General features: G+C 34.1%; 50 protein-coding genes and 5 tRNA genes (1 of these 55 running past the window's edge). 22 read left to right on the top strand and 33 right to left on the bottom strand.

Annotated elements, in window-relative coordinates:
• Positions 1-32 precede the first annotated feature (32 nt).
• The 28 genes from ACN0TY_RS15830 to ACN0TY_RS15695 all read right to left on the bottom strand — a co-directional run bounded on the left by ACN0TY_RS15830 (position 33) and on the right by ACN0TY_RS15695 (position 31,296).
• Entirely contained in the window at positions 33-6,476 is a 6,444-nt protein-coding gene (locus ACN0TY_RS15830; RefSeq protein WP_417445228.1) for a gliding motility-associated C-terminal domain-containing protein, read from the bottom strand.
• Between the two features lie 546 nt (positions 6,477-7,022).
• A complete protein-coding gene (locus tag ACN0TY_RS15825) occupies positions 7,023-7,337 on the bottom strand; it encodes a DUF3467 domain-containing protein (protein ID WP_236960027.1) in 315 nt (104 codons plus the stop codon).
• A gap of 158 nt (positions 7,338-7,495) precedes the next feature.
• Entirely contained in the window at positions 7,496-11,797 is a 4,302-nt protein-coding gene (gene rpoC / locus ACN0TY_RS15820; protein ID WP_236960028.1) for a DNA-directed RNA polymerase subunit beta', read from the bottom strand.
• Positions 11,798-11,884: 87 nt separating this feature from the next.
• Positions 11,885-15,694, bottom strand: a complete 3,810-nt coding sequence (rpoB, locus tag ACN0TY_RS15815) for a DNA-directed RNA polymerase subunit beta (protein WP_236960029.1) — start codon at positions 15,692-15,694, stop codon at positions 11,885-11,887.
• A 136-nt stretch (positions 15,695-15,830) separates the two neighbouring features.
• Entirely contained in the window at positions 15,831-16,205 is a 375-nt protein-coding gene (gene rplL, locus ACN0TY_RS15810) for a 50S ribosomal protein L7/L12 (protein ID WP_236960030.1), read from the bottom strand.
• A 52-nt stretch (positions 16,206-16,257) separates the two neighbouring features.
• Positions 16,258-16,779 carry a 50S ribosomal protein L10 gene (gene rplJ, locus ACN0TY_RS15805; RefSeq protein ID WP_236960031.1) on the bottom strand — a complete coding sequence of 174 codons (522 nt, stop codon included), beginning with the start codon at positions 16,777-16,779 and terminating at the stop codon, positions 16,258-16,260.
• A 23-nt stretch (positions 16,780-16,802) separates the two neighbouring features.
• The gene (gene rplA / locus ACN0TY_RS15800) at positions 16,803-17,492 is read right to left on the bottom strand and encodes a 50S ribosomal protein L1 (RefSeq protein ID WP_236960032.1); all 690 of its coding nucleotides are present in this window, start codon (positions 17,490-17,492) and stop codon (positions 16,803-16,805) included.
• A 19-nt stretch (positions 17,493-17,511) separates the two neighbouring features.
• Entirely contained in the window at positions 17,512-17,949 is a 438-nt protein-coding gene (gene rplK, locus ACN0TY_RS15795; RefSeq protein ID WP_236960033.1) for a 50S ribosomal protein L11, read from the bottom strand.
• A gap of 77 nt (positions 17,950-18,026) precedes the next feature.
• Positions 18,027-18,578, bottom strand: coding sequence for a transcription termination/antitermination protein NusG (nusG, locus tag ACN0TY_RS15790; protein ID WP_236960034.1), 552 nt, complete (start codon positions 18,576-18,578; stop codon positions 18,027-18,029).
• 21 nt (positions 18,579-18,599) lie between these two features.
• On the bottom strand, positions 18,600-18,788 hold the full coding sequence (secE, locus tag ACN0TY_RS15785; protein ID WP_236960035.1) for a preprotein translocase subunit SecE: 189 nt from the start codon (positions 18,786-18,788) through the stop codon (positions 18,600-18,602).
• 98 nt (positions 18,789-18,886) lie between these two features.
• Positions 18,887-18,957, bottom strand: a tRNA-Trp gene (locus tag ACN0TY_RS15780).
• 67 nt (positions 18,958-19,024) lie between these two features.
• Entirely contained in the window at positions 19,025-20,212 is a 1,188-nt protein-coding gene (gene tuf / locus ACN0TY_RS15775; RefSeq protein WP_236960036.1) for an elongation factor Tu, read from the bottom strand.
• A 57-nt stretch (positions 20,213-20,269) separates the two neighbouring features.
• Positions 20,270-20,341, bottom strand: a tRNA-Thr gene (locus tag ACN0TY_RS15770).
• Between the two features lie 166 nt (positions 20,342-20,507).
• Positions 20,508-20,580: transfer RNA gene (locus tag ACN0TY_RS15765), tRNA-Gly, on the bottom strand.
• A 42-nt stretch (positions 20,581-20,622) separates the two neighbouring features.
• Positions 20,623-20,704: transfer RNA gene (locus ACN0TY_RS15760), tRNA-Tyr, on the bottom strand.
• 181 nt (positions 20,705-20,885) lie between these two features.
• Positions 20,886-20,959: transfer RNA gene (locus ACN0TY_RS15755), tRNA-Thr, on the bottom strand.
• 88 nt (positions 20,960-21,047) lie between these two features.
• Complete coding sequence (gene hpf, locus ACN0TY_RS15750; protein ID WP_236960037.1) at positions 21,048-21,350, bottom strand: ribosome hibernation-promoting factor, HPF/YfiA family; 303 nt, start codon at positions 21,348-21,350, stop codon at positions 21,048-21,050.
• A gap of 126 nt (positions 21,351-21,476) precedes the next feature.
• Positions 21,477-22,367, bottom strand: a complete 891-nt coding sequence (locus tag ACN0TY_RS15745) for a tyrosine-type recombinase/integrase (protein ID WP_417445227.1) — start codon at positions 22,365-22,367, stop codon at positions 21,477-21,479.
• 148 nt (positions 22,368-22,515) lie between these two features.
• A complete protein-coding gene (rpsU, locus tag ACN0TY_RS15740; protein ID WP_236960039.1) occupies positions 22,516-22,710 on the bottom strand; it encodes a 30S ribosomal protein S21 in 195 nt (64 codons plus the stop codon).
• A 114-nt stretch (positions 22,711-22,824) separates the two neighbouring features.
• The gene (locus ACN0TY_RS15735) at positions 22,825-23,964 is read right to left on the bottom strand and encodes an acyl-CoA dehydrogenase family protein (RefSeq protein WP_417445230.1); all 1,140 of its coding nucleotides are present in this window, start codon (positions 23,962-23,964) and stop codon (positions 22,825-22,827) included.
• A gap of 33 nt (positions 23,965-23,997) precedes the next feature.
• Positions 23,998-24,819, bottom strand: coding sequence for a ComEA family DNA-binding protein (locus ACN0TY_RS15730; RefSeq protein WP_417445226.1), 822 nt, complete (start codon positions 24,817-24,819; stop codon positions 23,998-24,000).
• A gap of 11 nt (positions 24,820-24,830) precedes the next feature.
• On the bottom strand, positions 24,831-26,912 hold the full coding sequence (locus ACN0TY_RS15725) for an amino acid carrier protein (RefSeq protein ID WP_236960041.1): 2,082 nt from the start codon (positions 26,910-26,912) through the stop codon (positions 24,831-24,833).
• 87 nt (positions 26,913-26,999) lie between these two features.
• Positions 27,000-28,034: a potassium channel family protein gene (locus ACN0TY_RS15720; protein ID WP_417445229.1), complete on the bottom strand. Its 1,035-nt coding sequence runs from the start codon at positions 28,032-28,034 to the stop codon at positions 27,000-27,002.
• Positions 28,035-28,088: 54 nt separating this feature from the next.
• Complete coding sequence (locus ACN0TY_RS15715) at positions 28,089-28,316, bottom strand: PspC domain-containing protein (RefSeq protein WP_236960043.1); 228 nt, start codon at positions 28,314-28,316, stop codon at positions 28,089-28,091.
• 18 nt (positions 28,317-28,334) lie between these two features.
• The gene (locus ACN0TY_RS15710; protein ID WP_417445225.1) at positions 28,335-29,603 is read right to left on the bottom strand and encodes a DUF2851 family protein; all 1,269 of its coding nucleotides are present in this window, start codon (positions 29,601-29,603) and stop codon (positions 28,335-28,337) included.
• Between the two features lie 80 nt (positions 29,604-29,683).
• Positions 29,684-29,998 (bottom strand): rhodanese-like domain-containing protein, encoded by a 315-nt coding sequence (locus ACN0TY_RS15705; protein ID WP_417445224.1) that lies wholly within the window; start codon positions 29,996-29,998, stop codon positions 29,684-29,686.
• Between the two features lie 113 nt (positions 29,999-30,111).
• Complete coding sequence (locus ACN0TY_RS15700) at positions 30,112-30,726, bottom strand: thioredoxin family protein (RefSeq protein ID WP_417445223.1); 615 nt, start codon at positions 30,724-30,726, stop codon at positions 30,112-30,114.
• Positions 30,727-30,741: 15 nt separating this feature from the next.
• Entirely contained in the window at positions 30,742-31,296 is a 555-nt protein-coding gene (locus ACN0TY_RS15695) for a TlpA disulfide reductase family protein (protein WP_417445222.1), read from the bottom strand.
• Positions 31,297-31,437: 141 nt separating this feature from the next.
• Here ACN0TY_RS15695 and ACN0TY_RS15690 point away from each other — a divergent pair, with 141 nt between their 5' ends.
• The 17 genes from ACN0TY_RS15690 to ACN0TY_RS15610 all read left to right on the top strand — a co-directional run bounded on the left by ACN0TY_RS15690 (position 31,438) and on the right by ACN0TY_RS15610 (position 46,444).
• Positions 31,438-31,887, top strand: coding sequence for a MarR family winged helix-turn-helix transcriptional regulator (locus tag ACN0TY_RS15690; protein WP_417445221.1), 450 nt, complete (start codon positions 31,438-31,440; stop codon positions 31,885-31,887).
• Positions 31,888-31,937: 50 nt separating this feature from the next.
• Positions 31,938-32,570 (top strand): NAD(P)H-dependent oxidoreductase, encoded by a 633-nt coding sequence (locus ACN0TY_RS15685; RefSeq protein ID WP_417445220.1) that lies wholly within the window; start codon positions 31,938-31,940, stop codon positions 32,568-32,570.
• Positions 32,571-32,610: 40 nt separating this feature from the next.
• Entirely contained in the window at positions 32,611-33,183 is a 573-nt protein-coding gene (locus ACN0TY_RS15680; protein ID WP_417445219.1) for a YceI family protein, read from the top strand.
• Positions 33,184-33,542: 359 nt separating this feature from the next.
• Complete coding sequence (locus ACN0TY_RS15675) at positions 33,543-34,943, top strand: anthranilate synthase component I family protein (RefSeq protein ID WP_417445218.1); 1,401 nt, start codon at positions 33,543-33,545, stop codon at positions 34,941-34,943.
• A gap of 56 nt (positions 34,944-34,999) precedes the next feature.
• Entirely contained in the window at positions 35,000-35,563 is a 564-nt protein-coding gene (locus ACN0TY_RS15670; protein WP_417445217.1) for an anthranilate synthase component II, read from the top strand.
• A gap of 56 nt (positions 35,564-35,619) precedes the next feature.
• On the top strand, positions 35,620-36,615 hold the full coding sequence (gene trpD / locus ACN0TY_RS15665; RefSeq protein WP_417445216.1) for an anthranilate phosphoribosyltransferase: 996 nt from the start codon (positions 35,620-35,622) through the stop codon (positions 36,613-36,615).
• A 38-nt stretch (positions 36,616-36,653) separates the two neighbouring features.
• Entirely contained in the window at positions 36,654-37,436 is a 783-nt protein-coding gene (gene trpC, locus ACN0TY_RS15660; protein ID WP_417445215.1) for an indole-3-glycerol phosphate synthase TrpC, read from the top strand.
• 50 nt (positions 37,437-37,486) lie between these two features.
• Positions 37,487-38,083, top strand: coding sequence for a phosphoribosylanthranilate isomerase (locus ACN0TY_RS15655; protein WP_417445214.1), 597 nt, complete (start codon positions 37,487-37,489; stop codon positions 38,081-38,083).
• Positions 38,084-38,144: 61 nt separating this feature from the next.
• Positions 38,145-39,329, top strand: a complete 1,185-nt coding sequence (trpB, locus tag ACN0TY_RS15650) for a tryptophan synthase subunit beta (RefSeq protein WP_236960056.1) — start codon at positions 38,145-38,147, stop codon at positions 39,327-39,329.
• Between the two features lie 83 nt (positions 39,330-39,412).
• Positions 39,413-40,177 carry a tryptophan synthase subunit alpha gene (gene trpA, locus ACN0TY_RS15645; protein ID WP_417445213.1) on the top strand — a complete coding sequence of 255 codons (765 nt, stop codon included), beginning with the start codon at positions 39,413-39,415 and terminating at the stop codon, positions 40,175-40,177.
• Between the two features lie 49 nt (positions 40,178-40,226).
• Complete coding sequence (locus ACN0TY_RS15640; RefSeq protein WP_417445212.1) at positions 40,227-40,721, top strand: DM13 domain-containing protein; 495 nt, start codon at positions 40,227-40,229, stop codon at positions 40,719-40,721.
• A 283-nt stretch (positions 40,722-41,004) separates the two neighbouring features.
• A complete protein-coding gene (locus ACN0TY_RS15635; protein WP_236960059.1) occupies positions 41,005-41,625 on the top strand; it encodes a TetR family transcriptional regulator in 621 nt (206 codons plus the stop codon).
• Entirely contained in the window at positions 41,615-42,916 is a 1,302-nt protein-coding gene (locus ACN0TY_RS15630) for a TolC family protein (RefSeq protein ID WP_236960060.1), read from the top strand. Before ACN0TY_RS15635 ends, ACN0TY_RS15630 begins: the two co-directional genes overlap by 11 nt.
• A gap of 18 nt (positions 42,917-42,934) precedes the next feature.
• Complete coding sequence (locus ACN0TY_RS15625) at positions 42,935-44,017, top strand: HlyD family secretion protein (RefSeq protein ID WP_417445211.1); 1,083 nt, start codon at positions 42,935-42,937, stop codon at positions 44,015-44,017.
• Between the two features lie 3 nt (positions 44,018-44,020).
• On the top strand, positions 44,021-45,616 hold the full coding sequence (locus ACN0TY_RS15620) for a DHA2 family efflux MFS transporter permease subunit (protein ID WP_236960062.1): 1,596 nt from the start codon (positions 44,021-44,023) through the stop codon (positions 45,614-45,616).
• Positions 45,617-45,716: 100 nt separating this feature from the next.
• Positions 45,717-45,857: a hypothetical protein gene (locus ACN0TY_RS15615; protein ID WP_236960063.1), complete on the top strand. Its 141-nt coding sequence runs from the start codon at positions 45,717-45,719 to the stop codon at positions 45,855-45,857.
• A 161-nt stretch (positions 45,858-46,018) separates the two neighbouring features.
• Positions 46,019-46,444 carry a Dabb family protein gene (locus ACN0TY_RS15610; RefSeq protein WP_417445210.1) on the top strand — a complete coding sequence of 142 codons (426 nt, stop codon included), beginning with the start codon at positions 46,019-46,021 and terminating at the stop codon, positions 46,442-46,444.
• On the opposite strand, the gene ACN0TY_RS15605 is transcribed toward ACN0TY_RS15610, so the two are convergent.
• Positions 46,445-47,101, bottom strand: a complete 657-nt coding sequence (locus ACN0TY_RS15605) for a uracil-DNA glycosylase family protein (protein WP_417445209.1) — start codon at positions 47,099-47,101, stop codon at positions 46,445-46,447.
• Positions 47,102-47,159: 58 nt separating this feature from the next.
• Between ACN0TY_RS15605 and ACN0TY_RS15600 the strand changes: the two genes are divergently transcribed.
• Complete coding sequence (locus ACN0TY_RS15600; protein WP_236960172.1) at positions 47,160-47,288, top strand: 30S ribosomal protein THX; 129 nt, start codon at positions 47,160-47,162, stop codon at positions 47,286-47,288.
• 60 nt (positions 47,289-47,348) lie between these two features.
• Here the strand turns inward: ACN0TY_RS15600 and yaaA are convergent, their stop codons facing one another.
• The 3 genes from yaaA to ACN0TY_RS15585 form a co-directional block, all read right to left on the bottom strand.
• Positions 47,349-48,110 (bottom strand): peroxide stress protein YaaA, encoded by a 762-nt coding sequence (yaaA, locus tag ACN0TY_RS15595; RefSeq protein WP_417445208.1) that lies wholly within the window; start codon positions 48,108-48,110, stop codon positions 47,349-47,351.
• A gap of 108 nt (positions 48,111-48,218) precedes the next feature.
• The gene (locus ACN0TY_RS15590; protein ID WP_417445207.1) at positions 48,219-49,256 is read right to left on the bottom strand and encodes an RluA family pseudouridine synthase; all 1,038 of its coding nucleotides are present in this window, start codon (positions 49,254-49,256) and stop codon (positions 48,219-48,221) included.
• 15 nt (positions 49,257-49,271) lie between these two features.
• Positions 49,272-49,841 (bottom strand): PASTA domain-containing protein, encoded by a 570-nt coding sequence (locus ACN0TY_RS15585; RefSeq protein ID WP_236960068.1) that lies wholly within the window; start codon positions 49,839-49,841, stop codon positions 49,272-49,274.
• Between the two features lie 244 nt (positions 49,842-50,085).
• On the opposite strand from ACN0TY_RS15585, the gene ACN0TY_RS15580 reads away from it, so the two are divergent.
• From ACN0TY_RS15580 to ACN0TY_RS15565, 4 genes are all read left to right on the top strand, one after another.
• Entirely contained in the window at positions 50,086-51,063 is a 978-nt protein-coding gene (locus tag ACN0TY_RS15580) for a D-alanine--D-alanine ligase (RefSeq protein ID WP_417445206.1), read from the top strand.
• A gap of 192 nt (positions 51,064-51,255) precedes the next feature.
• Positions 51,256-51,714, top strand: coding sequence for a pantetheine-phosphate adenylyltransferase (gene coaD, locus ACN0TY_RS15575; protein ID WP_236960070.1), 459 nt, complete (start codon positions 51,256-51,258; stop codon positions 51,712-51,714).
• A gap of 35 nt (positions 51,715-51,749) precedes the next feature.
• Positions 51,750-53,969 carry a PAS domain S-box protein gene (locus ACN0TY_RS15570; protein WP_417445205.1) on the top strand — a complete coding sequence of 740 codons (2,220 nt, stop codon included), beginning with the start codon at positions 51,750-51,752 and terminating at the stop codon, positions 53,967-53,969.
• A complete protein-coding gene (locus ACN0TY_RS15565; RefSeq protein ID WP_417445204.1) occupies positions 53,956-54,372 on the top strand; it encodes a response regulator in 417 nt (138 codons plus the stop codon). The genes ACN0TY_RS15570 and ACN0TY_RS15565 overlap by 14 nt, the downstream gene beginning before the upstream one ends.
• A 97-nt stretch (positions 54,373-54,469) precedes the next feature.
• Here ACN0TY_RS15565 and ACN0TY_RS15560 read toward each other — a convergent pair whose 3' ends face one another.
• Positions 54,470-55,738 carry the 3' portion of a SulP family inorganic anion transporter gene (locus ACN0TY_RS15560; protein ID WP_236960073.1) on the bottom strand. Its footprint extends 402 nt past the window's final position, so 1,269 of the gene's 1,671 nt are visible here — the last part of the coding sequence; its start codon lies off the right edge, out of view; it ends in the stop codon at positions 54,470-54,472.

The following is a 55,738-nucleotide window of genomic DNA, read 5'->3' as shown; positions in this document are numbered from 1 at the left end:
GCTATAATATTCTAAAATTAAATACCTTCTTTTTAGTTGATATACAACCAACCGACATGTGCTTTACTTCCATTATTTAAGTCTATGACATAATAATACGTCCCTGTTGGAAGTTTAGCACCTTTGCTAATGGTAGCACGACCCTCTGAGGTTCCATCCCAGTTGTTTTGGTAATCCTTGGCACTATATACTTTCGATCCACTACGATCAAAAATATTTACCGTATTTCCAGGGTAGTTTTCGATACAACGAACTGTGAAGTAGTCATTCTTACCATCTCCATTAGGCGTAAATTCATTGAAAATTTCAAAACATTCTGACAAAACTATATCAGTACCAGCACTGGCCTCATTATTAGTGTCGTTAAAATCTTCTTGATCTAAAGACTCTAAACGCGCAACATTAATATAATCTGTTATACTAAGTACTGAAACACGCATTATAAGTGTTACACTCTCACTAGGAGCCAAACTAACAACACTAAATGCTCCTGTAATTTCATTATAATTACTTCCAACATCTGAAGTTGCCCCAATAAAACGATATCCATCAGGCAATCTATCACTAACCTCAATATTTGTAGCCTCGATTGTTCCTAAATTCTTTACCGTTATAGTAAACTCTATCTCTTCATTTAACACAACATATTGCTTATTAACTGACTTATATATTGCAATATCAGTTTCTGTGAGTGGTGGGGGTGGTGGAGATACTTGATCTTTACTACAAATTATTTGATGTGTACAAGATGAACTGTTCCTGCATTGATCTATAACAGTATACGTTCTTATTACAATGTATGGGTCCTCTACTGAACCAGCACCTCCATTATCAATATCTTCATAGGTAATGATTAAGTCTTCTTTAGGTGTCTCATTATCAATCGCATCTATAAACGATACGTCGCCTTCTGGAATTGAATTAATGTCACAGTCATCTATTATTATATCAGAAGGGCATGATGTAATAACTGGAGCCTCTATATCCTTTACTTCAATCTGTTGACTATGCATAGTTGTGTTTCCACAATCATCTGTAGCTGTCCATTTTCTAGTCAAAATAAAGCTACCTATACAGTCTCCTTCTGTTGTAATCTCTTCAAAAGACACTTTTGCTTCCCCACAATTATCTGCAGCAAGCACTTCTGGGATTTCAGGAATATTATTTGAATCCGTGACCATATCTGTTGGCAATGTACTTGTAAAGAATGGTGCCGTAGTGTCTTCTACTGTTATTGTCTGTGTATGAACTGTTGTTAATCCACATTCATCAGTAGCTATCCATTCTCTTAATAAGCTATAACTATTAGGACAATCTCCTGCAGTTTCTGTTTCCGTAAAAGTTACGGTAGCTATACCGCAGTTATCCGTAGCGGTTAACATTTCTGCCGTTGGAATAGCATCACAATTAACAGTTACATCTGCTGGTAGTGTTTCGACAAAGGTAGGAGCCGTTGTGTCTTCTACCGTTATTGTTTGTGTATGAACAGTAGTTAATCCACATTCATCAGTAGCTGTCCATTCTCTTAATAAACTATAACTATTAGGGCAATCTCCTGCAGTTTCTGTTTCCATAAAAGTTACGGTAGCTGTCCCGCAGTTATCCGTAGCGGTTAGCATTTTTGCCGTTGGAATTGCATCACAATTAACAGTTACATCTGCTGGTAGTGTTTCTACAAAAGTAGGAGCCGTAGTGTCTTCTACCGTTATTGTTTGTGTGTGAACTGTTGTTAATCCACATTCATCGGTAGCTGTCCATTTTCTTAATAAACTATAACTATTAGGACAATCTCCTGCAGCTTCAGTTTCCGTAAAAGTTACGGTGGCTGTCCCGCAGTTATCCGTAGCGGTTAGCATTTCTGCCGTTGGAATAGCATCACAATTAACAGTTACATCTGCTGGTAATGTTTCTACAAAAGTAGGAGCCGTTGTATCTTCTACTGTTATTATTTGCTCGTGAACTGTTGTTAATCCACATTCATCTGTCGCTATCCATTCTCTTAATAAGCTATAACTATTAGGACAATCTCCTGCAGCTTCAGTTTCCGTAAAAGTTACGGTGGCTGTCCCGCAGTTATCCGTAGCAGTTAGTGTTTCTGCCGTTGGAATAGCATCACAATTAACAGTTATATCTGCTGGTAATACTTCTACAAAAGTAGGTGTAGTTGTATCTTCTACCGTTATTGTCTGTGTATGAATTGTTGTTAATCCACATTCATCAGTAGCTGTCCATTCTCTTAATAAGCTATAACTATTAGAACAATCTCCTGCAGTTTCTGTTTCCGTAAAAGTTACAGTTGCTGTTCCGCAGTTATCCGTAGCGGTTAGCATTTCCGCAGTCGGAATAGCATCACAATTAACAGTTACATCTGCTGGTAGTGTTTCTACAAAAGTAGGAGCCGTTGTGTCTTCTACCGTTATTGTTTGTGTATGAACAGTAGTTAATCCACATTCATCGGTAGCTGTCCATTCTCTTAATAAACTATAACTATTAGGACAATCTCCTGCAGTTTCTGTTTCCGTAAAAGTTACGGTGGCTGTTCCGCAGTTATCCGTAGCGGTCAGCATTTCCGCCGTTGGAATTGCATCACAATTAACAGTTACATCTGCTGGTAGTGTTTCGACAAAATTAGGAGCCGTTGTGTCTTTCAACGTAATTGTTTGATCATGAGTAACAGTATTCCCGCAATCGTCTTCCAATGTCCAAGTTCTTGTGATTGTTTGATTAAGTCCACAATTTCCTGCTTTTACTACATCTATATAGGTCGCTTCTAATACTGAACTACAATTATCCGACTCATCTGCTACATCTCCTGTAATAATTAAATCTGTAATATCTGTTCCACATTCTAAAGTTATATCTTCAGGAACCGTGAAATCTGGCGCTGTAGTATCTTCCAACGTAATTGTTTGATTATGAGCAACACTATTCCCATTACCATCCTTTAATGTCCAAGTTCTTGTGATTGTTTGATTAGATCTACAATTTCCTGCTTTTACTACATCTGTATAGGTAGCTTCTAATACTAAACTACAATTATCCAACTCATCTTCTACGTCTCCTGTTATACTTAAATCTGTAACATCTATTCCACACTCTAAAGTTATATCAACGGGAGCTGTAAAACTTGGTGGAATGTCATCCTCTAAATTAACTGTTACAATTGCAGTTTTACAATTACTAGGGTAATTTAAATCACAAATTTCATAAGTTAATGTATAGATTCCAGCGTTTGCTGACTTCACGTCTACAGTACCGTCTTCATTAAGAGTGACTGTATTTGTTGGGTCTACAACTATTGTAGAAACTGTAACATCAGCCTCTTTTACTTCTTCGCCTGCTAATGTATCATTATTTAGTACATTTAAAACTCCTAATTGCTCTACATTAGGACATCCTTCTGTATCATCATTAACAGCTTCTATTTTCGGAACATAGTTTATGGTAATAATCGCTTCATCACTACCACTGCATGTCCCTTCAACATAATACTTAAACTTATAGGTGCCTGAATTTGCACTTGTCGCATCCCATATACTACCATATAACAACCCATTAGATGTTAGTTCTTCCCATGTCCCAAAAGTATCATAATCTCCTGCTAAATAATTTGATAGATCTATACTTGTTAATGATGGGTAGTCTACTATGTAAGAGCCATCATCTCCTGCGCTCGGGTCCAAATCGCTATTATCTTTCAATTCAAAACTTAGAACTTCGTCTATACAGTCTTCACTACTTCCTACAATTGTAGCTGTATAAATTCCTAAATCGGTACTTTTATCATAAGGTTCAAATCTTAACACATTCGATTCGGATGGATCGACATCTAAAACAGTATTACTCCCTTGTTTCCTCCACTCTATATCGAAGAAATCTAATCCTGGGATTATCAACGCACCATCCTCACCGTCACACATATTTTGAGCATAAATTTTTGGCAAAATTCCATTTCCTGCATCTATGGTAACCTCAGAACTATTATCACAGTCATCAGTTATTTGCACCACGTAAGATTGAGGTAGTAAGCCTGTAAAAACAGGATTCTCACCATTATCCTTGGTTATTGGACTAATTATCTTATAGTTCATTGGTGGAGCACCTTGCGCATCTAAAACAACATTAACTTCTCCGTTCTGACATTGAAAAACGTAAGTATTATTAAGCTGCGGTTTATCTACTTCAAACTCATCTATAACTTCATAACAATACGAACCTTTATTATAAGCAATTGAATTTATCCTACGATAAACAATTCTAAACTTACCATAGGTTGTGACTTTTTTATCTGAAGTATAAGAAGTTATCTCTTCGCCACTGCCACTATTGTAAAATAATAGTATTTGTGAATAATTTTGAAGTTGAGCATCTAGATCATTATGAATTTGATCAATATTATTAGGAGATGCCCATCCTTCGAGATCTTCATTATACACTTGAAGATATAAGACAGAATTCGCAGTACTTTTATTAACTGTTAAAACCGATTCTATATCAAAGCTTCCACAATTCTGAGATATTTTTTTATAGTACTTATAAATAGAGCCAACAACATCTGTAGTTGTTACATAACTTTTCCCACAAACATCCTCAGCACTAACCTCATATTCCCCAGGCGGCAAATTAGTCATAAATACATAACCATTATCATCAATAGGAATATTGTATGGAAGTGGTTCTGTAAAGCTTTCTGGAGCATCAGTGATATTTGCTGATGCAAAATTTTGTTTAACATTAGAATTAGTCGTACTTACTAATTGTAGATTAAATGCACCATAGTCTTTAGAACATGAATAATCAGAATATCCCCTTTCTATAAATTCATATTCAATATTGGAAGTAACAGTCTCTATAGTTTGATCAACTGAAATATCACATGCATCTGTAATTCTTATTTTATATTCGCCATCTGGAACTGGATTATCTTTTGATCCTAAAGTCAAGCCCCTATAATTATTAGGTATGTCTTGGCGAGTCAAAGGCCTAGTATTGGTTTCCCCTTCTTCTATAAAATCATTATATAACCAAGGTTCAAATCCTAACGGAGCACTCACAACCTCCATGACTATAGGATACTTTATGCTATTATCTCGTTCTATTGTAATATACTCTCCAGTACAATAACCATCAGCATTAATCAAATCATACTCAAGAGTGTGGTTGTTTTGGACAGTTATTGACCCATTGTATATGCTCCCACAAGTATTTAAAATAGTATAAGTATAAACTCCGTCAGGCACACTATGCTTATCATCTCCTATATATATAATACTATTGCTCCCTGATACAAATGCAGGAGTATTTTCATCTATAACTACACTATAAGAGTCTTCTGAAAAAGCATCTGAAAACTCCCAAGGTTTAAAATTATCAGGATATGATGTGAATTCAAAAGTTTCGGGATACAATACACTCGAATTATTAACTTGATATCTTAAATATAAATAAGGAGAACCACAAGAACTAGAGCCAGGTATTAGGTATGCCCCTCTTTCAGAATAATTAAAACTACCACTCTTTATTCTGTTATTTCCACATGCATCTTTTACGTCTACTTCTATATTATATGTACCAGAACCTAAAGAAGCTATTTCTAAGTCAGGAAAATACTTTCGATTTCCGGTTAGCTGCAAATCCTCACTTCCATATGTTTTTTCTATGGTGTATGATGCAACTCCAGAGTCTGTTGGAGGTGTAATTGTATAGACTACTTCATATGGCCAACTATTTGCCACTACATAAAAATAAGAAGAGACATTTAATCCTAAATCTTGACAACTAGTTACATTTTCTTTAGCGTTGATTTCTAGGTCTACACTTGTATATTTATATGGGTTTGAAAAATCATAATCTTTATTTAAAACATTTCCACAGACATCTTTTACGGACACCCTATAAGTCCCATCTTCAAGATCTTTAAACTCATTGCTTATTTGAGGACCTGCTAAAATGGCTCCTGTATCTGGGTCTAAAAGTGTATATGAGTTTGGGGTACCTGAAATTGTTGAGACTACTATTTTCCCAAGACCACAATTATCCAAATCAGCCTCAGTATCCATAGCGTAATCTAAGTCACTCTTTTCATCATTAATATCAAAATTCTCCTCTTTGGTAACTGGAGACTCTCCTTCAATTGTCTCTGTAATAACTACTTTATAGCTTCCACTAGTTAAGCCTTCATCATATTTATCTGTTACAGTTTCCCCTACACTTTCTATAGAAGAAAAACCTACACTATTACTTGTATCTGGAAGCTTATAATAAGTAAAAAGAAAACTTGCACCTGCTACTGTATTAGTAATAGTTACAATGGCAGCTCCGTTTCCATTACAAGTTTCAGGCTCCGTTGTTACATCAATTATAAAATCGCTATAATTTTTATCACTTTTCTTGTTCGCATAAGTTTCAGAATTACTACCTATTAAAACGTATGATGAAAAAAAGATAAATGTTAAAAAATAGAATTTAAATTTCATAATTTTTAAGTTAGTTTGGTTGCTTACTAAAACAACAATTATTTAATACCTTAAAATTTCATCTTGCTCAAGATATCCTCATATATCGACTTAACAATTTAAATTAATGCTAAATACGAACATTGATATAAACGTCAATTCCATTATTTGGAGTATCATATTTCAATCTGAATACGAAAGCTAGTTTGTGAAAACATTCTAAAAACTCAAACTATAACAACCTAGAATTGATAAGAATAGATTAGATAATGTGCATATAGAAATATTTCACAAAACTCATCAATTAATATTCATTTTAATATGATATTTATCATATCCATGCATTCTATGCAAAAAATTAATAAGATAAAACTGATTTTTGAGAGAGGAAATATACTCTGAAAGACATCCGATAATTTGATATAATGGATATGAAAAGTCTTAACAAAATTTAGAGTAAATTAAAAAGAAAGAAATAACCTACATTAGAGTTCTAACAAAAAAGGTTTCAACTTTAAAAAAAGTTGAAACCTTCAATAAATTATTGTATTTATTACTAGTTAACGACTAAGCCTCCCCAGTTGGGCCAAAATTTAACGGCATAGGTGGTTGTTCATAATCTTTAATTTCTCCATTAGCTTGTTCGAAACGTTGTACGTTATCTCCAAGTGCTTTCAAGAAACGTTTGGCATGCTGAGGAGTTAAGATAATTCTACTTTTTACTTTTGCCTTAGGTCTTCCAGGCATAATACTTACAAAGTCTACTACAAACTCAGAAACGGAATGATTGATAACCGCAAGGTTCGCATAAGTCCCTTCTGCTGTAGCATCATCTATTTCTATATTAATCTGATTCTTTTTTTGTTCGTTTTGATCACTCATTATTTTAATTTTAAAGTTGAAAAGCTGAAAATATTTAAAACGAGAAGCTCGATTGCTATATCTGTTTATATTAAAAGCTCTTGTAAAAATACTATTTAAAAAAAGAAAACCCCAAAGGAAATAATCCTTTGGGGTTTTAAATATAAATTTAGGTACGTTTAAAAGTTAACGTGCTGTTGTTTACTAGCCATAATCTCATTGTACTCATCTTTAGATCCTACGATAATATTATCGTAATCTCTCATTCCGGTACCAGCTGGGATTCTGTGTCCAACAATAACATTCTCTTTTAATCCTTCAAGATTATCAACTTTACCGCTTACTGCAGCTTCGTTCAGTACTTTTGTAGTTTCCTGGAACGATGCAGCCGAGATAAACGATTTCGTTTGTAATGACGCTCTTGTAATACCTTGAAGTATCGGCGTAGCAACCGCAGGAACTGCGTCTCTAGCTTCTACTAATTGCTTATCTGCTCTTTTAAGGATCGAATTCTCATCTCTCAATTCACGAGGAGTGATAATCTGACCTGCTTTTAAAGTTGTAGACTCACCAGCATCTTCGATAACTTTCATTCCAAAGATTCTATCGTTTTCTTGGATAAAATCAGATTTGTGAACTAATTGTTGCTCTAAGAACGTAGTATCACCAGAATCTTTGATATTAACTTTACGCATCATCTGACGTACTACTACCTCAAAGTGCTTATCGTTAATTTTCACCCCTTGTAAACGGTATACCTCTTGTACTTCGTTTACTAAGTACTGCTGTACCGCAGATGGGCCTTTAATTCTTAAGATATCTTCTGGAGTAATAGAACCATCAGAAAGAGGCATTCCTGCACGAACGTAATCGTTCTCTTGAACAAGAATCTGATTTGATAGTTTTACCAAATACTTCTTAATGTCTCCTAACTTAGACTCTACAATAATCTCACGATTACCTCTTTTGATTTTACCAAAAGAAACAACTCCATCAATTTCTGATACTACAGCTGGATTAGAAGGATTACGTGCTTCGAAAAGCTCGGTAACTCTTGGTAGACCCCCTGTAATATCCCCTGCTTTAGAAGATCTTCTAGGAATCTTAACAAGTACTTTACCTTCTGCTATCTTCTCATTATTATCTACCATAATATGAGCACCTACAGGTAGGTTGTAAGAACGTAACGTTTCTCCTTTTCCGTCTTTAATCAATAACGTTGGAATCAATTTCTTGTTTCTAGATTCAGAAATTACTTTCTCTTGGAATCCAGTCTGCTCATCGATTTCAACTTGGTAAGTTACACCTTGATCAATATTTTCGTAAGCAATTTTTCCTGAGAATTCAGAAACAATTACTGCGTTATAAGGATCCCACTGACAAATTACATCTCCTTTTTCTGAAATCTGACCTTCTTTTACAAAAATCTGCGATCCGTAAGGAACGTTACTTGTTGCAAGTGTAATACCTGTTTTTTCGTCAATAAACTTAACCTCTGCTGTTCTAGAGATTACGATATCAACTTTATTTCCTTCAGCATCGGTTCCTTTAACAGTTTTAAGATCTTCGATCTCAAGTCTACTCTTAAATTTAGTGATGATTTTATTTTCTTCTGAAATGTTTCCTGCAATACCCCCTACGTGGAAAGTACGTAGCGTAAGCTGTGTACCTGGCTCCCCAATAGATTGTGCTGCAACAACACCAACTGCTTCTCCTCGCTGAACCATTTTACCGGTAGCTAGATTACGTCCGTAACATTTCGAACAAATACCTCTTTTTGCTTCACAGGTAAGTGGCGAACGTACTTCCATTTTCTCAATTGGAGACGCTTTAATTTTCTTAACAATAGCTTCAGAAACTTCTTCTCCTGCACTCACCAATAACTCTTCTGTTAATGGATCGTATACATCGTGTAAAGAAACACGACCAAGGATTCTTTCTCCTAAAGATTCTACTATCTCATCATTTTTCTTCAATGCTTCAACTTCTACACCACGTAAAGTACCACAATCCTCAGTGTTTACAATAACATCTTGAGAAACGTCTACTAAACGACGTGTTAAGTATCCTGCATCCGCAGTTTTTAATGCCGTATCCGCAAGTCCTTTACGTGCACCGTGAGTAGAGATAAAGTACTCAAGAATCGAAAGACCTTCCTTAAAGTTAGAAAGAATTGGATTCTCAATAATCTCCCCACCACCAGCAGTAGATTTCTTAGGTTTCGCCATTAATCCACGCATACCTGTAAGCTGACGAATCTGTTCTTTAGATCCCCTTGCTCCAGAATCAAGCATCATGAATACCGAGTTAAATCCTTGGTTATCTTCACGAATACGCTTCATTGCAAGTTCTGTCAACATAGCATTTGCAGAAGTCCAAACGTCAATCACCTGGTTGTAACGCTCGTTGTTGGTAATAAGACCCATATTATAGTTGGTCATAATTCCATCTACTTGAACATTAGCTTCAGCAATCATTGGTTGTTTCTCTTCAGGAATAATAATATCTCCTAAACTGAATGATAATCCTCCTTTAAAGGCGAAGTTATACCCCATGCTCTTAATCTTATCTAAGAAATCGGCAGTGGTAGGAACATCTGTTGCTTTAAGGATATCTCCAATAATGTCTCTAAGTGACTTTTTAGTAAGTACTTCGTTAATGTAACCTGCTTTCTCTGGAACTACTTCGTTGAATAATATTCTACCAACTGTAGTTTCAATGATTTGGTACACTAATTCTCCTTCTTCATTAAAATCTTTCGCACGAACTTTAACCATCGCGTTCAAGTCTACTTTCTTCTCATTAAAAGCAATTGTTACTTCATCAGCAGAATAGAAAGTAAGACCTTCACCTTTTATTGGATGATCTGGCGTAGATCTTCTTGCTTTGGTCATATAATACAGACCCAAGACCATATCCTGAGAAGGTACTGTAACCGGAGAACCATTTGCAGGGTTCAATATGTTATGAGAAGCCAACATTAACATTTGTGCTTCTAATATAGCTTCTGGTCCTAGTGGTAAATGTACCGCCATCTGGTCACCATCGAAATCGGCGTTGAATGCCGTACATACTAATGGGTGTAACTGGATCGCTTTACCTTCTATCAACTTAGGCTGGAACGCTTGGATACCCAAACGGTGAAGCGTAGGAGCACGGTTAAGTAGTACTGGATGTCCTTTAAGAACATTCTCAAGAATATCCCAAACTACAGGCTCTCTCTTATCTATAATCTTTTTAGCAGATTTTACAGTTTTTACAATTCCTCTTTCTATTAGTTTTCTAATAACGAAAGGCTTGTAAAGCTCCGCTGCCATATTTTTAGGAAGACCACATTCGAACAATTTCATTTCAGGTCCAACAACAATTACCGAACGTGCTGAATAATCTACACGTTTACCTAAAAGGTTTTGACGGAAACGTCCTTGTTTTCCTTTTAATGAATCTGAAAGCGATTTTAATGGTCTATTAGATTCTGTTTTAACAGCAGAAGACTTACGCGTATTATCAAATAATGAATCTACAGATTCTTGAAGCATACGCTTCTCATTACGTAAGATTACCTCTGGTGCTTTAATCTCCATCAATCGTTTTAAACGATTGTTTCTGATAATTACTCTACGGTAAAGATCATTTAAATCTGAAGTAGCAAAACGACCTCCATCAAGTGGAACTAATGGACGTAATTCTGGTGGAATAACCGGAATTACTTTCATAATCATCCACTCAGGATTATTCTCTCTATTCTTTTGAGATTCACGTAATGCCTCAACAACTTGAAGACGCTTAAGTGCTTCCGTTTTACGTTGCTTAGAAGTTTCTGTATTTGCTTTGTGTCTTAGCTCGTAAGAAAGTTCGTTAAGCTCTATTCTAGACAATAGCTCAATAAGACAGTCAGCTCCCATCTTAGCGATGAACTTATTTGGGTCTGAATCTTCTAAGTATAGGTTTTCTTGTGGAAGAGATTCAAGAATATTCAAGTACTCTTCTTCCGTTAAGAAATCCATTTTTTGAACAGGTTCTCCATCAGCATTTTTTGCATCTCCTGGTTGGATAACAACATAACGCTCGTAATAGATAATCATATCCAACTTCTTAGATGGTAATCCAAGAAGGTAACCTATTTTATTTGGTAAAGAACGGAAGTACCAGATATGTGCAACTGGTACAACTAGGTTAATGTGCCCAACTCTGTCTCTACGTACTTTTTTCTCAGTAACTTCAACACCACATCGGTCACAAACAATACCTTTATAACGTATTCTCTTATATTTACCACAAGCACATTCGTAATCCTTTACTGGACCGAAGATACGCTCACAGAAAAGACCGTCACGTTCAGGCTTATGTGTACGGTAATTAATAGTTTCAGGCTTAAGCACTTCTCCTCTAGACTCTCCTAAAATAGCCTCTGGAGATGCTAAACCGATAGAGATTTTGCTAAAGCTCTGTACTGTATTCTTATCTTTATTTCTTGCCATAATATATGGTGATAATGAATTAAGTGTGATTTTTATTACCTTTTTAATGGAGGCACTTAGGGATACTAAGCGCCTCTATTAAAATTATTATTCCTCTAATCTGATATCTAATCCAAGACCTTTCAATTCATGCATTAATACATTGAATGATTCTGGTAATCCTGGTTCTGGCATCATCTCTCCCTTAACGATAGACTCGTAAGTTTTAGCTCTACCAATAACATCATCAGATTTAACTGTCAATATTTCTCTAAGTGTACTTGATGCACCATATGCTTCAAGTGCCCAAACTTCCATCTCACCAAAACGCTGACCTCCAAATTGTGCTTTACCACCTAATGGTTGTTGTGTAATTAATGAGTATGGTCCTATTGAACGTGCGTGCATCTTGTCATCTACCATGTGACCTAACTTAAGCATGTAAATCACACCTACAGTAGCTGCTTGATCGAAACGTTCTCCAGTACCACCATCATATAAATATGTATGTCCGAATCTTGGAATTCCTGCCTCGTCTGTAAGCTCATTGATTTGCTCTAATGAAGCACCATCAAAAATTGGAGTAGCATACTTTTTACCTAAGTTTTTACCTGCCCAACCTAATACGGTTTCATAAATCTGACCAATGTTCATACGAGAAGGTACCCCTAGTGGATTTAATACGATATCTACTGGTGTTCCATCTTCTAAGAATGGCATATCTTCTTGTCTAGTAATTCTGGCAACAATACCTTTATTACCGTGACGACCCGCCATCTTATCTCCTACTTTAAGCTTACGTTTCTTAGCGATATACACTTTGGCAAGTTTCATGATTCCAGCTGGCAATTCATCTCCAACAGAAATTGTAAACTTATCTCTACGTAACGCACCTTGAAGGTCGTTTAGCTTAATTTTATAGTTATGAAGAAGATCATTGATTAAAGCATTCGTCTCATCATCTGTAGTCCATGTTCCACTTACTAAGTGAGCGAAATCATCTACTGCATTCAACATCTTTTGAGTATATTTCTTTCCTTTAGGGAATACTTCTTCACCTAAATCATTAAATACACCTTGAGAAGTTTTTCCATTTACGATGGAGAATAACTTTTCTACCAATACATCTTTAAGTCCAGTGAATTTTGTTTCAAATTCTAACTCTAACTTAGCGATGTCTTCTTTATCTTTTGCTCTTTTGCGCTTATCTTTAATAGCTCTAGAGAACAATTTCTTATCTATTACAACTCCATTTAATGAAGGAGAAGCTTTTAAAGATGCATCTTTTACATCTCCAGCTTTATCACCAAAGATTGCACGAAGTAATTTTTCTTCTGGTGTAGGATCAGACTCTCCTTTTGGAGTAATCTTACCAATTAAAATATCACCAGGTTTTACCTCTGCACCAATACGAATCATTCCGTTTTCATCAAGGTCTTTTGTAGCCTCTTCAGAAACGTTAGGAATATCGTTTGTTAATTCTTCAGCTCCTAATTTAGTATCTCTTACTTCAAGAGAGTACTCATCAATATGAATAGAAGTAAAGATATCTTCTCTTACTACTTTTTCAGAAATTACAATTGCATCCTCAAAGTTATACCCTTTCCAAGGCATAAATGCTACTTGTAGGTTTCTACCTAAAGCAAGCTCTCCTTGTTGCGTAGCATATCCTTCACAAAGTACTTGTCCTTTTAAAACTTTATCACCTTTTCTTACGATAGGCTTTAAGTTAATAGAAGTACCTTGATTTGTTTTTCTGAACTTAACTAAGTTGTATGTTTTGAAGTCATCATCAAAACTAACTAATCTGTCATTTTCAGTTCTATCGTACTTAATTGTAATTTTTGAAGCATCTACATAATCAATTACTCCATCTCCTTCAGCATTAATTAATACTCTAGAGTCTGAAGCCACCTGACGTTCTAAACCTGTACCTACAATTGGAGATTCTGGTCTTAATAAAGGAACTGCCTGGCGCATCATGTTAGATCCCATCAATGCACGGTTGGCATCATCATGCTCCAAGAATGGAATTAACGATGCTGAAATCGATGCAATTTGGTTTGGAGCAACATCCGTATAGTGAATCTCTGCTGGATCTACTACTGGGAAGTCACCTTCCATACGAGCAATTACTTTATCTGTATCGATATTTCCATCTTCAGATAAAGGTATATTTGCTTGCGCTATTTTCTTTTCTTCTTCTTCTTCAGCACTTAAATAAAGAATCTCAGAAAGATCTACTTTACCTTCAGTCACTTTACGGTATGGAGTTTCGATGAATCCCATTCCGTTCACTTTTGCGAATACACTTAATGAAGATATCAAACCAATGTTTGGACCCTCTGGTGTTTCAATAGGACAAAGACGCCCGTAGTGAGTATAGTGAACATCACGCACCTCGAAACCTGCTCTCTCACGAGAAAGACCACCTGGTCCTAATGCTGATAAACGACGTTTGTGTGTAATCTCTGCTAATGGATTTGTTTGATCCATAAACTGAGATAACTGATTTGTTCCAAAGAAAGAGTTAATAACCGATGATAATGTTTTAGCATTAATCAAATCGATTGGTGTAAACACCTCGTTATCACGTACATTCATACGCTCACGAATTGTTCTTGCCATACGAGCAAGACCTACTCCAAACTGAGACGATAATTGTTCTCCTACTGTTCTAACACGACGGTTAGATAAGTGATCGATATCATCAATCTCTGCTTTAGAGTTAATTAACTCGATAAGATATTTTATAATGGTAATAATATCTTCTTTAGTTAAAACTTGTTTATCCATTGCGATATCCAAGCCTAACTTCTTATTCATTCTATAACGACCAACTTCACCTAAGTTATAACGTTGATCTGAGAAGAATAACTTGTCAATAATACCTCTTGCTGTCTCTTCATCTGGCGGTTCAGCATTACGCAATTGACGATATATATGTTCTACAGCCTCTTTTTCTGAGTTTGTAGGGTCTTTTTGTAACGTATTGTAGATAATAGCATAATCTCCCGTCTGGCTATCTTCTTTATGCAACAAGATAGTTTTAACGTCTGTATCTACTATTTCTTCAATGTGTTCTTTTTCAAGAATCGTATCTCTATCTAGAATGATTTCATTTCTTTCGATAGAAACCACCTCTCCCGTATCTTCATCTACGAAATCTTCATGCCAAGTTTTAAGCACACGTGCCGCTAACTTTCTGCCCAACACTTTCTTTAATCCGCTTTTAGATACTTTTACTTCTTCAGCAAGATCGAATATTTCTAGAATATCCTTATCACGCTCAAAACCTATAGCACGGAAAAGTGTAGTAACAGGTAATTTTTTCTTTCTATCGATATATGCGTACATAACGCTATTGATATCGGTAGCAAATTCTATCCAAGAACCTTTAAAAGGAATTACTCTTGCAGAATACAATTTTGTTCCATTTGCGTGAAACGATTGACCAAAGAATACACCTGGAGATCTATGTAATTGGGAAACAACAACACGCTCAGCTCCGTTTATAACAAAGGTACCACTAGGAGTCATGTAAGGAATTACTCCTAAGTATACATCCTGTACTATGGTTTCAAAATCTTCGTGCTCAGGATCTGTACAATAAAGTTTTAGTCTAGCCTTTAAAGGCACACTATAAGTCAAACCTCTCTCTATACACTCTTGAATCGAGTAACGTGGAGGATCGATAAAGTAGTCTAAAAATTCAAGTACAAATTGATTACGCGTATCAGTAATGGGGAAATTCTCCAAGAAGGTATTATAAAGACCCTCGTTACCTCTCTCTTCAGATTTTGTTTCCAGTTGAAAGAAATCCTGGAATGACTTAATCTGAATGTCCAAGAAATCCGGGTATGCCGGAGTATTCTTTGCAGAGGCGAAATTAATTCTTTCAGTCTGATTTGTGAACATCAATGGACAATATTTTGATTAAAGTGAAAATTGAAAAAAACGTATACATTCATATACGCAAAAAGGGTTTAGGTCACTACCCGAAAAACGGGAAGGACCTAAACCGTATCTTACAGCTAAGAGCTGTAGGGTGGAATTATTTTAATTCTACCTCAGCACCAGCTTCTTCTAAAGATGCTTTAAGGGCATTAGCCTCATCTTTAGATACACCTTCTTTTATTGCTTTAGGAGCTCCGTCTACCATCTCTTTAGCTTCTTTAAGTCCTAAACCAGTTAATTCTTTAACTAATTTTACAACAGCTAACTTAGATGCACCAGCAGCTTTAAGGATAACATCAAATTCTGTTTGCTCCTCAGCAGCTTCTCCTCCAGCAGCAGCACCACCAGCAACAGCTACAGCTGCAGCAGCAGGCTCTATACCGTACTCCTCTTTTAATATCTCAGCTAATTCGTTTACTTCTTTAACTGTTAAGTTAACTAATTGTTCTGCAAAATCTTTTAAATCTGCCATTTTCTATCGTTTTAATAAATTTTTAAAATATAATTGTTTAAGTGCGTACTACTTATGATTCTTTCTCTGATAAAGTTTTAAGAATACCAGCTAATTTACCACCACTTGCTTTAAGTCCGCTAATAACGTTCTTAGCAGGTGATTGTAATAATCCGATGATATCTCCAATAACTTCTTCTTTAGACTTGATACTTACAAGAGTGTCTAATTGCTCATCTCCTAAATATACAGCCTCTTCAATGAAAGCTCCTTTTAATAAAGGTTTATCAGATTTTTTACGGAAGTCTTTGATTAATTTTGCAGGACCATTTCCAGTTTCAGAAAACATTAAAGAAGTATTTCCTTTAAGTACTGTTGGAAGATCACCGAAATCTTTATCAGAAGCCTCCATTGCTTTCGCAAGCAATGTATTTTTTACAACTGCGAGTTTGATGTTTGCTTTAAAACAAGCTCTACGTAAGTTAGAAGTTGTCTGAGCATCCAATCCTGAAATATCAGCTAAATAGATATTTCCATTATCACCTAACTGCGCAGTTAAATCTTCTATTACCGTTAACTTTTCTTGTCTAGTCATGATTAAAAAATTTATACTGCCAATTATACTGCCTTAGGATCTACAGGAACACTAGGACTCATTGTGCTAGACATAAAGATACTCTTTACGTAAGTTCCTTTAGCCGCAGTTGGCTTAAGTTTTGATAATGTTTGTAATAATTCATTTACGTTATCAGCAAGTTTATCTGCTGAGAATGATGCTTTACCTATTGCAGCGTGAACGATACCAGTTTTATCAACTTTAAAGTCAATCTTACCAGCTTTTACTTCACCAACAGCTTTAGCAACATCCATAGTAACTGTTCCTGTTTTTGGGTTAGGCATTAATCCTCTTGGTCCTAAAACACGTCCTAAAGGCCCTAATTTACCCATTACGCTTGGCATTGTGATGATAACATCAACATCAGTCCAACCGTCTTTTATCTTTTGTAAGTATTCATCTAAACCTACGAAGTCTGCACCAGCTTCTTTAGCTTCAGCCTCCTTATCTGGAGTAACCAATGCTAACACTTTTACATCTTTTCCAGTTCCATGAGGAAGTGTTACAACCCCTCTAACCATTTGATTAGCTTTACGCGGATCTACTCCTAAACGTACTGCTAAATCTACAGATGCATCAAACTTAACGTTAGTGATATCTTTTACTAATTGAGAAGCTTCTAAAACAGAATATAATTTACTGTTGTCTACTTTCCCAACTGCTTCTTTTTGCTTTTTTGTTAATTTTGCCATTTCTAGATTCTTTTAAGATTTAAAAAGGCTTATCACCCGAAACCGTTAATCCCATTGATCTTGCTGTTCCTGCAACCATACTCATCGCTGATTCTACAGTAAAAGCATTAAGATCCTGCATTTTGTCTTCTGCGATAGCTTTTACTTGATCCCAAGTAACACTAGCCACCTTTTTACGGTTTGGCTCTCCAGAACCCTTCTTAACCTTAGCCGCTTCCATAAGCTGAACTGCCGCTGGCGGTGTCTTAATTATAAAGTCAAATGACTTGTCTTTATAAACGGTGATCGCAACTGGTAATACTTTACCTTGTTTGTCCTGCGTACGAGCATTAAACTGCTTACAGAACTCCATGATGTTAACACCGGCAGCACCTAGAGCGGGTCCAACCGGTGGCGACGGATTCGCAGCACCTCCCCTAACTTGTAGCTTAACTACTTTACTAACTTCTTTTGCCATTGTTTTTGTTCAATTTTAAAATTTGATACGCCAAATTTGCTGGAAGCAAGGCGAATCTATATATAAATGTGTAACAATTATACTTTTTCAACTTGCATATAACTCAACTCTAACGGTGTCTTTCTTCCGAAAATCTTAACCATCACCTCAAGTTTACGCTTTTCTTCATTTATCTTCTCAACAGTTCCATTGAAACCATTAAAAGGCCCATCTACAACTTTTACAGTTTCTCCTAAAACATAAGGAATAGCAACATTATCTGTAGTTACAGATAATTCATCAACTTTACCTAACATTCTATTTACTTCAGACTTTCTTAAAGGCACAGGATCCCCTCCTTTTACCTCACCAAGAAAACCTATAACTCCAGTTATAGACTTAATAACGTGAACAATCTCTCCACCTAAGTTGGCTTTCACCATTACATATCCAGGAAAATAAACACGTTCTTTATTTATTTTTTTTCCATTACGCACCTGAACTACTTTTTCCGAAGGAACTAGCACTTCATCCACATAATCTGAATACCCAAGACGAGATATATCCTGTTCAATGTAGCCTTTAACTTTATTTTCTTGACCGCTAACTGCCCTTACTACATACCACTGTTTTGCCAACGCTTCTGCCATTGCAATACTCGTCTTTAAATATTAATTATTAATTACACCAAAATAAAGCTTGATCAGTTTAGCAAAAACTGAATCAATACCCCAAATTGCTAATGAAAAAAGTATAGAGAAAACAGCAACAACAACCATTAGGTTTTGTCCTTCAGCCCATGTAGGCCAAGTAACATGTGCTCTTAACTCCTCAAATGATTCTTTTATATAATTCACCATTTTATCTCTATATATTTTTATCAGAAATGAAAACTAACTGCTTTTAAAAGGAAGACCTTCACAAAACAAATTAATTTTCATTTAAAAACTTTTATTAGCACGGGTAGAGAGATTCGAACTCCCATCAACGGTTTTGGAGACCGGCATTCTACCATTGAACTATACCCGTTTATTCAAGTTTAAAGGCGTCTAATTCGAAAAAATCAGACACCTTTAAGACTTGTATACTTATGAAATTAGTCTAAAATTTCTGTAACCTGACCAGCTCCAACTGTTCTACCTCCTTCACGGATAGCAAAACGTAAACCTTTACTCAAGGCAATTGGCTGCAACAACTCAACAGTAATAGTTAAGTTATCTCCAGGCATAACCATCTCAACTCCATCAGGTAAAGAAATAGTACCTGTTACGTCAGTTGTACGTACGTAGAACTGTGGACGGTAGTTATTATGGAATGGAGTGTGACGTCCACCTTCTTCTTTTTTAAGAACGTAAACCTCAGCTTTAAATTTAGCGTGTGGCTTAACAGAACCTGGCTTACAGATAACCATACCTCTTTTGATATCAGTTTTCTCGATACCTCTTAAAAGGATACCTACGTTATCTCCAGCTTCACCTCTATCTAATATCTTACGGAACATCTCTACTCCAGTTACTGTAGAAGTTAATTTCTCAGCTCCCATTCCGATAATATCTACAGCTTCTCCCGTTTTAGCAACTCCAGACTCAATACGTCCTGTAGCAACTGTTCCACGTCCAGTAATTGTAAATACATCCTCGATAGGCATTAAGAAATCTTTATCAACATCTCTCTGAGGTAATTCAATCCACTCATCAACAGCTTCCATTAATGACATAACTGAATCAACCCATTTTTGCTCACCATTTAAAGCTCCAAGTGCAGAACCAGGAATAACTGGACCATTATCACCATCATACTCATAGAAAGAAAGTAATTCTCTTACCTCCATATCAACAAGCTCTAAAAGCTCCTCATCATCAACCATGTCAACTTTATTCAAGAAAACAACGATTCTAGGAATACCTACCTGACGACCTAAAAGGATGTGCTCACGAGTTTGTGGCATTGGACCATCTGTAGCAGCAACTACTAAGATAGCACCATCCATTTGCGCAGCACCTGTTACCATGTTCTTTACGTAATCCGCGTGACCAGGACAGTCAACGTGAGCGTAGTGACGATTAGCAGTTTGGTACTCTACGTGAGAAGTGTTAATTGTAATACCTCTTTCTTTTTCTTCAGGAGCGTTATCGATTGAATCGAATGAACGTGCATCAGAAAGACCAGCATCTGCCAATACTTTAGTGATAGCAGCCGTTAAAGTAGTTTTACCGTGATCTACGTGTCCAATAGTACCTATATTTAAGTGTGGTTTGGAACGATCAAAAGTTTCCTTTGCCATGATTTAATAATTTTAATCTTAGTTATATATTAGTGTTCAAATTTAAAACGCAACAAGAGCCAATGACGAGATTTGAACTCGTGACCTCTTCCTTACCAAGGAAACGCTCTACCCCTGAGCTACACCGGCTTAAAAGCTTAAGATCAAGTTTAAAAATTTCTCTCTAAAAGATCACCCAAACAAAACCATAAACTCAAAGTACTAGAATTAGAGAGGAGAACACATCTTATTTTCTTAAGATAATTCTCATCTCTATTTTAAAACCTGAATTAAAAACTCAAGCTATTCTGTTTTGAGCGGGAGACGAGGTTCGAACTCGCGACATTCAGCTTGGAAGGCTGACGCTCTACCAACTGAGCTACTCCCGCAGTAACAACTCCGAAAAACAGAGTCGGTTTGCAATTTATTTGTGGGGAGAGCAGGATTCGAACCTGCGAAGACGTAGTCAGCAGATTTACAGTCTGCCCTCGTTGGCCGCTTGAGTATCTCCCCAATCTAAGTTTCTTTAAAAATCATCAATCAAACTTAATGTTGAAATTGATTTTCTACTTAAAATTCCGAGCGCAAAACTAATAATTTTTATTTGAATAACAACTATTTTTTTTATCTTTTTTCAAAGATATTTTTTACACTCTTACAAATTGACAAATTTTCAAAAAACTAAAACTTTTTGAGCCGATGGAGGGACTCGAACCCACGACCTGCTGATTACAAATCAGCTGCTCTAGCCAGCTGAGCTACATCGGCTTTTCAGTAAAAAAGTCCGCTATTTCTAACGGACTGCAAATGTATATAAATTATTCTTTTTACAAAACAATTTTTAAAAAATTTTTATTCAAATATATGAACGCAATTTTTGTTTCCTTTTCTTTAGTGATCGCTCTAATGCACTTGCTGCAGAATCGACAGCTTCCTCAAAAGTTTTACACTGTTTCTTTACTATGTATTCATCTCCAGGAACATGCACTTTTACCTCAGCTATTTTATTCTCCTTAGCACTCGTGTTTTGTACCTTTAAATACACTTCTGAATGGACGACTTTATCGTAATAATGATCTAATTTATCCAATCTCTTTTGGATAAAATTTAACAATTTCTGATCTACATTAAAGTTTACAGATTGCGTGTTTACTTCCATTTCCTCTAAATTTAAGGTTAAACTATTCTCCCAATCGCATGGGCTACACTTCATCGATGGTTCACATCGAATAGCATCGTTCACTACTTAAAACTTAAATACCACGCTCCTTCAAAGCAACTAACGCTACTTTTTATTTCTTGGGTGCGCATTTCCGTATTGTTTTTTTAATTCCGCGATACTATTATGAGTATATACTTGAGTAGATGCTAAACTTGCATGACCTAATAACTCTTTTACTGAATTTAGATCGGCTCCCTCATTTAAGAGATGCGTAGCAAATGTATGTCTTAATATATGCGGACTTTTTTTAAGTTTCGTTGATGCCTTACTAAAGTACTTATTTATTGTTCTATAAACAAGATTTTCATAAACTTTATGACCGCTTTTAAGAAGAAATAAACAGTCTTTTGAGTCCTCATTAACATAATCACTCCTTATCCTCAAGTAATCTTTTATAGTTATTTCCAAAGAAGAAGCCAATGGCACATAACGTTCTTTATTACGCTTACCTAAAACCTTTATAGTTTTATTCGCAAAATCTATATCTGGAAGCTCCAAATTAACAAGCTCTATCCTTCGCATTCCTGTTGCATAAAAAAGCTCTATGATTAATTTGTCTCGCAACCCCTCAAAACTATCTTCAAACTCCATATCATTTAAAACCTGCTTCATTTCTTGCACAGAAAAAGGCACCTCTATCTTTTTAGCAGTTTTTAGAGCTTTATGCTTTGCTAACGGATTTACTTCTATCTGTTTTGTCTTCAGCAAAAATTTATAATAGGCCTTTAAAGAAGACACCTTTCTATTTATACTCCTATTACTGATATCACTATCTACTAAAAGAACAATCCAAGATCGAATTTGAGAATAATTTATTTGCTGAATAGAGGTTTCTTCAAAAGTAACTTCACAAAATTCAAGAAATGCAGCAAGGTCATTCTTATATGCTAGCACCGTATGCTTAGAATAGTTTTTTTCTAACTGAAGATAATCTAGAAACTTTACGAATGGCATATAAAAAAGATTTAAATCAAAGATAAGGAAATAGTTGTTTGAAGTTTCACCACCTAAGACAAGGAGTTCTTAGAGGATCTATTGAGTAGAAATAAAAAATCCCGCTTCAAAAGAAACGGGATGTTGATATTATTAAGCCTGAAAAAAATTATATTTCTTCTAGGTTTCTTAATCTTTGAACGTAAGACGCTTTCTGGATCTGAGCTCTTTTCTCTACAGATGCCTTCGTAAATTCTTTTCTGCTACGTAGCTGACGCATTGTACCAGTTCTGTCAAATTTACGCTTGTAACGCTTAAGCGCTCTGTCTATATTTTCTCCTTCTTTTATCGGTATTATTAGCATAAGTGTACCACCTCCTCTCTTTTACGGCGGCAAAGATAAAAATTTATTTAAAATGAAAAATAAAAAAATAAAAAAATATCGTCTGCTAAAATACTAAGGCTCAGCCTAACAAACCTACTTTAAAATATTTCTAGCAATCACTACTTTCTGAATCTCTGTAGTTCCTTCTCCAATAGTACACAATTTAGCATCTCTATAAAATTTTTCCACAGGAAAATCTTTTGTATACCCATAACCTCCATGAATCTGTACAGCCTCATTTGCAATTCTAACACATGCTTCTGAAGCAAACATTTTACACATTGCACTCAGCTTTGTCATCTTTCTTCCTTTATTCTTTTCTGAAGCCGCTTTATGCAATAACAATTCTGAAGCCTCTATATCTGTAGCCATATCTGCCAACTTAAAAGAAATCCCTTGGAATTCTGAGATTGGTTTCCCAAACTGCACACGTTCTTTAGAATATTTAAGAGCAGCCTCATACGCTCCTCTTGCTATTCCTAGAGATAATGCTCCAATAGAAATTCTTCCACCATCTAGTATTTTCATGGATTGAATAAATCCATTACCAACCTCTCCTAAACGATTTGCATCGGGCACTCTACAATCAGAAAAAACAAGCTCCGCAGTTTCGCTAGCTCTCATTCCTAATTTATTTTCTTTTTTTCCGCTAGAAAAACCAGGAGTCCCCTTCTCTACTACAAAAGCAGTCATTCCGTGGGAATCACCTTTCTCTCCAGTTCTTACGATTATTACTGCTACATTCCCACTAATCCCGTGAGTAATAAAATTTTTGGCTCCATTTAAAACCCATTCATCTCCATCTTTAACAGCGGTAGTACTCATACCTCCTGCATCCGATCCTGTGTTATGCTCTGTTAATCCCCAAGCCCCAATCCACTCTGCAGTGGCTAACTTAGGTAACCATTTTTTCTTTTGTTCTTCGTTTCCAAAAGTTAAAATATGATTTGTACAAAGTGAGTTATGTGCTGCAACTGACAAGCCTATAGAAGGATCAACCTTAGAAATTTCATCTAAAATGGCAATGTATTCATGATACCCCAATCCGGAACCACCATATTCTTCAGGAACTAAAACTCCCATAAAGCCAAGTTCTCCTGCTTTTTTAAATACATCAACAGGAAAAATTTGGTCTTCATCCCACTCCATTATGTGTGGTCTTATATATTGTTCTGCAAATTCCTTTGCAGAGTTCGCTACTAAATGTTGCGTCTCTGTATAGTCAAAATTCATTTGTTCCGCTGTATCCAATTCCATTCTTTCTTTTTAATCAAGGCTCAAATATAATTCAATTCTGTTTAATTTATCAGTAGGAAAATCTTCTATTTTTGTTAATTCAGCAATCGAATTGATTTTCTGATGCTCCGTTCTATAAGATACAATTTTTATAGCCAAATCCCAGTTTATATATGGCAAGCTGTTTAACTCTCTAACAGAGATATTATTAATATTATATTGCTTGTATTCTGGCAGGTCTTTTATTTCAAACTTCTTCCAAAGCTGAAGAATAACTTCTGGTTTTAAACCATAAACTTCCGCGAGCTGATCTTTAAAATAAAATCCTTTAAGCAAGCTTCTATATTTAATGATTCTTTCAGATAGTTTTTCTCCAATACCATAAACGGCAATCAACTCCTCCTTTGTTGCATCATTAATATCTAATCTTGCTACAACTCTTTTTGCTGATTTTTCTTTTCTGACAAAGGGTTTAAAAACAGGAAACTTAAAATATGGAGCGATTGTTTTTAGGAGTGAATCGGAAACTCCTGTAACTTTTTTAAAATCTTCTTTTGAGTTTACATACAAACCTTTAGCACGATAGGCCAATAATTTATCAATTTCATGAGAAGCGAGCCCCAAAGAGTAGCCTTTAAAATCGGAGATATAATTTGGGTTAAAAGGATAGATAGTATAATTACTTGTAGTCTGAGATACTTCAGCAGGAATAGTAATAGCTACTATTTCCTTTTGAGGACTAAATGAAGTCCACCCAATAGATATTAATTGAATAGAAGTGACAATTAAGAGCAAAAAAAATATCCCACTTCGCTGACTTTTTTTGAAGCGAAAGTGGGATATCAATTTCATATATATTTTATTTATGCAGTCTTATTATTTATTTTTTGTTTTTTAAATAATTCTCCTGCTTTTAATTTCTTCATATACTCACGAAGATCTTCTCTTACCTCTCCACTCATAATATACAATCCTATAATATTAGGGAAAGACATTGCTAAAATCATCATATCAGAGAAATCTAGCACCGCTCCTAAACTTACAGAAGCTCCAATTACGATAAATACCATAAAGAAAATCTTGTAAACAATCTCTGTTTTTTTACTCTTTCCAAATAAGAACGTCCAAGCTCTCATTCCGTAATAAGACCAAGAGATCATTGTTGAAAATGCAAATAAGAAAACTGCTACTGCTAATACATAAGGGAACCAGCTAATAACACTTCCAAAAGCATCTGAAGTTAATTGCGCACCTGCAATACCTTCTACTTCATGCATTCCTGTAAAGATTAATACTAATGCTGTTAATGTACAAACTACAACCGTATCAATAAACGGCTCTAATAAAGCTACAAAACCTTCAGAAGGTGGGTGATTTGTTTTTGCCGCACTATGCGCAATTGCTGCTGAACCTACTCCAGCCTCATTCGAGAATGCTGCCCTTTGGAAACCTACGATTAATACTCCGATAACTCCTCCTTTTAATGCACTAGGACTGAATGCTCCGTCATAGATTGCAGAAAATGCAGGCCCTATGTTTTCTATATTTACTCCAATTACAATAAAAGCAGCTACAACATAAATACCAGCCATAAACGGAACAATTTTTTCCGTTACTTTAGCGATACTACTAATCCCTCCAAGGATAACTGTACCTACAAGAACCGCTGTTATAACTCCGAACCAAAACCCATGCCCTTGTAAAGCTGGGAATTGACCTGCTAATTGCTCAAAAGACTGATTAGCCTGGAACATATTACCTCCTCCAAAAGAGGCTCCAACTGCTAGAACAGCAAAGAATACTGCTAGGAATTTCCCTAGCCCTTTCATGTTTTTCTTCTCTAGTCCATAACGTAAGTAATTCATTGGACCTCCAAATACACGTCCATCAGGAAGAATATTTCTATACTTTACTCCTAAAGTACACTCAACGAATTTAGAAGACATTCCTAAAAGTCCAGCTAAAATCATCCACATAGTTGCTCCAGCTCCTCCTAAAGAAACTGCTACTGCAACCCCTGCTATATTTCCTAATCCTACTGTTCCAGATACTGCTGTAGCAAGTGCTTGGAAATGCGTTACCTGTCCTGGAGCATTTGGATCATCATATTTTCCTTTTGCTAAATCTAGAGAGTGTCTAAATCCACGGATATTAATGAAGCCCATTCTTAAAGTAAAGAAAGTTGCTCCTAATAATAACCAAACTACAATAAAAGGAATGTTTTTAGTTTGAGGATCTCCATTAGGATGCAGTAATGGAATAGGCTCATCATATTTAATTTCAGCTAAAAAGTGAGCTCCTTGTTCTATTACGTGCTTTTTATTGTCAGAATTGTAAATAACATTCCCTTCTTTCACTAAATACTTTAGCTTTCCGTTAGCTTCAGCAAATACAGGCTCTGTTCCACCAGAAGCTTTAGAAACAACTGCTATTTTTTCTCCTTTTTTTACTGATGCGCCTTCAGGCTTTAACCATTCTTGAAGCGTATATTTTTCTTCTAAATCTGCACTCCAACTTGGAATAGAGATTAGTTTCACATCTGCATACACTACAGGATCATATATTCCTGAAGCTGCAAATGGGTCCCAAAATAAAACGGAACCTAAACCTGCTACTGCTGGGGTCATAGTTCCGTTGAATACTTCTGTTATTGATTCGGTCTCAATCTTATAAACCTTTTCGACTGAATTACCTGCGGCATCCTTAATTAATACCGAATAATCTACTCCTTCGGTAAGGCCAGAAGCCACATTAGACTTTAAAGATGTGGTTTGATTACTCCATTTGTATGTATACGGTGGAGTACCACCAGTAACATCGAGTTCTATCGCCCCATCATTGATTTTATTTGAGGGATTTATTAAACTTTCTTTTACTGTGAGCTCTTGTGCGAACATCGAAAAACCACACAGCATTATAAAAATCGAGAGAAATTGTTTTCTCATAAAGGATTATGTTTAGGTTATATTTAAATTAAGAATTATTAAAAACTGACGCGGCAATATCATAAAAAAAAGGCGTTTATTCAAATTTTACCCGTTAAATGTATTTTCTACGATATGAAACAGCGTATTTAATTTTTTTATTTGTTCTGGCTGTCCAAGTACCATAAGCTTAGAATTTGGCAATAATTCTACACTCGCATCTGGATTGATTATATACTTCCCATCTGGGTGTTTATAACCAATAGCTGTACACCCTGTTTGCCTTCTTAAATCTAGATCTACAAGTGTTTTATACAAATATCCTTCAGGTAGATTATCTACGGCTACCTCTTCTAAGTTTATAGTAGTTTCATCATCTATTGAAAGCTGATCCATAAACTCAATAAGATCTGGTAATACAACTAATGACGCCATGTGATCTCCGCCTATTTTATCTGGCATAATAGTTTTATTAGCTCCCGCTAATTTTAATTTTCTTTGCGATGCTTCTTGAGAAGCTCTACTTATAATAGTAATCCCTTTATTAAGTTGTCTTGAAGATAGGACAACGAATAAATTATCTGCATCATTTGGAAGCGCTGTTATTAAACATTCTGCTTTCTGAATTCCGGCTTCCTCTAAAGTTTCATCTTCATTTGCATTACCAATTACAAAAAGTACATCTTCACTATATCTATTAACAATCTCTTCATCTTGTTCTATCACTACAAAAGGCTTACGATACGCTTTTAATTTTTTTGCAGCCTGCATCCCATTTCTACCATATCCACATATTATGATATGATTATTAAGCTTAGTAATTTGTTTTTTCATTTTTCTGTATTTTATATTCTGAAGGGCACTTCTAGATAAAACATATTCTGTAACTACGGATATAGCATAAGCTACAATAAAAACACTCGAGGTAATTAATATTATTGTAAAAATCTTAGTAACATTGTCTGTTGGTCTCACCTCACTAAAACCTACGGTTGTTATAGTAATAACCGTCATATAAGCTGCTTCCACCCAAGAATAATCGCTTAGAAACCGGTAACCTAATATTCCAAACAAAAAGATAAATAGCAATAATACAAGTGCTATATAAAATTTGGATCTAAATAGTTTAAACATAGTATCGATTAGCTGTGTTTGGTGACCTTATTAAATTACAATTATTCTTTTATAGTTCTCTTTTTATAAATCGAAAACCGACGTCCTCTTTGTATAAACCAAGTCTTTCAATTTTAACCAAAAAGCTAAGGTTAAATAAACAAAGAACCAAATCCCTAATGTAGCAAAAGATGCATATATAAAAAAAAGACGTACATTTTTTGTCTTCATTCCCAGACGATCCGCCAATCTCGAAGATACAGCATATCCGTTCTTCTCGAAATAATATCTTAGATTTTTTATAGCACTCATGTTACAAATATAGAACTATCATCTAATTAATTTCACTCCAATCTCACAATGCAAGCATTTATTTTCAGAACAATACTCATTATAAAGCTGTAATAATGATTGACTCCCCAAAGCCGACTTTACATCAAAGCCTATATTTTCGAAGCTTTCCACAATACTATTCTTCTCTTTTTTGATTCCTCCAATTAAGTTTAATACTTCCTCTGTAGCATCTTTACCCTTATAATTTCCGTAGCAGAATTTTAAAGGTATAATTGTATTTACAATGAGTAAATTTATAAACTGCTTACTTGTTTTCTTTTCCCTTTTAGAAGGAGATTCTTTATTAAAAGTATAATGACTATCCCAATAATTACTAGCTGAAACCTCAAAAATCTTATAATAGCCTTCCAATTTATCACATTCCATTAATTGCTGAAAAAGATTGGTTTCTTTACTATAAAGTGCTGCTAATTGTGACAACCTAATGGTGGGGAAATTATACGGTCGTAACTTAAAATATTCAGGAGCTAACGTAGATTGCTCTAGAGTGTATTTCTTCTCAAGATATTTATATTCTTTTTTTAAACTGATATAATATTGACTTACAGATTCGTCATTTAACATGCCTGCAACACCAAATAGTAATGTCTCTAAAGTAAAATTGGATGTGCTATTTTTTCTGATGACTAAAAAAGGAAGTTTATTAGATATCTCAAAGAACGCTTCTCCATTGATTTTTAATCCAAAATTTCTAAGTAGCATCTTAAAAAGTATAGACTCCCAATCATTCTTACATTGCTGAAGCTCTCTAATAATAAATTCAGATTTCTCCTGTAAGCGATCTATATATAAGCGTCCCATCCATCGATCAATAAAAAAAGAAGGAATCGCTTCTAGTTGCTTTTCGCAGTTAATAAATTTTTGATTCCCATAAAGCAATTGGTTATAAGATAAAAGTGTCTCTGAATGAACGATATTTTTTAAGGCTAATGTTGGTATCGCCTCATTATTCTTATTAAAAACATCAATATCATGTTCCCAAACAACATGTAATATTACATTACTATATGCAGGATCATTTTCATGATTATGAGCATACCAAAAGGAAGATTTTTCATGTATCTCTACATTTCCCACCCAATGTAAGTCATTAATTCTAAGTTGTGCATTTAAAAAATCTGGACCCGAATGGAGATTATGCTGTCCCAAAGAAATTATAGCAATCCTCTCTCCGTTATCGGTTATTAAATCTTTTTCAGGAAACTTTTTAAACTTCCATATATAATGCAAAAAATCTTCTTTCAAAATATTGAAAATTCAAAATTCTGAAAGAAGATAGTTATAATTTAGCGAATATCGCCTATTTACTCTATTGTGATTTTTGTTTAATCTTCTACAACATCACCGTCCCACTCCATAAAACCTCCTAATAGGTTGTGAGTGTTTTCAAAACCAAGTTGATTCATCAACATACAAGCTTGTGCGCTACGCTTTCCTGAGCGACAATAAACATAGAAGTTTTTAGATTTATCTAATTCTCCTACTTCATCTAAGAAACCTTGACCTTTATAAATGTCTATATTTAATGAATTAGGAATATACCCTTCTTCTCTCTCTTCTTCTGTACGCACGTCTAAAACTATTGCGTTAGTATCTTTTGTAAGTTCAGCTACCCACTCTTCTTGAGTTAAATCTGCCATAATTATTTTATTAAAAATTAAAAAAAATCTGAAGCTTACACTTCAGATTACAAATTTATATAAATCTTATACAATTGGTCTTAAGTTTTCATTAAAAATGGACTTTCAAATCCTTATATCTTAATAGAACACCCTATTGCCTTTGTGCTTTTTATCTCAATATCATTTCCTTGCAGCATAGCATCAATAGCGTCTTCAACGTATGTTGTCTCTACCGCTGTTTCATCTTGATAATTATCATCAATAGCTCCAATATATTTTACAATATTTCCTGAACTTGTTTTTTCTAGAAGAAAACAGTGTGGTGTTCTTTGAGCGCCATAAACTGGTGATATTTTTTGATCTTTATCAACTAAATAAGGGAAAGTATATCCTTTTGCAGAAGCTCGCTCTTGCATTTTCGTGAAACTCTCATCAGGCTGAATCGACGGATTATTAGGGTTTATAGCAATTACAGGAACTCCCTTTTCCTTATATTTTTTATCAAGAGCAATAATTCTATCTTCATAAGCATTTGCATACGGACAACCATTGCAAGTAAATATAACCAAGAAACCTTTTGCCTCTTTATAATCAGCTAAAGAAACGGTATTCCCATCTACATTTTTTAACTTAAAATCTACGGCTTTATCTCCTATTTTGTATCCATCGTTATATACATTAGGCTCTGTAAAAGAACTACTAATAACAACTATTGCAAGGAGCAACACTATCCTTAACTGATTCATTTTATGTAAGTTGGTTTAGTTGGTAATAAAATCTTTAAGCGCATCCTCTAATTCTATAAAGGTAAAAGATTTTTCATAAAATGATCGTTTATTCTCAGAAATAATTAAGGTTGCGGGAATAGATCCAGACCAATCACTATCTACTTTAGGAATCCATGTATTTTGTTTGGGATCGTTCAATAAAACAACGTTACTACTAAATTGTTGTTTTTCTAAAAAAGGAATCAAAACTTCATCTACTTTTTTTGGAAAGTCTAAACTCACCAAAATCACTTCTACATCTTGCTCTTTATATATATTGTGTATTTTTTCAAAGTAAGGAAGTTCTTTTACACAAGGTTTACACCAAGTAGCCCAGAAGTTAACTATATAAGTTTTGTCTTCGTTAGCTAGAAGCAACTTTTCAAAACCATCATAATCATAAACTGGAACTGTAAAGTTTGAAGTTTTAATTACATCAATAGGAGTTACCACGCTCATTAAGTTAAACGCGAATTCCTTATCCTTAGATTTTTGCTCCTTGCAACTTGCCACTATTAATAATAATGCAAGTATAACAATCCGTTTCATACCTCAATCTTAGTTTTAAACTCCCTAAATGTATCAATAGAAACTACTCGCAAAATAGATTTAACATTATTTTACAAGTTAAAAAGTTGTAATTTCAATTAAACAGATATACATTTGTATATACAATTATTGTAACGACAAATGAAAATTGAAGACGCTATAAAATCTAATGACATGCCACTGGGCAGAAAGACTATAATTAATTTATTATATACTGCCAATGCTATTCAAGATAAAACCGTAGAGATATTAAAACCCTTCGATTTGTCTCCGCAGCAATTTAATGTATTACGAATTTTAAGAGGACAAAAGGGAAAACCTGCAAACTTATTTACGATTCAAGAAAGAATGATCAGTAAAATGAGTAATACTACAAGACTTGTTGACAAACTGATTACAAAAGGACTTGTAAACAGAATTACTTGCGAAGAAAACAGACGTAAGGTTGAGATTACAATTACTAGAAAGGGATTAGAATTGCTTGCAACTATAGATGAACCTGTAGAAGCTCAAAATGAAAGTATAATAAAAAGCCTATCTTCCGAAGAAATAAAACAATTAAATACTATACTCGAAAAAATTAGAGATTAAAAAAATTTACAACAACAATTGTATATACAACAAATGTAAAAACAACAATAATGAGCACATATAATAATAATTTAAGCTGGCGATATGCCACAAAGAAATTTGACACAACAAAAAAAGTTTCTAACAACGATCTTGAAACACTAAAAGAATCAATTCAACTTACTGCATCCTCTTACGGATTGCAACCTTACAGAGTAATCATTGTTTCTGATGAAAAAACGAAAGAGAAGTTAAAAGCAGCTGCATATAATCAACCACAACTTGCAGATGCTTCTCATATCGTAGTTTTTGCTAGCATAGACGATGTTAATGATTCTCATGTTGACACGTACATGAATGAAATCAGCAAAACTAGAGGGGTAAGCAACGCTGATCTTGAAGGTTTTTCAGGAGTAATAAAAGGAACATTAGCCTCTTTATCCGTAGAAATGAAAAATGTATGGGCAGCAAAACAGACATATATTGCCTTAGGGAATCTATTGGCAGCCGCAGCAGATCTTAAAATTGATAGTTGCCCGATGGAAGGTTTTGAATCTGAAAAATTCGCTGAGATATTAGGACTAAAAGAAAAAGGTTTAACACCAACTGTTATCGCTCCTATTGGATACCGAGCAGAAGAGGATCCTACACAACACTATAAAAAAGTAAGAAAACCAGCTGATGAATTATTCATTAGCATATAATAGTTTACCAATTAAATATAAAAACAAAAATAACAACAACATGAAAAAGAAAATTTTAAAATCAGTATTAGCATTTACAATGGTATTGGGTGCAACGGCCTTTACAGAGATCGACACTAAAAAAGTTGACACCGAAAAAAGTAAAATTACTTGGAAAGGATATAAAGTAACAGGTTCTCATGAAGGAAACATAGATTTAAAAAGTGGAGAACTTAAATTTGATGGCGATAAACTTATCGGTGGGGAATTTGCTGTAGATATGAGTTCTATTGGATCTACTGACTTAAGTGGAGAGTACAAAACAAAATTAGATGGCCACTTAAAATCTGATGATTTCTTTGGTGTTGAAAACCATCCTACCGCTACATTAGTTATTTCGAAAACTAAATCTACAGGTAAGAACTCTTATGAAGTAACTGGAGATTTAACGGTGAAAGGAAAAACAAATCCTGTGACTTTTGAAATGTCTATATATGGAAGTAAAGCTACTGCGAATATAAAAATAGACCGAACTAAATATGATGTTCGTTATGGCTCTGGAAGCTTTTTTGATGACCTTGGAGACAAAACAATCTATGATGAATTCGATTTAGTTGTAGATTTAGTATTCTAGAATAAACGCTAATTCAAGAAAAAAGGAGCTTTTAAAAGCCCCTTTTTTTTTTGCTAACATTCTAACATTCAAAAAGAATTTAGTTGGAATTTTAATTTTTAGTTTGATATCTAGAAATACATTTCTATATTTGATGCACATATGAGAACAATTACAAATAATACTTGGTGGTGGTCTAACTTACGTAAAACGTCGTGAGGTAGCACTGCTGTGATATTTTTAAAAATATACAAAAAGGCTTGTCAATCACGACAAGCCTTTTTTTATGCTTAAAAAATAGCCATCAGCTAAAATAAAGAAGAAATAATATAGAATAATTCGATTGGCATATCGAAGAATAAAATTTAGAATAAGAATCTATGAAAACATATCATTTAAAGACTAATTACAAGCAGATACTTGCAGACACTATTACGCCAGTTAGTGTATATCTTAAAATTCGTGATCGCTATCCAAATAGCATATTACTTGAGAGTAGTGATTATCATGCCAACGACAATAGCTTTTCGTATATCTGTTTTAATCCGATTGCTTCAATTAAGGTTGAAAACAATATAATTTCTAAGACTTTTCCAGACGGAACTGCTTCAGAAGAAGAAATTACAGAAGGAGTTCACGTTCCCTTAGTAATCGAAGATTTTAAGGCGCATTTTAAAACCGACAAGAATGATTTTAAGTTTATAAACAACGGTCTTTTTGGGTATATAGCTTATGATGGAGTTCAGTATTTTGAAGACATAACAATCACAAAAAAAACAGATTCTCTCGATATTCCAGACATTTATTATGCGGTATATAAAAACATAATCGCAATCAATCATTTTAAAAATGAAGCTTATATATTTTGTCACTGTTATGATAGTAGTAATAATGTAGACGACATCCATCAACTAATTCAAGCTAAAAATTATGCCTCCTACAATTTCTCTAAAGTTGGTGAACCTGTTTCTAAACTTAAAGATGAAGACTATAGAGCACTTGTAGATCAGGGTAAAAAACATTGTCATCGTGGGGATGTTTTTCAATTAGTGTTGAGTAGAAGGTTTGCTCAAAAATTTAAAGGTGATGAGTTTAATGTTTATAGAGCGCTACGTTCTATTAACCCATCTCCATACCTATTCTATTTTGATTATGGAGATTTTAAAATCTTCGGAAGTTCTCCAGAAGCCCAGCTTATAGTAAAAGAAAATAAAGCTGAAATTCATCCAATTGCGGGTACATTTAAACGCACTGGAAATGACGAAAAAGATGCCGAATTGGCAAAAGAACTTGCTGTGGATGAGAAAGAAAATAGCGAACATGTAATGTTAGTTGATCTTGCTAGAAACGATCTTAGTAGAAATGGGAATATGGTCGAAGTAGAAACCTATCGTGAGGTACAGTTTTTTTCTCATGTAATCCATCTTGTATCAAAAGTAACAGGTCAGAAAAAGAAAGAAACTCCAACTATGCAGGTTGTAGCAGACACCTTCCCAGCTGGTACTTTAAGCGGTGCTCCAAAACACATGGCGATGCAACTCATAGACAAATATGAAGCTACAAATCGCGATTATTACGGTGGAGCAATCGGTTTTATGGATTTTGAAGGCAATTTTAATCATGCGATTATGATTCGTACTTTTTTAAGTAAAAACCACGAGCTATATTTTCAAGCTGGAGCAGGAATCGTGTCCGAATCGCAACCAGAAAGTGAATTACAAGAAACATATAACAAATTAGGTGCTTTGAAAAAAGCAATGGAAATGGCGGAAGACATTTAGTTTATAGCTATTAAATAATATTAAAATAGCCTTTAAAACTTTACAAACTTATAGAAATGAAAAAAGTATTAGTTATAGATAATTACGACAGTTTTACTTACAACCTTGTTCACTATTTAGAAGATTTAGGATGCGAAGTTACTGTTAGGAGAAATGACCAATTAGCATTAGAGGATGTAGCTCCTTTCGAAAAGATAGTGCTCTCCCCTGGTCCAGGAATTCCAGAAGAGGCTGGTCTTCTCAAAGACATTATTAGAGAATATGCGCCAACAAAAAGCATCTTTGGAGTTTGTTTAGGGCAACAAGCTATTGGAGAAGTTTTTGGTGGAAAACTTATTAATATAGATGAAGTATACCACGGTGTTGCTACAAAAATAGAAATCTCACAAGAGGAGCCTATTTATAAAGATTTACCAAAAGAAATTGAAGTCGGAAGATATCACAGTTGGGTTGTAGATCCTAAATTACCAAATGTCCTAAAAGCTACTTCTTATGATAAAAATGGACAAGTAATGTCGCTTTGCCATGTAGAATATGATGTTTGTGGCGTGCAATACCATCCAGAATCGGTTTTAACTCCCGATGGTAAAAAGATTTTAGAAAACTGGCTGAATAAGTAATTTAAAAATCGGACGTAGAAAATTGAACATTTGTAATAAAGCAAATATTAAATAAAATGAAAGAAATATTAAATAGACTTATAAACCACGAAACAATTTCTAAAGAGGAAGCTAAGAATGTTTTAGTGAATATCTCAAACGGATCGTACAACACTAGTCAGATTGCGGCTTTTCTAACTGTATACATGATGCGAAGTGTAACTATTGAAGAGTTGGAAGGCTTTCGTGATGCCCTTTTAAATTTATGCCTTGCGGTAGATTTAAAAGAATATAATGCCATAGATTTATGTGGAACTGGAGGCGATGGAAAAGACACTTTTAACATCTCTACATTAGCATCTTTTGTTACCGCAGGTGCCGGAGTACATGTTACCAAGCACGGAAATTATGGAGTTTCTTCAAAATGTGGTTCCAGTAACGTAATGGAGCATTTGGGAATTAAATTTTCTAACGATCAAGACTTCCTAAAAAAGTCCATTGAAGAAGCAGGAATCTGCATTTTACACGCACCACTCTTCCACCCTGCGATGAAAAATGTAGCTCCAATTAGAAAAGAACTTGCTGTAAAAACATTTTTTAATATGCTTGGGCCGATGGTAAACCCAGCGTTTCCAAAAAATCAAATGGTAGGTGTTTTTAATTTAGAACTTGCACGCATGTACGGATATTTATATCAGAATACAGATAAAAACTATACCATTTTACATGCTTTAGACGGTTATGATGAGATCTCATTGACAGGAGGCGCTACAAAAGCAATTAGAAATCATACGGAGCAAATGCTTTCTGCAGCAGATTTTGGAGTAAAAGAACACCTGCAAACTGATATTACTGGTGGAGATACAATTGAAGCTTCGGCTAATATTTTTGTTGATGTTCTTAACGGAAAAGGAACAGAAGCACAAAATAATGTTGTTTGTGCAAATGCAGGAATGGCAATAGCAACTGTAAAAGAATTGACTCCTAAAGAAGGTTTCGAATTGGCTAAAGAATCACTATTAAGCGGAAAAGGATTAACGGCTTTCAATAAACTAAGAGCTTTAAGTAGTTAGTCATAATAACGAGATTAAAAATATTTCAATAAAAAATAATGAATATTCTAGATAAAATAGTAGCTGATAAAAGAAAGGAAGTAGCTCTAAAAAAGGGACTTATTCCAACCTCACAATTAGAGACTAGTATCCTATTTGAGCGTGATTGTATTTCTTTAGCTGATAAATTACGAGCTAGTAATACTGGAATTATAGCAGAACACAAGCGTCGGTCACCATCAAAATCGGTTATCAACCAATCATTAAACGTACAAGATGTAGCCAAAGGTTATGAAGAAGCGGGAGTATGTGGTATGTCTGTTCTTACGGACGGAAAGTATTTTGGAGGTTCATTAGACGATTTAATTTTAGCAAGAGCTGCAGTTAAAATGCCCCTTTTAAGAAAAGAGTTTATAATAGATCCCTATCAACTTATAGAAGCCAAGGCTTTTGGTGCCGATGTTATTTTACTGATTGCTGCTATTTTATCGAGAGATGAAATTAAAATGCTTTCAGAAACAGCAAAAAAATTAGGTCTAGATGTATTACTAGAAGTACATAACGAAGAAGAATTACAAAAATCAATCATGCCGAGTTTGGACATGTTGGGGGTTAACAACCGTAATCTTAAAACGTTTGATGTAAGCTTAGACATCAGTAAAACACTTTCTGAAAAAATACCGAATGATTTTGTAAAAGTTTCCGAAAGTGGAATTAGTAACATCGAAGCCATAAAAGAGCTTCAGCCATATGGATACAAAGGTTTTTTAATAGGTGAAAACTTCATGAAAACCGATAATCCTGGTAAAAGTGCTACAGCATTTATTAAAGAATTACAATAATAGAACACTAATTCCTCAATAAAATTATAATGAAACTTAAAGTCTGTGGAATGAAATATCGAGAAAATATAGAAGCTGTTGCTGCATTGCAACCCGACTATCTCGGTTTTATTTTTTATGAAAAATCTTCCAGAAATAATGAAGATGTTGTTCCTGAACTTCCAAAAGGCATCAAAAAAATAGGTGTTTTTGTAAATGCATCGATTTCATTTATTGCAGAAAAAGTAGCAATGCACAACTTAGATGGCGTACAATTACATGGGGAGGAATCGCCTGAATTTTGTAAAGATTTAAGGAAACAAGTTTCTCAAAAAATTATCATCATAAAAGTATTTTCCATAAAAGAGGAATTCGATTTTACAGTTTTAAATAATTATGAAGCTTTCGTTGATTACTTTTTATTTGACACCAAAGGAAAACTTCCTGGTGGAAACGGATATACATTTAATTGGGAGGTTTTACACGACTATCCATCTAAAAAACCTTTCTTTTTAAGTGGTGGAATAGGAATAGATCATCTTGAAAAAATAAAGAATATCAATCCGAGTTTACCTATTCATGCTATCGATGTAAATAGCAAGTTTGAGCTAAAACCAGGATTAAAAAACATAGAATTACTAACCGAATTTATAAAGGATTTAAAGTAGAAGATATTGATTTTAGAGCTCTTAACTTTATACTTTCAATTTTAAAAAATTTACAAAAAATATGAGCGCATATAATGTAAACGAAAAAGGATATTATGGTGATTTTGGGGGTGCTTATATCCCAGAAATGCTATATCCAAATGTAGAAGAACTCCGCCAGCAGTATCTTTCTATAATGAAAGAGGAATCTTTCAAAAAAGAATTCGATCAGTTACTAAAGGACTACGTAGGAAGACCTTCTCCCCTATATTTTGCTAAAAGAATGTCTGAAAAATATGGAACGAAAATCTACCTCAAAAGGGAAGATCTTAACCATACAGGAGCGCATAAAATAAACAACACTATCGGTCAGATTTTAATGGCAAAAAAACTCGGTAAAAAAAGAATTATTGCCGAAACTGGAGCTGGACAACATGGAGTAGCAACAGCTACTGTTTGCGCACTTATGGGCATTGACTGTGTAGTTTATATGGGCGAAATTGATATTGCAAGACAAGCGCCAAATGTAGCTCGTATGAAAATGCTCGGTGCAGAAGTACGCCCGGCATTATCTGGAAGTAGAACCCTGAAAGATGCTACCAATGAAGCAATTCGAGATTGGATTAATAATCCCGTAGACACCCATTATATTATCGGTTCTGCGATTGGACCTCACCCATATCCAGATATGGTAACCCGCTTTCAAAGCATTATTTCCGAAGAAATAAAATGGCAGTTAAAAGAGAAAGAAGGTCGTGAAAATCCAGATTATGTCGTAGCATGTATTGGTGGCGGGAGTAATGCTGCTGGGACATATTACCATTTTTTAGACAATAAAGAGGTTGGTATCATTGCTGTAGAAGCCGCAGGAAAAGGGGTCGATTCTGGCGAAAGTGCAGCCACTTCAGCCTTAGGTAAAGAAGGAATTATTCACGGGTGTAAAACGCTCTTAATGCAAACTGGTGATGGACAAATTACGGAACCATATTCTATTTCCGCAGGTCTCGATTATCCAGGCGTAGGCCCTATGCATGCACATTTATATCGCTCTGGACGTGGTGAGTTTTTCTCCATTACCGATGCCGATGCTATGAAATCTGGTCTTGAACTATGCAAAACAGAAGGAATCATTCCTGCTATAGAAAGTTCGCATGCCTTGGCTATTTTCGATCATAAAAAATTCAAAGAAGATGACATTGTTGTTGTCAACCTCTCTGGACGTGGCGACAAAGATTTAAACACATATATCGATTATTTTAATTTATAGGGCGTTCCCTATCGGGCGGGCTTTTCGCGCTACACGGTAGCTTGCTTCAATCCCTAACGCAAAACAATTAACAACGTATCAAAATGAATCGCATAAATAAAAAATTACAAGAAAATAGAAAACTACTTTCTATATATTTCACTGCTGGTTATCCTAATCTTGAAGACACCGTTCCGATTATAGAAAAATTAGAAGAAAGTGGCGTAGATATGCTCGAAATTGGACTCCCATTTTCAGATCCTCTTGCAGACGGACCTACAATTCAGCAAAGTTCTACACAAGCATTAAAAAATGGAATGACAACTGTAAAGCTTTTTGAACAGCTAAAAGACATCAGAAAAACAGTTTCTATTCCTTTAATAATTATGGGGTATTTTAACCCAATGATGCAATATGGTGTGGAAGCTTTCTGTAAAAAATGTTCAGAAATTGGTATCGACGGACTCATTATTCCAGATCTTCCTGTAGATGTATACCATGACCAATATCAAGAGATATTTGAAAAATATGGACTTATCAATGTATTCTTAATCACTCCACAAACTTCCGAAGAGCGTATTAATTTTATAGATTCAGTATCAAACGGATTTATTTATATGGTGAGTTCTGCAAGCGTTACAGGAGCTAAAAGTAACTTTGGTGATGTCCAGAATACGTATTTCCAAAGAATAGACGCAATGAAACTAAAAGCTCCACAAATTGTTGGATTTGGAATTAGTAACGCTGATACCTTTAACGCGGCTACAAAATACGCCAAAGGAGCTATTATAGGCTCGGCTTTTGTAAAGATGATAAAAGACAAAGGTATTGAGGGAATAGATAAATTCGTAAAAGACATAAGACCATAAGCGTATATTTTCTATATTTAACGACTAAAACTATTTAAGTATAGAATTCATGTCCAAAAAAAAACGTCTTATGTATCTCCTTATAATTATTGGTGCACTACTTCTTGGAGTAGCTATTTATGCTTTAAGTCCTATTTTATATGACAATAAAGTAAATGATCCAGTAGTTTCAAGCCAGGAAATAACCGAGAATAATAATATTACTATTATTGCTAGCGGAGAATTTAAAGATGCAGACGAGCGTCATAAAGGAAGTGGTACTGCAGAAATTATAAAAAGAGAGGATGGTTTTTATCTTCAACTAAAAGATTTTAACGCCACCAACGGTCCAAATTTAAAACTTTGGCTCTCGATTTATAAGGAACCTACTAATAAAAATGCTACAGATGAAAATTCGTATTTAGATTTAGGAAATTTAAAAGGAAATGTTGGAAATCAATCTTATAAACTCCCCGATGATTTCCAAATTAACGATTATCATTCTGTAACCGTTTATTGTAAATTATTTAGGGTTTTATTTACAACAGCAACATTAAAACACTAAGAAATAATTAAAATCTTAATATAATTACCTCAACATCTACAAATTACTGTAGATTGTTTTTCAAGATTACTATAGTTCATTAAGGGCTATTTTAAAAAGTAACTATCTAATAATTAGATTTATAAAATCTAATTTTAGATTCAACTTACTTTTTAAAATAGCCCTTTTTTTGCATCAATAAATCCAAACTACAACGATATATGTTAAAATCAATTTCAACAAATTAAACGTTTGTTTAATTTAAACAGATGTTTAACTTTGCACCGTCATTAATTTATAAAACATGGATTTTAACGATAAGCAAGTAAAAATTCTTGAGGTTTCAGAAAAGATGTTTGCTGAAAAAGGATATGATGGTACTTCCATTAGAGCCATTTCAAAAGAGGCAGATATTAATATTGCGATGATCTCTTATTACTTCGGGTCAAAAGAAAAACTCCTAGAAGCACTATTAAGTTATAAAACGGCAAGTTTTAGTATTGAATTAGAATCAGTTTTATCAAAAGATATAGACTATCTAGAAAAACTGGATGAGATAATTACTTTGATAATAAGAAGAGTCCACAAGAATAGACGCATCTATAAGATTATCCATTTTGAATACTCTAATGAAACACGACAAATAGATTTCGATAGTTATATAAAATCGAAAACAGAGAATTTCCGTATCATCCAAAACTTTGTTAACGAAGGTCAAGAAGCTGGAGTATTCAGTAAAAACATCAATGTTCCTTTAGTAGTCCCTACAGTTTTGGGGAGCTATTTTAATTTCTACTACAACAAAAGGTTTTTCGTGGAAATTCATCAACTAAACACAAACGACTCTTTAGACGACTACGTACATATAACCCTTACAAACCACATAAAACAAACAATAAAAGCCTTATTCACACATGAGAATTAAAATCATCTTAATATGCCTATTGGGCATCATTGGAATAAAAAGTATGGAGGCTCAGGAGACCTCACTTTCATTGGAAGAAGCTATTAAGTTAGCGCTTATAAACAGCGATGAATCAAAAATTGCAGACACCAAAGTAAATACTGCTGAATACGAAGTAAAAGTAGCTAAAAGCAAACGTTATCCAGATTTAAAAATTGCAGGGCAATACCAACATCTTACCAAGGTAAACGCAGATATTCAATTTGACACTGGTGGGCAACAAACTGGAGCTGCAGAGCCAGATATTAGTAGTATTATGTTTGGACAAGCAACAGCTTCTGTTCCTGTTTTTACAGGTTTTGAACTAAATAATTTAGTAAAAGCAAGTCAAAACAACTATGAGGCTGCAACCTTAGATGCAAAAAGCGAAAAGGAAGATATAGCGCTACAAACGGTAAATGCCTACGTGAATTTATATAAAGCTAATAAAACTGTTAGCCTTATTGAAGAGAATTTGAAAAGTGCGCAACAGCGAGTAAAAGATTTTTCTGCAATGGAAGAAAATGGTCTTCTTGCAAGAAACGATTTATTGAAAGCACAATTACAGGAATCTAATATCGAAGTTAGTTTAGAGGAAGCTAAAAAGAATGAAAAGATTTTAAACTATAGCCTTGTAACTACGCTAAAAATGCCTGAAGATACCAAGATTAATATTGAAGACACTAATTTTCAACTTACACTTGGTTCAGAAATAAATGACAGCATTCAGAGAAGTGATTTAAAAGCTTTAGAATACAGAAAAGAAGCAGCAAAAAACAATATCAAAATAGCGCAAAGTAAATACTATCCAGATGTAGCTTTAATGAGTGGTTATGCTGCATTTGATATAAAAAATGCACTTACTATTACCGATGCTATGAATTTTGGTGTTGGTGTTTCCTATAATCTAGCTGATATTTTTAAAGCTAAAAGTGACGTAAAAGTTGCTAAAAGTCAGGCGGAAGAACTACAGCATACTATAGATATGGTTCAAGACAAAATTAAGATTCAAATTGAAGACGCTAATCAGAATTATAATCTTGCAAACAGAAAATATGATGTTTACATAAAGTCTGAGGAACAAGCTATTGAAAACTACAGAATTGTAAAAGACAAGTACGACAATGGTTTGGTAGACACTAACGATTTATTAGAAGCAGATATAGATCAGCTTCAAGCAAAAATCAACTTAGCATATGCTAAAGCGGATATCATCCAAAACTATTACAAGCTATTAAACGCTCAAGGACAAATTAACACAGACATACAATAATCTACTATCATTAATAAAATGGAACAAAAGAAAAAAACAAATAAGAAATTTACCATAATCATCGGTGCTTTAATCATTCTTGGAATTATATACGGTGGTATAAAAATCGTTCATTCATTTTCTCATGAAGAAACTGATGATGCGCAAATAGAAGCTAATATGAGTCCGATTATACCTCATGTAGGCGGATATGTTGAAAAAGTATATGTTGATGATAATGATAAAGTAAAAAAAGGAGATACTCTTTTTACGATTAACGATCAAGATTATATGGTTCAGTTAGAACAAGCAAAAGCTGCTTTAGCTGGTGCTGAAAGTCAGCTTATCGTTGCAAAGGCGAGTATTGGTTCTTATCAAGCTAATGTAGCGACTTCTAATGCCCAAGTAAATTCTGCTTTAGGAAATATAGAAAATGCTAAGATTGCATTATGGCGAGCTGAAAACGATTTTAAACGTTATGAGAATTTATTCAAAAATCATTCTATAACAGAGCAACAATATGAAGAAGCTCTTGCCGCAAAACAATCAGCTGAAAAAAGACTAGAAGTTTTAAAGAGTCAGCAAAACGCTAGTAATAGTCAACGTAAAGCTGCTGTTTCTCAAACTGAAATCTCCGAAAAACAAGTTGCAGTTGCAGAAGCAAATGTAAAAAGTGCACAAGCACAATTAGATGCTGCAAGACTTAATATGAGTTATACTTATGTTACGGCTCCAATAGACGGACAATTATCTAATGTTGATTTGCAGGCTGGACAATTTGTTCAACCGGGGCAATCGCTATTTTACCTTGTGAATACGAACGATAAATGGGTGGTAGCAAACTTCAAGGAAACTCAATTAGAAAAAATGAGTATCGGTCAAAAGGTAACTATAGAGGTAGATGCTTTCCCTGGGGAAGAGTTTAATGCAGAAATTACTGCTTTCTCTCCAGCAACGGGAGCTAAATTTTCTTTATTACCTCCAGACAATGCTTCAGGAAACTTTGTAAAAACAATACAGCGTCTTCCTGTAAAAATCGACTTCTCAAAAGAAAATGACGTAGAAAAACTAGCAAAATTACGTTCAGGAATGAATGTTTTGGTAGATGTTCATTTAAAATAAGTTATGGCAGAAGCACAAGTTCAAGTTCAAGACGAAGACAGTTTAGTAGAATATGGTTTTACTAGGGTCATAATAACCATTACGGCTATTCTTTGTGCCCTCCTTGAAATCATTGATACTACAATTGTTAACGTTGCATTAAACGACATGAGAGGAAGTTTAGGTGCCTCTCTTACAGATATTGCTTGGGTTATTACGGCCTATGCAATTGCAAACGTAATTATTATCCCGATGACGAGTTGGTTATCAAAACAATTTGGGAGACGTAATTATTTTGCAGCCTCTATTATGATATTTACTATCGCTTCATTCTTATGTGGAAATGCAACTAATTTATGGGAATTAGTAGCCTTCCGTTTCATACAAGGTATGGGTGGAGGTGCATTGCTAGTAACTGCCCAAACTATAATTACAGAAACATATCCTGTTGCAAAAAGAGGAATGGCGCAAGCTATTTATGGAATGGGAGTTATTGTTGGACCTACATTAGGACCTCCTTTAGGGGGATATCTAGTAGATAATTTTTCGTGGCCTTATATATTTTATATCAATGTGCCTATTGGGATTATCGCAACATTTTTAACCATCATTTATATAAAGAGTCCGAAGTATGGGGAGAAACTAAAAGCGAGTCAAGTAGACTGGTGGGGAATTATATTTCTAGCTGCTTTTATTGGGTCTCTACAGTTTATTTTAGAACATGGTCAACAAGACGATTGGTTTGCAAATACAACCATAGTATCGCTTAGTGTCGTATCTGTTTTAGGGTTATTACTATTTATATGGAGAGAACTCGTATATGAACATCCTATTGTAAATCTTAGGGTTTTAAAAGATTATAACTTAAGAATTGGTACCATTCTAACTTTTATTCTTGGTTTCGGACTTTATGGTTCTACTTTTATTATTCCGATTTACACACAATCGATTTTAGGATGGACAGCTACCGATGCAGGTTTATTACTTGTTCCTAGTTCAGTTACAACTGCACTAATGATGCCTATTATAGGTAAGTTATTGGAACGTGGAGTGCCACAAAAATATCTTGCATCTATAGGTTTTGTTGTATTCTTTATTTATAGTTATTGGATGTATAATATGATGACTCCAGATACAGGTTCTGAACATATGTTCTGGCCACTTGTAGCACGTGGATTCGGATTAGGATTACTATTTGTACCTATTACCACTCTTTCGCTATCTACGTTAAGAGGAAAAGATATTGGAGAAGGTGCAGCCTTTACTGGAATGATGAGACAGCTAGGTGGTTCTTTTGGGATTGCAATCATAACTACTTTTGTTGCACGTTTAAGTCAGCAACATCGTGTGGATTTATTACCAAACTTATCAAAAGTAGATTTTGAAGTTCAAGAGCGGTTAAAAGCGTATCAACAAATGTTTATGTCGAAAGGTTTTAGTGTAAACGAATCATTAAACAAAGCATACCAATTAATGGAAGGAAGTATCACCTTACAAAGTACCGTATTATCGTATATGGATATCTTTTTATATTTAGGAATTCTATTTTTAATTTGTGTGCCTTTTGTATTGATGATTAAAAAAGGAAAGGGAAAAGTTGACGCATCGGCAATGCACTAAGTAGTTAAATGTTAAACCGTTAACAATAACTTACAATTGTTTTAAGACCCTTTACCTTATATGATTTGTATCTTTAAGTGAATCAAAAAAACATAAAGTTATGAGCACTATCAAAGATAAAAAATGGAAAAGAAAACACGAACAAACAAATCCTACAAACCCAACGGGAGATAGGAATATAAATACTAATAAGTTTGATATTGATGAGAAAACCATCAAAGATCAGCAGAATAAAAAATAATGAGTGTTTTAGTAGTCAATGTACTTACTAAAATTTCTCAGAAATAATAAATCCCCCACGTAAATCATTGCGAGGTTGTATAAAAGCCGTTTTTATAGAAAACTGCATATTTTATACAACCTCGCTTTATTTTTAATACCTTCCCTACAAATCAAAAATCTATGAAAACAAAAATAATTACACTTCTTATTGTTCTCCTAATATGCGGAATTACTAATACGGCATCAGCAATGGGAAGAGATTATAACAATATATCAACTATTAGTAATATAGAAAAAGACAGTCTCCTAAGACATGTGGTTCTTTTTAAGTTTAAAGAGGATGCCACGAAAGAAGATGTGAAGAACATTGAAAATGCTTTTAAAGCATTGCCTTCCAAAATTAAAGAAATAATAAGTTACGAATGGGGATTAAATAATAGCCCTGAAGGATTGAACAAAGGGTTCACTCATTGCTTTTTCTTAACCTTTAAAAATGAACAAGACAGAGCTATTTATCTTGACCACAAAGACCATAAAGCTTTTGGAGCGATTCTTAAACCACATTTAGAAGATGTATTGGTTTTAGATTATTGGGCTTCCAAATAATTAAACAAAGTAATTAATATACTGAAGCACTCTAAAATCAATAGTATTGAGATTAGGGTGCTTCTTTTTTAGTGCTTTATATTCTGCTATAGCTCCCACTGCCCTATTTGCTGCTCCAGATGGAGCCGTTAGCGAAACGGTTGTTATGATTCGGCTTCCTATTTTAAATTGATATTCACGAGGCACTTCCGAAGAAATTGTTTCTAATGCGATCCCTTTCTCTTTTAACTGCCTTCTGAAAAGATATTCAGGTCCATTTTTACTATTTCCCCCCATAAATAAAATCGTTTCAATAGATGGGTTTTCATTTAAATAAAAAATCAAATCTCTACATTTAATATTAGTCATCCCTAAATCTGATGCATCGATATTTTCTCTTTCAGCAGAAGCTACAATATCACAAATCCCAATTCTATAGACCGATAAAAATAGTTTTCGTTGCTGAATAGCTTCCTCAGTTGTTTTGTAGGCAAGATTCAAGCTAAAAATTCGATCTAGAATAGGCCATAAATAACCGTCTCTACTTCCATAGGAAAAATTTACATCGCCCTCTTTAAACTCTTTTACCGAAAATCTTGGCGGAGGCAATGTCCCTACAATCAATTTAGTTGCATTTTTGGGTATAAATGGCGAATATGGATGTGTATGCAGAAACATATATTTTATTTAGAGCAACAAATTAAGTAACTTTATGGAATTACTAAATGAAAAAGATATGGGAAAAGGAGATAAAAAAACAAAACGCGGAAAAATAAGCAGAGGAAGTTACGGTGTTAAGCGTCGTAAGAAAATAAAAAAACAGGCCCCTGTTGAAGAAAGAATAAGTGTAGACACTAAAAAATGATCAAAAAAAAATGCCTCCAAAATATACTTGGAGGCATTTTTTTGATTTATATTTTTATTACTAACGGATAAAAACTAATTCATTTTTCTTTTTAGTCTCTTCTTCACTAAAAGAATATCCATCGTAATTAAATCCTTTTAAATCTTCAATAGTTTTAGCATCAGTATCTACAATATAACGAACCATAGAGCCACGTGCCTTTTTTGCATAAAAGCTTATTATTTTTAGCTTGTCATTTTTCCAATCTTTAAAAACTGGAGTAATAACAGGAACTTTTAATGCCTTTTCATCTACAGCACTGAAATACTCGTTACTAGCTAAGTTTAAGAAAATTTCATCTTCAGAAAGCTCATCATTAAGTTTAGAAGTTACTTTCTTTTTCCAAAATTCATATAAATTCTTATTCTTACCTACAGTTAATTTCGTTCCCATTTCTAAGCGGTATGGCTGCATTAAATCTAAAGGCTTAAGCACCCCATATAATCCACTTAAAATTCTAAGCTTATCTTGTAACGAATCTATTTTTTCCTTCGGAAGATTATAAACATCTAGCCCTGTGTAAACATCTCCATTAAAAGCATATACCGCCGGACGTGCATTTTCAGGAGTAAACGGAGTCTTAAAATCTTGATTTCGTTGCCAATTTAAGTCAGCTAACTTATCAGAAATACTCATTAAATCTGATAGATTCTTAGGTGTCTTTTTTTGTAATACCCCATTTAGTTTTTCAGCTTCTGCTAAAAAATCAGGTGTAGTATATTTATCAGTAGGTAACTCTGTTTTATAATCTAATGACTTTGCTGGCGATACAACTATCTTCACGTCTCTTATTTTTTACTAATTCTATTTCTATTATAAAGATACAATTAACAGGAAATTTAATAAGAGATTATTGTTTGTTCTTTTCTATGCACAAATCAGAAAAATCTATTATTCTCCTATTTCTTGATGCTTAGCGTAGTGTCTCCATTTCTCAAAACACTGTTGCATATCTTCAGGAATTTCTGTATCAAAACTCATAAACTTTCCAGTTACTGGATGCTCAAAACCTAGCGTTTTTGCATGTAATGCTTGTCTTGGTAATATTTTAAAGCAATTATCTACAAACTGTTTATACTTTGTAAATGTTGTCCCTTTTAATATTTTTTCGCCACCGTAACGTTCATCATTAAACAATGTATGCCCAATATATTTCATGTGCACACGGATTTGATGCGTTCTTCCAGTCTCTAATTTACAAGAAACCAATGTTACGTATCCAAAGCGCTCAATTACTTTAAAATGAGTTATGGCTTCTTTACCATTATCGCCATCAGGGAAAACCGTCATCTGTAAACGATTTTTAGGATGACGACCAATATGTCCATCTACAGTTCCTTCCTCTTCTTCTATATTTCCCCAAACTAAAGCAACATACTCACGCTCACTCGTTTTATTAAAAAACTGCTTGGAGAGATGCGCCAACGCTTCTTCAGTTTTTGCTACAACCAAAAGTCCACTTGTATCCTTATCAATTCTATGAACCAATCCTGGGCGCTCATTGCTATTCATCGGTAAGTTCTCAAAATGAAATATCAATGCATTTATTAATGTCCCCGAATAATTTCCATGTCCAGGATGCACAACCATTCCTGCGGGTTTATTAACTACCAATAAAGTTTCATCTTCATAAACAATATCCAAAGGGATATCTTCTGGAGTTAATAAATATTCGTGTGGAGGATGCTCAAAAAGCACTTTTACCACATCGTTTGCTTTTACCTTATGGTTGGATTTTACAGCTACATCATTTACATATATATTTCCGCTTTTAGCAGCTTGCTGAATTTTATTCCTAGTAGCATTTTCAATGAAATTCATTAAAAATTTATCTACACGCAATGGTTCTTGTCCTTTTCCAGCTAGAAAATTATAATGCTCGTAAAGTTCATCATCTTGGTTTATATCGTCTCGACCTTCTTCTATCATTTCTTCAACTGCAAATTATTCTACAACTACTTTGGCATTATTCCCATTTCCACAAACCAATTCTACCTCTGTAGTTTTTGGTAATTGATGACCTGGCAAAATATTTTCCCCTTCATAACGTACATAATACACCATATCTTTACCAATCTCATTGATATAAGAAACTTTACCAACACTCAAACCTACAGCTTTAAGCATTGATTCTGCATTACGTTTTGTTACTTGAATAACATTAGGAACACTTACTTTTCTATATCCTGAAGGGTTTATCGTTAAATATATTTTACGTCCTTCTTTTACTTGATGATTTGCCTGTGGATCTTGTTCTATAACAGAAAATCTAGGGTAATCAGGATTGTAATTTGTAGAGTCTAAAACTACATAATTTAAACTTGCATTATCTACAATCTCCTCTACCTCGCGAAGAGACTTTTTAGAAAGATCTGGTACTAATACAAATTCTCCGTGATTGGTTGTTATTTTTAAATACTGAAGGATTACAATTACCAAAACAATAACTGCTAGAATAGCAAACCCTATTTGCTTTAAAAAAGCTTTACTTGTAATAAATTTTATAAAATTCATGGTTTTTTAATATTCTGCAAAGATATAAAAACTAGACACCTATTTTTATTTCTATTAACAATTAGATACAAACTATTTTAATCCGATTTTAAATTAAATTATTAATACTTTTGAATAACGTTTAATTCCCTCTTATAATATATAATAGCGGATTACTTTTTAAAAAAATCTTACAGATACAAAAGTTGGATACATTTAATTGGTGACGGTTTCTTAAAACATTAAAAATAGTAAAAGTAGGCACATGAAAAAAAATATAGGTGTGGTTATGGGTGGTTATTCATCCGAGTATCAAATATCCTTAAAAAGTGGTGATGTTGTTTGTAAACATTTAGATGAAGAAAAATATAATATTTACAAGATCCATTTATTAAAAGACAAATGGGTTTATATTACAGAAAATAACGAAGAAATCCCTGTCAACAAAGGAGATTTTAGTATTACTGTTTCCGGAGAAAAGGTAACTTTCGATTGCATTTTTAATGCCATTCATGGGACTCCTGGAGAGGATGGATATTTACAAGGTTACTTAGAACTTCTCGAAATCCCTCATACTTCTTGCCCTATGTACCAAGCTGGACTCACCTTTAATAAAAGAGATTGTTTGGCTGCTTTAAAGCCTTTTGGTATTAAGTGCGCCACTTCTTATTATATTAATAAAGGACAAGAAATCAATGAATCGGAAATTATAGAAAAAGTAGGCCTTCCTTGTTTTGTTAAAGCAAATAAAGCAGGTTCTAGCTTCGGAATTTCCAAAGTAAATACAAAAGAACAACTACTTCCTGCTATCGAAGTTTCTTTTAAAGAAGATGATGAGATTATTATTGAATCTTTTTTAGATGGTACTGAGGTATCTGTTGGAGTTATTACTTATAAAGGTGAAATTACAGTTTTACCGATAACAGAGATTGTTTCTGAAAATGATTTCTTTGATTATGAAGCTAAATATCAAGGGAAATCTCAAGAAATCACTCCCGCTCGTATAAGTGATGATATGACACAAAAAGTTACTGAAGTTGCTAAAAAAGTATACGAAATATTAAAAATGAAAGGCTTCAGCAGAAGTGAATATATATTTGTAGGTGGAGAACCTTACCTTTTAGAGGTAAATACAATTCCAGGAATGACTGCAGAAAGTATTTTACCACAACAAGCTGCAAAAGCTGGAATATCTCTGAACGATTTATTTGATAATGCTATTGAAGAAGCTTTCAAAAAATAAACACTTCACATTAAATCATCATATTGTCAACGTAAGCTTGTTGGAAATTACATAAAACATTCCAACAAGCTTATTGACAAAACCCTCCATATAGCTCTTAAAATAACCATCAAACTTCATAAATTAATTTGTTGCAAAGTCAATTTTGCTATATTTACAACTCTATAAACCACCATTTGTAAAAAAAGCAGGATGCGAAGAGCAATTTTTCCTGGGTCTTTCGACCCTATAACTTTAGGCCATTACGATATTATTACTCGTGGGATCACCCTATTTGATGAACTAGTTATTGCAATTGGAATTAATTCTGAAAAAAACTACATGTTTTCTTTAGAAGAAAGGAAACAGTTTATAGAAGAAGCTTTTAAAGACCAACCAAAAATAAAAGTGATGACTTATGAAGGGTTGACAGTCGATTTCTGTAAAAAAATTGACGCCCAATTTATCCTAAGAGGACTTCGTAATCCTGGAGATTTCGAGTTTGAAAAAGCCATCGCCCATACCAATCGAAAATTATCTGAAATTGAAACTGTATTCTTATTAACCTCATCTGGTAAAAGCTATATTTCTTCATCCATTGTAAGAGATGTTATTAGGAATAATGGTGATTATACAGGCTTGGTGCCAGATACTGTTCGTGTAACTAAATAGATCTAATGTAAAAAATAACCCACCACTCGCTTTTTATGAACAACCTACTAATGGTTAAACTCTGTCCGTCCCCAATGGCTTTGTTTGACTACAACCTTTGCTTAATTTCTGCATCAGATGCTTGGTATACCTTTTTAGGAATCTTAACAGATCATTCTATAAATTCATTTCAGGAGCATATTCCAGCAAATGCAACTTCCCTAACATCTGTTATCAGTAAATTCAATAAAAACTCACCTTATATTGAAGGTGAAGATTATTTAATCACTGAAGATGGAAATAAAATATACTTTCAGTATAAAATCCAACCTTTAGAAGATAATTTCATTCTTTATCTAGAAGATATTTCAGTTAAAATAGAGAACAGAAAAAATAAGGCTTTCTTGGAGCAATCTAGTAAAATTGCAAAAATCGGGACTTGGTCTTTTAATATTGAAGAAGATTACTTGGAGTGGTCTCCGATTACAAAAGATATTTTTGAAGTTTCTCCTGATTACCAACCACATTTAGAGACTATTTTTAACTTCTTTAAAGATGGCATTCACATAGAAAGTGCAATGGAAGCCATTAATAATGCAATTAGTTTTGGTACTTCTTTTAAAGTTGAGCTTCAAATAATCACTGCTAATGAAGAAGAGAAATGGATTATATTTTGTGGAGATGTAGAGACAGTGAACGGCAATTCTTCAAAGATTTATGGAACTGTTAAAGACATCAGTAGTAAAAAAAATACGGCTCTTCAATTAGCACTTAATGAAAAACAAATAAAGAGTACTAAAAGAGCGCTTGCAGAAAACAAACAGGTTTTTAAAAGTATATTTAATTCTACATTTCAATTTACTGGATTTCTAAATTTAAAAGGAAGACTTTTAGATATAAATGAACCTGCTTTAAACTTTGGAGGCTTAGAAACAGAAGATGTTATAAACAAATATTTTTGGGATACTTATTGGTGGCAAAGCTCTATAAAGGAGCAAAAAAAGCTTAGAAAAGGCATAAAGAAAGCTTCCAAAGGAGAATTTATAAGATATGAAGCTAAAGTTTTAGATAAAGACAAAAAAACAACCTATGTAGATTTTTCTTTAAAACCCGTTTTTGATGAAAAAGAAAGGGTGACTTTTATTATTGCTGAAGGAAGAGTTATTCAGGAAATGGTAGAAGCCAGAAAGAAATTAAAAGAAAGTGAAAAGCTCCATAAAACACTATTGGAATTATCTCCAACAGGGCTTGTTCTTAACGACGCTATTTCTGGGGAGTTTTTAGATATGAATAATTCTTTTAAGAATAGCATGGGATATAACTCTCAAGAGCTTTTAAAAATGACTCATCAAGATGTTATTCCAAAAAGTGAAAAAAATAAAGAATTGCGAGCCCTAAAACACGTCTTAGAAGAGGGATCTTATGGGCCATATGAAGGGAATTATCTTAATAAAAACTCAGAACTAATCCCTTCTCTAATTACGAGAATTCTGATTACAAACTCTAATGACCAGAAGTTAATCTGGTCTGTAGTTCAAGACATAAGGCATATAAAAGAAAAAGAAGAAGAGCTCCTAGAAGTGATTAACGTAGCAAGTGAGCAAAACAATAGGCTGTTAAATTTCGCTCATATTGTATCTCACAACCTACGTTCCCACGCTTCAAATTTTTCCATGTTAATTGAACTTTTAGGAGTAGAAGAAGATGTTTTTAAGAAGATAGAAATTATCGAAATGCTTAATTCTGCTTCTAGTAATATGCTAGAAACCATCTCTAATCTGAATGAAATTATTGCGATTAATACAAACCTAAACATCAAAACGGAACGTGTTAATCTTAGAGACGAAGTTGAAGAGGCATTTACCAATATTAGCGAACTTATAAAAGGAACATTTACAGAAGTAGAAAATAATATTCCTGAAGATGTAAATATAAATATCGTAAAAGCTTACTTAGAAAGTATTTTATTGAATATCTTCACTAATGCAATTAAGTATAAAGCGCCAAAAAGATACCCTAAAATTGTAATTAATTGCAAACGCGTAAAAGGTTTTACAATTTTAAGCGTTGAAGATAATGGTGTTGGGATAGATTTAGAGAAACACGGACATAAACTATTTGGAATGTACAAAACTTTTCATGGAAATAGTGATGCTCGTGGGATTGGACTTTTTATCACCAAAAACCAAATTGACGCTATGAAAGGGAAAATTGAAGTGGAAAGCGAAATTGACAAGGGAACTAAATTTAATATATACTTCAATGAAAACTATTAATGCAATTTGTTTAATCGATGATGATCCGATTACGATTTTCAGCGTTAAAAAACTCATCGAAGTAACTGAGATTACTAAGAATGTAATTTCTTTTAACAACGGAATAGAGGCTTTAAAACATTATAATAACCCCGAGAACGTTCTCTTTCCGGAGCTCATTCTATTAGACTTAAACATGCCAATTATTGATGGTTGGGAATTTATTGATGCTTTTAGCAAACTTGATATCAGTAAAAAAACATGTATTTATATCCTTACCTCTTCTATAAATCCAGAAGACATCGAAAAGGTAAAAACCTATGACCAAAAATATCTATTTACCATAAAACACCTAATAAAACCAGTTACAAAAGAGAAACTTAAGTCTTTAGCTAGCTCATTTTTATTAGAATCAGAATTGTAAATCGATTTTGATGCAATAAAAAACCTCGGAGGCAAGCTCCGAGGTTTTCTATTTTTTTGTCCGAAGTAACCCTCGAAATATAAGACACTAATTATAGCTAATCTTTAATAAGCTTGTACTCTGACAACGACTTAGGAAACTCCTCAGGATTAGCTGCCAGATGATATCTAGGATCGTCTATTGCATCTACAATTACCTCTCTAAACTTAGGCGAAGATTTATACAATAAAGCTTTACAATCTTCACTTAAGTGTTTTAGTTTAATTGTTTTTCCTGCAGCTTCATATTTTTCAACGATATTGTAAATTGCTTCTATCGCAGAATGATCACTCACTCTAGATTCTACAAAATCAATCTCTACATTTTCAGGATCTGCTTTTATATCAAACTTTTCATTAAAAGCTGTGATAGAACCAAAGAATAGAGGTCCCCAAATTTCATATATTTTTGTTCCATCAGCTTTAAAACGCTTTCTCGCTCTAATTTTCTTAGCATTCTCCCATGCAAAAACTAAAGCTGAAATTATAACTCCAACAAATACAGCTATAGCCAAATCATAAAAAACGGTAACAGCAGAAACTATAACTAAAACAATAGCATCGGATTTAGGAATTTTTCTAATAATTCTAAAGCTAGACCAAGCAAACGTTTCAATAACCATCATAATCATTACTCCTACCAACGCTGCAATTGGCACCTGCTCAATAAGTTTATCTGTAAACAAAATAAAGGTTAATAATGTTAATGCCATCATCACACCAGAAAGTCGTCCACGTCCTCCTGCATTAATATTAATTACAGTTTGACCTATCATTCCACAACCTCCAGTTCCTCCAAAAAGCCCACTCAACATATTACCAGCTCCCTGAGCAATACATTCACGGTTTCCATTTCCTCGAGTTTCTGTTAATTCATCTACCAAATTCATCGTCATAAGCGACTCAATTAATCCAACGCAAGCAGCTAGAAATGCATATGGTAATATAAAACTAAGCGTATCTAAATTAAAAGGTAAATTCTCCCACAATTCCATATTTGGCGTAGGCAACTCTCCTTTTAGTCCTGTTCCTCCACCTTCAATAATATAAGATCCAACGGTACTTACTTCCATTCCGCTAAACACAACAATAGCAGTAGTTACTAAAATTGCTGTTAGCGATGCTGGAATCTTTTTAGTAAGCTTAGGCAATGCCCAAATAACTCCCATAGTCAATAAAACAAGCCCTATCATAGTGTAAAGCTCAGTTCCTTCCATCGGAACATTAATGTACTTTTTAACACCTTCTGCAGTAACCTCAAGCTTTTTATGAGTAAACATTTTTACTTGCGCTATAAAAATAACGATCGCTAAACCGTTTACAAACCC

Source organism: Joostella sp. (assembly GCF_048266025.1).
Classification (GTDB): domain Bacteria; phylum Bacteroidota; class Bacteroidia; order Flavobacteriales; family Flavobacteriaceae; genus Galbibacter; species Galbibacter atrarenae.
The sequence above is the reverse complement of the archived record's forward strand: the minus strand, read 5'-3'. Positions and strand labels throughout refer to the sequence as shown.

What these genes read in the sequence shown, in the direction of transcription:
- ACN0TY_RS15610 (WP_417445210.1), top strand. Translation starts at nt 46,019, where the DNA reads ATGAAAACAAAAATAATTACACTTCTTATTGTTCTCCTAATATGCGGA.
- ACN0TY_RS15640 (WP_417445212.1), top strand. Translation starts at nt 40,227, where the DNA reads ATGTCCAAAAAAAAACGTCTTATGTATCTCCTTATAATTATTGGTGCA.
- hpf (WP_236960037.1), bottom strand. Translation starts at nt 21,350, where the DNA reads ATGGAAGTAAACACGCAATCTGTAAACTTTAATGTAGATCAGAAATTG.
- coaD (WP_236960070.1), top strand. Translation starts at nt 51,256, where the DNA reads ATGCGAAGAGCAATTTTTCCTGGGTCTTTCGACCCTATAACTTTAGGC.
- ACN0TY_RS15730 (WP_417445226.1), bottom strand. Translation starts at nt 24,819, where the DNA reads ATGAAATTGATATCCCACTTTCGCTTCAAAAAAAGTCAGCGAAGTGGG.
- ACN0TY_RS15685 (WP_417445220.1), top strand. Translation starts at nt 31,938, where the DNA reads ATGAGCACATATAATAATAATTTAAGCTGGCGATATGCCACAAAGAAA.
- ACN0TY_RS15725 (WP_236960041.1), bottom strand. Translation starts at nt 26,912, where the DNA reads ATGAGAAAACAATTTCTCTCGATTTTTATAATGCTGTGTGGTTTTTCG.
- ACN0TY_RS15830 (WP_417445228.1), bottom strand. Translation starts at nt 6,476, where the DNA reads ATGAAATTTAAATTCTATTTTTTAACATTTATCTTTTTTTCATCATAC.
- ACN0TY_RS15745 (WP_417445227.1), bottom strand. Translation starts at nt 22,367, where the DNA reads ATGCCATTCGTAAAGTTTCTAGATTATCTTCAGTTAGAAAAAAACTAT.
- ACN0TY_RS15585 (WP_236960068.1), bottom strand. Translation starts at nt 49,841, where the DNA reads ATGAATTTTATAAAATTTATTACAAGTAAAGCTTTTTTAAAGCAAATA.
- trpA (WP_417445213.1), top strand. Translation starts at nt 39,413, where the DNA reads ATGAATCGCATAAATAAAAAATTACAAGAAAATAGAAAACTACTTTCT.
- ACN0TY_RS15570 (WP_417445205.1), top strand. Translation starts at nt 51,750, where the DNA reads ATGAACAACCTACTAATGGTTAAACTCTGTCCGTCCCCAATGGCTTTG.
- ACN0TY_RS15605 (WP_417445209.1), bottom strand. Translation starts at nt 47,101, where the DNA reads ATGTTTCTGCATACACATCCATATTCGCCATTTATACCCAAAAATGCA.
- ACN0TY_RS15590 (WP_417445207.1), bottom strand. Translation starts at nt 49,256, where the DNA reads ATGATAGAAGAAGGTCGAGACGATATAAACCAAGATGATGAACTTTAC.
- rpoB (WP_236960029.1), bottom strand. Translation starts at nt 15,694, where the DNA reads ATGTTCACAAATCAGACTGAAAGAATTAATTTCGCCTCTGCAAAGAAT.
- ACN0TY_RS15630 (WP_236960060.1), top strand. Translation starts at nt 41,615, where the DNA reads ATGAGAATTAAAATCATCTTAATATGCCTATTGGGCATCATTGGAATA.
- ACN0TY_RS15635 (WP_236960059.1), top strand. Translation starts at nt 41,005, where the DNA reads ATGGATTTTAACGATAAGCAAGTAAAAATTCTTGAGGTTTCAGAAAAG.
- ACN0TY_RS15715 (WP_236960043.1), bottom strand. Translation starts at nt 28,316, where the DNA reads ATGAGTGCTATAAAAAATCTAAGATATTATTTCGAGAAGAACGGATAT.
- ACN0TY_RS15655 (WP_417445214.1), top strand. Translation starts at nt 37,487, where the DNA reads ATGAAATATCGAGAAAATATAGAAGCTGTTGCTGCATTGCAACCCGAC.
- ACN0TY_RS15675 (WP_417445218.1), top strand. Translation starts at nt 33,543, where the DNA reads ATGAAAACATATCATTTAAAGACTAATTACAAGCAGATACTTGCAGAC.
- ACN0TY_RS15580 (WP_417445206.1), top strand. Translation starts at nt 50,086, where the DNA reads ATGAAAAAAAATATAGGTGTGGTTATGGGTGGTTATTCATCCGAGTAT.
- tuf (WP_236960036.1), bottom strand. Translation starts at nt 20,212, where the DNA reads ATGGCAAAGGAAACTTTTGATCGTTCCAAACCACACTTAAATATAGGT.
- ACN0TY_RS15695 (WP_417445222.1), bottom strand. Translation starts at nt 31,296, where the DNA reads ATGAAACGGATTGTTATACTTGCATTATTATTAATAGTGGCAAGTTGC.
- ACN0TY_RS15625 (WP_417445211.1), top strand. Translation starts at nt 42,935, where the DNA reads ATGGAACAAAAGAAAAAAACAAATAAGAAATTTACCATAATCATCGGT.
- ACN0TY_RS15670 (WP_417445217.1), top strand. Translation starts at nt 35,000, where the DNA reads ATGAAAAAAGTATTAGTTATAGATAATTACGACAGTTTTACTTACAAC.
- ACN0TY_RS15735 (WP_417445230.1), bottom strand. Translation starts at nt 23,964, where the DNA reads ATGAATTTTGACTATACAGAGACGCAACATTTAGTAGCGAACTCTGCA.
- ACN0TY_RS15565 (WP_417445204.1), top strand. Translation starts at nt 53,956, where the DNA reads ATGAAAACTATTAATGCAATTTGTTTAATCGATGATGATCCGATTACG.
- nusG (WP_236960034.1), bottom strand. Translation starts at nt 18,578, where the DNA reads ATGGCAGAAGCGTTGGCAAAACAGTGGTATGTAGTAAGGGCAGTTAGC.
- rplL (WP_236960030.1), bottom strand. Translation starts at nt 16,205, where the DNA reads ATGGCAGATTTAAAAGATTTTGCAGAACAATTAGTTAACTTAACAGTT.
- trpB (WP_236960056.1), top strand. Translation starts at nt 38,145, where the DNA reads ATGAGCGCATATAATGTAAACGAAAAAGGATATTATGGTGATTTTGGG.
- ACN0TY_RS15615 (WP_236960063.1), top strand. Translation starts at nt 45,717, where the DNA reads ATGAGCACTATCAAAGATAAAAAATGGAAAAGAAAACACGAACAAACA.
- ACN0TY_RS15825 (WP_236960027.1), bottom strand. Translation starts at nt 7,337, where the DNA reads ATGAGTGATCAAAACGAACAAAAAAAGAATCAGATTAATATAGAAATA.
- ACN0TY_RS15705 (WP_417445224.1), bottom strand. Translation starts at nt 29,998, where the DNA reads ATGGCAGATTTAACTCAAGAAGAGTGGGTAGCTGAACTTACAAAAGAT.
- ACN0TY_RS15690 (WP_417445221.1), top strand. Translation starts at nt 31,438, where the DNA reads ATGAAAATTGAAGACGCTATAAAATCTAATGACATGCCACTGGGCAGA.
- ACN0TY_RS15620 (WP_236960062.1), top strand. Translation starts at nt 44,021, where the DNA reads ATGGCAGAAGCACAAGTTCAAGTTCAAGACGAAGACAGTTTAGTAGAA.
- secE (WP_236960035.1), bottom strand. Translation starts at nt 18,788, where the DNA reads ATGGTGAATTATATAAAAGAATCATTTGAGGAGTTAAGAGCACATGTT.
- rplA (WP_236960032.1), bottom strand. Translation starts at nt 17,492, where the DNA reads ATGGCAAAATTAACAAAAAAGCAAAAAGAAGCAGTTGGGAAAGTAGAC.
- trpD (WP_417445216.1), top strand. Translation starts at nt 35,620, where the DNA reads ATGAAAGAAATATTAAATAGACTTATAAACCACGAAACAATTTCTAAA.
- trpC (WP_417445215.1), top strand. Translation starts at nt 36,654, where the DNA reads ATGAATATTCTAGATAAAATAGTAGCTGATAAAAGAAAGGAAGTAGCT.
- rplK (WP_236960033.1), bottom strand. Translation starts at nt 17,949, where the DNA reads ATGGCAAAAGAAGTTAGTAAAGTAGTTAAGCTACAAGTTAGGGGAGGT.
- ACN0TY_RS15700 (WP_417445223.1), bottom strand. Translation starts at nt 30,726, where the DNA reads ATGAATCAGTTAAGGATAGTGTTGCTCCTTGCAATAGTTGTTATTAGT.
- rplJ (WP_236960031.1), bottom strand. Translation starts at nt 16,779, where the DNA reads ATGACTAGACAAGAAAAGTTAACGGTAATAGAAGATTTAACTGCGCAG.
- rpsU (WP_236960039.1), bottom strand. Translation starts at nt 22,710, where the DNA reads ATGCTAATAATACCGATAAAAGAAGGAGAAAATATAGACAGAGCGCTT.
- ACN0TY_RS15680 (WP_417445219.1), top strand. Translation starts at nt 32,611, where the DNA reads ATGAAAAAGAAAATTTTAAAATCAGTATTAGCATTTACAATGGTATTG.
- rpoC (WP_236960028.1), bottom strand. Translation starts at nt 11,797, where the DNA reads ATGGCAAGAAATAAAGATAAGAATACAGTACAGAGCTTTAGCAAAATC.
- ACN0TY_RS15600 (WP_236960172.1), top strand. Translation starts at nt 47,160, where the DNA reads ATGGGAAAAGGAGATAAAAAAACAAAACGCGGAAAAATAAGCAGAGGA.